At 40.0% G+C, this 55,225-nt stretch carries 51 protein-coding genes; 12 read left to right on the top strand and 39 right to left on the bottom strand.

Annotated elements, in window-relative coordinates:
* Positions 1-62 precede the first annotated feature (62 nt).
* Positions 63-1,127 carry a TIGR00341 family protein gene (locus HMPREF3108_RS03920; RefSeq protein ID WP_048809681.1) on the bottom strand — a complete coding sequence of 355 codons (1,065 nt, stop codon included), beginning with the start codon at positions 1,125-1,127 and terminating at the stop codon, positions 63-65.
* 775 nt (positions 1,128-1,902) lie between these two features.
* On the opposite strand from HMPREF3108_RS03920, the gene HMPREF3108_RS03915 reads away from it, so the two are divergent.
* Positions 1,903-3,513, top strand: coding sequence for an ATP-binding cassette domain-containing protein (locus HMPREF3108_RS03915; RefSeq protein ID WP_070493480.1), 1,611 nt, complete (start codon positions 1,903-1,905; stop codon positions 3,511-3,513).
* Positions 3,514-3,670: 157 nt separating this feature from the next.
* Here the strand turns inward: HMPREF3108_RS03915 and HMPREF3108_RS03910 are convergent, their stop codons facing one another.
* The 8 genes from HMPREF3108_RS03910 to HMPREF3108_RS03885 all read right to left on the bottom strand — a co-directional run bounded on the left by HMPREF3108_RS03910 (position 3,671) and on the right by HMPREF3108_RS03885 (position 14,171).
* The gene (locus HMPREF3108_RS03910; RefSeq protein WP_070493385.1) at positions 3,671-4,126 is read right to left on the bottom strand and encodes a DUF4274 domain-containing protein; all 456 of its coding nucleotides are present in this window, start codon (positions 4,124-4,126) and stop codon (positions 3,671-3,673) included.
* 15 nt (positions 4,127-4,141) lie between these two features.
* A complete protein-coding gene (locus HMPREF3108_RS10890; protein WP_048809682.1) occupies positions 4,142-4,276 on the bottom strand; it encodes a hypothetical protein in 135 nt (44 codons plus the stop codon).
* 224 nt (positions 4,277-4,500) lie between these two features.
* Positions 4,501-4,731, bottom strand: coding sequence for a GlsB/YeaQ/YmgE family stress response membrane protein (locus HMPREF3108_RS03905; protein WP_045504405.1), 231 nt, complete (start codon positions 4,729-4,731; stop codon positions 4,501-4,503).
* 3 nt (positions 4,732-4,734) lie between these two features.
* A complete protein-coding gene (locus tag HMPREF3108_RS03900; protein WP_231083275.1) occupies positions 4,735-4,983 on the bottom strand; it encodes a hypothetical protein in 249 nt (82 codons plus the stop codon).
* A 1-nt stretch (position 4,984) separates the two neighbouring features.
* Complete coding sequence (locus HMPREF3108_RS03895) at positions 4,985-6,226, bottom strand: aminopeptidase (protein WP_070493382.1); 1,242 nt, start codon at positions 6,224-6,226, stop codon at positions 4,985-4,987.
* Between the two features lie 227 nt (positions 6,227-6,453).
* The gene (locus tag HMPREF3108_RS03890) at positions 6,454-9,306 is read right to left on the bottom strand and encodes an AAA family ATPase (protein WP_070493379.1); all 2,853 of its coding nucleotides are present in this window, start codon (positions 9,304-9,306) and stop codon (positions 6,454-6,456) included.
* A gap of 173 nt (positions 9,307-9,479) precedes the next feature.
* Positions 9,480-9,629, bottom strand: coding sequence for a hypothetical protein (locus tag HMPREF3108_RS10795; protein WP_008809826.1), 150 nt, complete (start codon positions 9,627-9,629; stop codon positions 9,480-9,482).
* Between the two features lie 153 nt (positions 9,630-9,782).
* Positions 9,783-14,171: a PolC-type DNA polymerase III gene (locus HMPREF3108_RS03885; RefSeq protein WP_070493376.1), complete on the bottom strand. Its 4,389-nt coding sequence runs from the start codon at positions 14,169-14,171 to the stop codon at positions 9,783-9,785.
* Positions 14,172-14,337: 166 nt separating this feature from the next.
* Here HMPREF3108_RS03885 and HMPREF3108_RS03880 point away from each other — a divergent pair, with 166 nt between their 5' ends.
* Both HMPREF3108_RS03880 and HMPREF3108_RS03875 read left to right on the top strand, forming a co-directional pair.
* Positions 14,338-14,886, top strand: a complete 549-nt coding sequence (locus HMPREF3108_RS03880) for a lipoprotein (RefSeq protein ID WP_048777219.1) — start codon at positions 14,338-14,340, stop codon at positions 14,884-14,886.
* Positions 14,887-14,998: 112 nt separating this feature from the next.
* Positions 14,999-15,466: a hypothetical protein gene (locus HMPREF3108_RS03875; RefSeq protein WP_048777220.1), complete on the top strand. Its 468-nt coding sequence runs from the start codon at positions 14,999-15,001 to the stop codon at positions 15,464-15,466.
* A gap of 103 nt (positions 15,467-15,569) precedes the next feature.
* Here HMPREF3108_RS03875 and HMPREF3108_RS03870 read toward each other — a convergent pair whose 3' ends face one another.
* From HMPREF3108_RS03870 to HMPREF3108_RS03820, 11 genes are all read right to left on the bottom strand, one after another.
* Complete coding sequence (locus tag HMPREF3108_RS03870; protein WP_045773451.1) at positions 15,570-15,950, bottom strand: PH domain-containing protein; 381 nt, start codon at positions 15,948-15,950, stop codon at positions 15,570-15,572.
* Between the two features lie 378 nt (positions 15,951-16,328).
* Positions 16,329-17,195 (bottom strand): helix-turn-helix domain-containing protein, encoded by an 867-nt coding sequence (locus HMPREF3108_RS03865; protein ID WP_061593959.1) that lies wholly within the window; start codon positions 17,193-17,195, stop codon positions 16,329-16,331.
* Positions 17,196-17,262: 67 nt separating this feature from the next.
* Positions 17,263-18,168 (bottom strand): ATP-binding cassette domain-containing protein, encoded by a 906-nt coding sequence (locus tag HMPREF3108_RS03860; RefSeq protein WP_070493373.1) that lies wholly within the window; start codon positions 18,166-18,168, stop codon positions 17,263-17,265.
* A complete protein-coding gene (locus HMPREF3108_RS03855; protein ID WP_070493370.1) occupies positions 18,144-18,839 on the bottom strand; it encodes an ABC transporter transmembrane domain-containing protein in 696 nt (231 codons plus the stop codon). Before HMPREF3108_RS03855 ends, HMPREF3108_RS03860 begins: the two co-directional genes overlap by 25 nt.
* 258 nt (positions 18,840-19,097) lie before the next feature.
* Positions 19,098-20,948, bottom strand: a complete 1,851-nt coding sequence (locus HMPREF3108_RS03850) for a proline--tRNA ligase (protein WP_048777223.1) — start codon at positions 20,946-20,948, stop codon at positions 19,098-19,100.
* Between the two features lie 75 nt (positions 20,949-21,023).
* Positions 21,024-22,280 carry an RIP metalloprotease RseP gene (gene rseP / locus HMPREF3108_RS03845; RefSeq protein ID WP_176744514.1) on the bottom strand — a complete coding sequence of 419 codons (1,257 nt, stop codon included), beginning with the start codon at positions 22,278-22,280 and terminating at the stop codon, positions 21,024-21,026.
* 156 nt (positions 22,281-22,436) lie between these two features.
* A complete protein-coding gene (locus HMPREF3108_RS03840) occupies positions 22,437-23,240 on the bottom strand; it encodes a phosphatidate cytidylyltransferase (RefSeq protein ID WP_048777225.1) in 804 nt (267 codons plus the stop codon).
* Positions 23,241-23,248: 8 nt separating this feature from the next.
* On the bottom strand, positions 23,249-23,998 hold the full coding sequence (locus HMPREF3108_RS03835) for an isoprenyl transferase (protein ID WP_048777228.1): 750 nt from the start codon (positions 23,996-23,998) through the stop codon (positions 23,249-23,251).
* A 260-nt stretch (positions 23,999-24,258) separates the two neighbouring features.
* Positions 24,259-24,591: a preprotein translocase subunit YajC gene (gene yajC, locus HMPREF3108_RS03830; RefSeq protein WP_061596484.1), complete on the bottom strand. Its 333-nt coding sequence runs from the start codon at positions 24,589-24,591 to the stop codon at positions 24,259-24,261.
* Positions 24,592-24,764: 173 nt separating this feature from the next.
* A complete protein-coding gene (locus tag HMPREF3108_RS03825) occupies positions 24,765-26,879 on the bottom strand; it encodes an ATP-dependent Clp protease ATP-binding subunit (protein ID WP_070493367.1) in 2,115 nt (704 codons plus the stop codon).
* Positions 26,880-27,131: 252 nt separating this feature from the next.
* Positions 27,132-29,042 carry a sucrose-specific PTS transporter subunit IIBC gene (locus HMPREF3108_RS03820; RefSeq protein ID WP_070493364.1) on the bottom strand — a complete coding sequence of 637 codons (1,911 nt, stop codon included), beginning with the start codon at positions 29,040-29,042 and terminating at the stop codon, positions 27,132-27,134.
* A gap of 197 nt (positions 29,043-29,239) precedes the next feature.
* Between HMPREF3108_RS03820 and HMPREF3108_RS03815 the strand changes: the two genes are divergently transcribed.
* Together HMPREF3108_RS03815 and HMPREF3108_RS03810 are read left to right on the top strand one after the other, a co-directional pair.
* On the top strand, positions 29,240-30,694 hold the full coding sequence (locus tag HMPREF3108_RS03815; protein WP_048777277.1) for a sucrose-6-phosphate hydrolase: 1,455 nt from the start codon (positions 29,240-29,242) through the stop codon (positions 30,692-30,694).
* Complete coding sequence (locus tag HMPREF3108_RS03810) at positions 30,675-31,640, top strand: LacI family DNA-binding transcriptional regulator (RefSeq protein ID WP_048777232.1); 966 nt, start codon at positions 30,675-30,677, stop codon at positions 31,638-31,640. The genes HMPREF3108_RS03815 and HMPREF3108_RS03810 overlap by 20 nt, the downstream gene beginning before the upstream one ends.
* A 75-nt stretch (positions 31,641-31,715) precedes the next feature.
* Here HMPREF3108_RS03810 and HMPREF3108_RS03805 read toward each other — a convergent pair whose 3' ends face one another.
* The 8 genes from HMPREF3108_RS03805 to uvrA all read right to left on the bottom strand — a co-directional run bounded on the left by HMPREF3108_RS03805 (position 31,716) and on the right by uvrA (position 40,458).
* A complete protein-coding gene (locus HMPREF3108_RS03805; protein WP_070493361.1) occupies positions 31,716-32,573 on the bottom strand; it encodes a 5'-nucleotidase, lipoprotein e(P4) family in 858 nt (285 codons plus the stop codon).
* A 217-nt stretch (positions 32,574-32,790) separates the two neighbouring features.
* Positions 32,791-33,216 carry a transcription antitermination factor NusB gene (gene nusB / locus HMPREF3108_RS03800; protein WP_045504424.1) on the bottom strand — a complete coding sequence of 142 codons (426 nt, stop codon included), beginning with the start codon at positions 33,214-33,216 and terminating at the stop codon, positions 32,791-32,793.
* A complete protein-coding gene (locus tag HMPREF3108_RS03795) occupies positions 33,209-33,598 on the bottom strand; it encodes an Asp23/Gls24 family envelope stress response protein (RefSeq protein ID WP_008809845.1) in 390 nt (129 codons plus the stop codon). The genes nusB and HMPREF3108_RS03795 overlap by 8 nt, the downstream gene beginning before the upstream one ends.
* Before the next feature lie 19 nt (positions 33,599-33,617).
* Entirely contained in the window at positions 33,618-34,178 is a 561-nt protein-coding gene (efp, locus tag HMPREF3108_RS03790; protein ID WP_009754238.1) for an elongation factor P, read from the bottom strand.
* Between the two features lie 139 nt (positions 34,179-34,317).
* On the bottom strand, positions 34,318-35,421 hold the full coding sequence (locus HMPREF3108_RS03785; RefSeq protein ID WP_070493358.1) for an SPFH domain-containing protein: 1,104 nt from the start codon (positions 35,419-35,421) through the stop codon (positions 34,318-34,320).
* Positions 35,422-35,429: 8 nt separating this feature from the next.
* Complete coding sequence (locus HMPREF3108_RS03780) at positions 35,430-36,362, bottom strand: Tim44 domain-containing protein (protein ID WP_061594112.1); 933 nt, start codon at positions 36,360-36,362, stop codon at positions 35,430-35,432.
* A gap of 50 nt (positions 36,363-36,412) precedes the next feature.
* On the bottom strand, positions 36,413-37,474 hold the full coding sequence (locus tag HMPREF3108_RS03775; RefSeq protein WP_045504427.1) for a M24 family metallopeptidase: 1,062 nt from the start codon (positions 37,472-37,474) through the stop codon (positions 36,413-36,415).
* Between the two features lie 152 nt (positions 37,475-37,626).
* Positions 37,627-40,458 (bottom strand): excinuclease ABC subunit UvrA, encoded by a 2,832-nt coding sequence (uvrA, locus tag HMPREF3108_RS03770; RefSeq protein ID WP_070493355.1) that lies wholly within the window; start codon positions 40,456-40,458, stop codon positions 37,627-37,629.
* Between the two features lie 129 nt (positions 40,459-40,587).
* Here uvrA and HMPREF3108_RS03765 point away from each other — a divergent pair, with 129 nt between their 5' ends.
* On the top strand, positions 40,588-41,532 hold the full coding sequence (locus tag HMPREF3108_RS03765) for a magnesium transporter CorA family protein (protein ID WP_008809852.1): 945 nt from the start codon (positions 40,588-40,590) through the stop codon (positions 41,530-41,532).
* A gap of 18 nt (positions 41,533-41,550) precedes the next feature.
* Positions 41,551-42,225 carry a DUF1129 domain-containing protein gene (locus tag HMPREF3108_RS03760; protein WP_070493352.1) on the top strand — a complete coding sequence of 225 codons (675 nt, stop codon included), beginning with the start codon at positions 41,551-41,553 and terminating at the stop codon, positions 42,223-42,225.
* Positions 42,226-42,261: 36 nt separating this feature from the next.
* Here HMPREF3108_RS03760 and HMPREF3108_RS03755 read toward each other — a convergent pair whose 3' ends face one another.
* The 3 genes from HMPREF3108_RS03755 to HMPREF3108_RS03745 all read right to left on the bottom strand — a co-directional run bounded on the left by HMPREF3108_RS03755 (position 42,262) and on the right by HMPREF3108_RS03745 (position 45,660).
* On the bottom strand, positions 42,262-42,771 hold the full coding sequence (locus HMPREF3108_RS03755; RefSeq protein ID WP_008809854.1) for a GNAT family N-acetyltransferase: 510 nt from the start codon (positions 42,769-42,771) through the stop codon (positions 42,262-42,264).
* A 198-nt stretch (positions 42,772-42,969) separates the two neighbouring features.
* Positions 42,970-43,989, bottom strand: coding sequence for a hypothetical protein (locus HMPREF3108_RS03750; RefSeq protein WP_070493349.1), 1,020 nt, complete (start codon positions 43,987-43,989; stop codon positions 42,970-42,972).
* Positions 43,990-45,660, bottom strand: coding sequence for a hypothetical protein (locus HMPREF3108_RS03745; RefSeq protein WP_048777278.1), 1,671 nt, complete (start codon positions 45,658-45,660; stop codon positions 43,990-43,992).
* A 119-nt stretch (positions 45,661-45,779) separates the two neighbouring features.
* On the opposite strand from HMPREF3108_RS03745, the gene HMPREF3108_RS03740 reads away from it, so the two are divergent.
* Genes HMPREF3108_RS03740 through HMPREF3108_RS03730 form a run of 3 tightly spaced genes read left to right on the top strand, consistent with a single transcriptional unit; the run spans position 45,780 to position 48,035 of the window.
* The gene (locus HMPREF3108_RS03740) at positions 45,780-46,778 is read left to right on the top strand and encodes a hypothetical protein (RefSeq protein ID WP_048777238.1); all 999 of its coding nucleotides are present in this window, start codon (positions 45,780-45,782) and stop codon (positions 46,776-46,778) included.
* Positions 46,750-47,565, top strand: coding sequence for a hypothetical protein (locus HMPREF3108_RS03735; RefSeq protein ID WP_048777239.1), 816 nt, complete (start codon positions 46,750-46,752; stop codon positions 47,563-47,565). The genes HMPREF3108_RS03740 and HMPREF3108_RS03735 overlap by 29 nt, the downstream gene beginning before the upstream one ends.
* A 2-nt stretch (positions 47,566-47,567) precedes the next feature.
* Positions 47,568-48,035, top strand: coding sequence for a hypothetical protein (locus HMPREF3108_RS03730; protein ID WP_048777240.1), 468 nt, complete (start codon positions 47,568-47,570; stop codon positions 48,033-48,035).
* A 318-nt stretch (positions 48,036-48,353) separates the two neighbouring features.
* Here the strand turns inward: HMPREF3108_RS03730 and HMPREF3108_RS03725 are convergent, their stop codons facing one another.
* From HMPREF3108_RS03725 to rpsF, 7 genes are all read right to left on the bottom strand, one after another.
* Complete coding sequence (locus tag HMPREF3108_RS03725) at positions 48,354-48,548, bottom strand: DUF1648 domain-containing protein (RefSeq protein ID WP_048777241.1); 195 nt, start codon at positions 48,546-48,548, stop codon at positions 48,354-48,356.
* A complete protein-coding gene (locus HMPREF3108_RS03720; RefSeq protein ID WP_061582709.1) occupies positions 48,548-50,158 on the bottom strand; it encodes a hypothetical protein in 1,611 nt (536 codons plus the stop codon). Before HMPREF3108_RS03720 ends, HMPREF3108_RS03725 begins: the two co-directional genes overlap by 1 nt.
* Complete coding sequence (locus tag HMPREF3108_RS03715; protein WP_048777243.1) at positions 50,085-50,798, bottom strand: ABC transporter ATP-binding protein; 714 nt, start codon at positions 50,796-50,798, stop codon at positions 50,085-50,087. The genes HMPREF3108_RS03720 and HMPREF3108_RS03715 overlap by 74 nt, the downstream gene beginning before the upstream one ends.
* 140 nt (positions 50,799-50,938) lie before the next feature.
* Complete coding sequence (locus HMPREF3108_RS03710) at positions 50,939-51,595, bottom strand: TetR/AcrR family transcriptional regulator (protein ID WP_080927983.1); 657 nt, start codon at positions 51,593-51,595, stop codon at positions 50,939-50,941.
* Positions 51,596-51,648: 53 nt separating this feature from the next.
* Positions 51,649-51,888, bottom strand: coding sequence for a 30S ribosomal protein S18 (rpsR, locus tag HMPREF3108_RS03705; RefSeq protein ID WP_000068664.1), 240 nt, complete (start codon positions 51,886-51,888; stop codon positions 51,649-51,651).
* 38 nt (positions 51,889-51,926) lie between these two features.
* Positions 51,927-52,418 (bottom strand): single-stranded DNA-binding protein, encoded by a 492-nt coding sequence (locus HMPREF3108_RS03700; RefSeq protein ID WP_012130902.1) that lies wholly within the window; start codon positions 52,416-52,418, stop codon positions 51,927-51,929.
* Between the two features lie 16 nt (positions 52,419-52,434).
* Positions 52,435-52,725 (bottom strand): 30S ribosomal protein S6, encoded by a 291-nt coding sequence (rpsF, locus tag HMPREF3108_RS03695; protein WP_045634138.1) that lies wholly within the window; start codon positions 52,723-52,725, stop codon positions 52,435-52,437.
* A 212-nt stretch (positions 52,726-52,937) separates the two neighbouring features.
* Between rpsF and folE the strand changes: the two genes are divergently transcribed.
* The gene (folE, locus tag HMPREF3108_RS03690) at positions 52,938-53,501 is read left to right on the top strand and encodes a GTP cyclohydrolase I FolE (protein WP_045634139.1); all 564 of its coding nucleotides are present in this window, start codon (positions 52,938-52,940) and stop codon (positions 53,499-53,501) included.
* Positions 53,502-53,548: 47 nt separating this feature from the next.
* Positions 53,549-54,370, top strand: a complete 822-nt coding sequence (locus HMPREF3108_RS03685; RefSeq protein WP_045773435.1) for a PrsW family glutamic-type intramembrane protease — start codon at positions 53,549-53,551, stop codon at positions 54,368-54,370.
* Between the two features lie 95 nt (positions 54,371-54,465).
* Here the strand turns inward: HMPREF3108_RS03685 and HMPREF3108_RS03680 are convergent, their stop codons facing one another.
* Positions 54,466-55,224, bottom strand: coding sequence for an epoxyqueuosine reductase QueH (locus HMPREF3108_RS03680; RefSeq protein WP_045634141.1), 759 nt, complete (start codon positions 55,222-55,224; stop codon positions 54,466-54,468).
* Between the last annotated feature and the right edge of the window lies 1 nt (position 55,225).

Genomic DNA, 55,225 nt, shown 5'->3' with positions numbered 1-55,225 from the left:
TGAGAGGCTAGGACTTTTATCCCAGCCTCTTTTCATTTCTCTTTCAACAAACGGTGATTTGATTACTCATTTTTAGACTTCGTTTCATTCTTTTCCTTATCAATCTTTTGAAGATCCTGATCATTCTTATATTGAATAATAAATTCTACTACTTCTTTTTCAGTCAATCGATCATTGGATAATTGTGAAATTTGAATTGAAATATTTTGCAAACCATAGTCGTTTTGCTTACCAATTATTTTTTTTAATTCCTCGTCAGAAAGATGTTTTCCTGAAATAGTTAACTTTAGTGTATTATTCTCTTTGATAAAGTTCTTTTTTAGTACTGTCTGCTCTTTAAACTGATCAGATAAGTATTTATTTATAGATTCATTAATTAGTGTTTCTTTAACTAATGTAGCTGCTGAAACCAAGCTGGGAATAATAAGAATAAGCGAAACTAGAATTAATATTTTTCTCATTTTATAAGCTTCTTGATTATGTTTAATGTAACGATTTTTTACCATAGTTAAACTTGTGCCAATATAGGTAGCAATCATGATAAAGCTACAATTAATGAAAAATAAATAAGATGCACCTAGCATGAACTTAAAATTTCCTGTTGCTATAGAATAACCAACAGTGCACACAGGAGGCATAAGAGCCGTTGCAATAGCCACTCCAGGTACAATATTATTTGCTTCTTTTTTTCGTGCCCCTATAACTCCAGCCAACCCTCCAACAAAAGCTATAACAACATCCCAAATTGTTGGAGAAGTTCTAGCAATAATTTCTGTACTTGCATAAGAAATAGGAGAAATTAGAAAATAAACTGTAGATGCTATAAGACTCAACGAAACTTGAATAAACAAAATTTTAAACGACTTTCTGAGCAGATTCATATCCAATATCGCTAGCGAAAAACCAATCCCAAGAATGGGTGTCATTAGCGGAGAAATTAACATTGCACCAATGATAACTGGAGTAGAATCCATATTTAGTCCAATAGATGCAATCAACATTGCGCATAACAAAATAGCTAAATCACTTCTTGTTAAATCTAGATCATCATAGATCTTATTTCTAAATTCTGTTAAAGAATAAAGCTTGTCATCCTGTAAAATTTTTCTCAAAACAGCATTCCTCATATTAATGTTTTCCAAAGTATAAACCCACTCTAATTAATGAATGAAATTTGCAATATTGACAAAAAATATAGAAAGTGGTTTATACTAGTAAATATTTTAACATACAATTTGATAAATTTATTATTAACTTATTGCCCATACCATCCTAAATTTTAACTTTTTCCAATCTCCAATTATAGAAGCTCAACGATTATAATGTAGCACAAACGATACGCACTAAAATTTTTCAAACTTTAAGGAACCAATCTATTAGTAAACAATTGTTTAAAATCTATCTAGAATAAGAAAGACGCAACCACCTAAAACACGCTGATAAAAATAAACATTCTATTCATGCCTCACTTTCGCCTCATTTTGAAATAATCAGATTTAAAATCACTTAAAGTATCTTCTGAAAATCACTTACATTTCAATATTTTTGATCATTTTCAAGATGAAAAAGCCTCCCAAATTCATGTAGGAGGCATAGAAATATAAAAAAGCAAGCCTTGAAAATCAAGGCTTTTTTTGATATCAATTTACTTTTGTACCAAATTTTGTAGCGAATAATGATAAAGCTTTTCTTGCTTCATCAAATTTATTAAGAATTCCCTCTTGTCTAGTACATTATGATATAATACTTTTTAAAAAAACTCACTAATAGTGAATAGTGTAAATATCTTATATAAGGAGAACCAGACGAAAATAGAAATTTTATTATCTTATATTGCGCTTAAACATCAAAGAAGAATAATTGGTGAAGAAATATTTGGAATTTTTAAGTAAGGATAGATATATGACATTAAAAACTTATTTATTCAGGTGTAAACGAAGCAATTCTATATGGTTGTTTTGGATTTTTATTAATTCATTATGTGTTTACTTAAATGGTATATTGAGTGCTAAGGCGATTTCTACAATTGTAAATTTTGATTTACAGTCCTTTTTGTATTTAAGTGGAGCCATTTTAGCTGTAAATTTATTATGGGTATTGCAAATTTATCAAAACTCAAAAGCAAGTGAGAAAGCTATACAAGAAATGTGTACTGAAATACGTAAGGATATTGTAAAAAGAATTGAAAAGGATAGTGGGGTACACTTTGCTTCCAAAAGTATTAGCGCCTATACCTCATGGTTGACAAATGATATTAATACAATTCAAGATCTTGGTTTTGAAACACTAGAATTAATGATTAGTCAAGCATTAAATATCATTTTTGCAGTTATTGCCTTTTTTAGCTTTCATTATTCATTGTTGTTTACAATCTTTATATTTTTCATTCTAATGGTAAATCTTCCTAAAATATTTACAAAGAAAATGGAAAAGAAAGCTGTTTATTTTACCGAAAAGAATGAAGAATTGGTTAAAGCGATTGATGATTCTTTAAGTGGATTTCGGATGTTATCCAACGCTAATCAGCTTCATTTCTTGTTGGTCAAGATTCTATCTTATTCAAAAAAATATTCGAGATCTAGGGTCTCATACTCAAAAACTTTTGGTGGACTTATGTCAGTTCAAAATGGAACCAGTTTTGTAAGCCAAATTGCTATGTTGACTCACGCAGGTATCTTATACTTTAACCGATTAATTCCAATAGGTGCTGTCTCATCATCTCAATATTTTTCTTCGATTATTTTTGCGGGCCTAACAGGTTTAACAGCCAATTACGCTGAATTCAAAACTGTAAACAAAATATTTGAAAAGTTTGAATTGACTGATGATCACAGTATAAATGAGACACAGATTAAGAATCAATCTTGGAAGAAATTTATAGATAAACTAGAAATTCAAGCGGTAACTATTGAACGTGAAGGGAAGCTTATCTTAGATAATTTGAATTTCAAAATTGAAAAAAATAAGAAGTACGCAATTTCAGGAACATCAGGTTCAGGGAAATCAACCATATTAAAAGCCATTAATGGTGAAGTTCTACTTTCGAAAGGAGAAATATTCTATGATAACGTCGATTCCAAAAATATCGATTTAGTAGATCTTCACAAACAAATTTCTTATGTCAGTTTAGATGATCATATTTTTAACGAATCTATTTTATTCAATTTAACCTTGGGACGACAATTAGAGGATACAAAAATTGAAAAAGCATTGGATTTATTTTATCTAAGAGACTGGGTTAGTGGATTGCGTCATGGACTGGATACGACTTTATCAGAAATTAGTCAAGATATTTCTAGTGGGCAAAAACAAAGGATTAGTTTAGCTCGAGCCTACCTTGAGGAAAAACCAATTTTGATTATTGATGAAGCAACTGATGCAATTGATAAAGAAAGACGTTATCAAATTGAGAAGTATCTATTCTCAATGCCGGATAAGACTGTTATTTTTGTAAGCCATCATTTAGATGAAAATATAAAATCTCTTTTTGACAAGATTATATATTTAGATTAATTTAAAACTAAGAATAAAATAACTTGCACCCCAAAAGTTAGGTTTAAGTGTCTAACTTTTGGGGTGCAGTTCAATGCTAGGTTATTTTGAATATGAACAAATAAAACAATCAAATCTTGAAGGTTATTTCGATCTCTGATGGGACCCACCAACTAGTTTAAAGTGAAATATGTAAATCTTTTCCTGAAACACCATCTAAAATAAAGGAACTAAGGTTAGGATTCAGCTTATTCAATTTAAATTTTTGAATTTTTGTTATTTCGGGATGAAAAGATACACTTCCATTCGGATATTGCTCTTTCAAAATTTTATCATAAACTTCCTTTATAAAGTATTCCCAGGATTTCGATAAACGATTTGCAAAAACATCCTCTCCTTCAAATAAATATCGTATACCATCTGCTCGATAAGAAGCTAATAAGGCAACAGGAAGAGTACAATTAGGATGATTAATAATCGCCTCTGGCACTTCAAAACCATTATCCCAGTTATAATTATCAAGCAAGACAAAGAGTTCATCTTCAGTCATAATAGACTTAACTTTTTTCACAGCTTCAGTATTGCTTTCAGAACGTAAAATATCATATAGTTTCTTTAATTGCTTAGCATCCATTTTTTACCTCTAGATTTACGAAGCGGGAAAAATTTCTTCATCTTGTGCATTCAAAATAGTTGATTCATCGGTTATAAACTCCATTTTCTTTTCAGACGATAGCGCGTATTTATTTAAAAATGCAACCTTTTCATTCATCTGTTGTTCCATTTTATCCTCCGGTTTGATTTTCTATTCATGTTTCACTGTAGTTCTAGTATACCACAAACCTTATATGCAAAAGCTTGTTCGACTATAGGTCCCTTTACCTACTATCCCCAATTTTTCTCTGCTTCTTTTGGAGCATTGTTACGGATCTTATTAAGCAATCTACTACATTTCAAATTTGCTAAAAAATCCCTTGAAATTATTTCAAGGGATTTTTGAATTAAAGTTTAACTGTCTCGACTCCAAAAGATTGCTAATAAGATCACTGCGCCTAAGATAGAGGGTACTACAGCTGTGTCATGGAGAAGTGGCCCCCAGGTCCCAAAAAGACTTTGGCCTATCCAGGCTCCAAGCAAGCCTAGTATCATCTTGCCAATGCACCCCATCCGCTCACCTCTGTTGGTAATTGCGGCAGCTATCAGACCAATGATAAAACCAACTAACATACTTCCAAGCATGACTTAACCCTCCTTTTTAAATCGTTGAACCAACCAAAGGATGGCCAAGGAAATCACTGAACCAACAAAGGAAGCAAAAATTTTAAAGATAGGGAAAAAGACAACCAAGCCAAGCAGGGCACCGATTAAGCTGACCAACAATTTTAATTTCCATTGTTTGGGCTTCTCAAATGGCGTCAATATAACTGCTACAACTGTTGTCAGTAAACAAGCTGGCAAAGTGAAAATCAATATAAAAATAAGTCCTGTCATCTTAAATTGCCCAGTCTCCATTTCTAAAGATTGCTACACGGCTACCGTCTTCGCGAATGCCGTCAATATCCATCTGGTTAGAGCCAATCATAAAGTCCACATGGACATCCGAGCGGTTGAGACCCGCTGCTTCCAGCTCTTCTTCAGAGAAATTCTCTCCGCCAACTACACTAGTCGCATAAGCAGCTCCGATAGCCAAGTGGTTAGAAGCATTTTCATCAAAAAGAGTATTGAAGAAAGTAATGCCTGACTGAGAAATCGGACTTGGATCTGGAACCAAAGCACACTCACCTAAAGCACGCGCGCCAGCATTTTCAAAGACAAGATCCTTCATAACCTGATCACCCTTTTCAGCCGTAATATCTACAATCTGGCCATCCTTGAAGGTCACCTTGATGCCCTCGATGATGTTACCATTGTAGCTAAGAGGCTTGGTGCTGGTCACATAACCTTCTGCCCGGCGGAAGTCCGGTGCTGTAAAGACCTCTTCTGTCGGCATGTTAGCAATGAAATACTCACCCTGAGCATTGAGACTGCCAGCTGACTCCCAGTGATGGTTCTTGGGCAAGCCCAATGTCAAGTCAGTTCCCGGCGCTGTGTAGTGGAGAGCAGAAAATTGCTCTTCATTTAAAATCTTCGCTTTTGAGCTGAGTTTTTCTTCATGAGCTTTCCAAGCTGTAACTGGATCATCTTCATAGACACGGCAGGTTTTGAAAATCTGATCCCAGAGAAGATCTACTGCTTCCTCATCGCTAGCTGCATTTGGAAAGACCTTCTTAGCCCACTCAGTACCCGCTGCTGCAGCAACTGTCCAGCTGACTTTATTGGATTGGGTTGCGATTCGCATCGGTTTCATAGCCAGTCCCAAGGCCTTAGCAGAAGCTGATAATTTCTCAGCATCCACGCCATTCAAAGCACCTGGGTCAGACGAACGGACACCCAAACGGCTGGCTTTCTTTTCAAGGAGATAGTTCATCTCAGCCACCTTATAGTCAGGGATATTATCCAAGCGGTCCATCGGCGCATGGAGGAATTTCTCACGATTAGTGACATCATCTGCCCACTGGACGATGACCTCATGGGCTCCCAAAGCATAAGCTTCCTTGACAATCAAGTGGGCTAATTCACGCTGCTCTACATCGATATTGAGCGCTACCGTGTGCCCAGGCTGTACATTGATACCATTAGCCACCAATAATTTAGCGTATTTTTCTAAGTTTTCTTTAAAATTTGGTAAAACCATTTTTTTCTCCTTAATAAGCAATATTCTCTTCCTAGTATACCATAAGTACACGCCTCCTGCAGAATCCTTACAACAGAAAGTGCCTTTCCTTCCGTCTTGAATACTTTTTCTCTGCTAGAATATTAAAAATCAAGTCTATTATTTAATCCTTAGACAAGACTTCCTACGATGAGAAAAACGCCTGAATCAAGAATGTTTCAGACGCTTGGATTTTTGAAAGCTGAGGATTAGGGAATGACATAGCCTTGGTCATCTACCATATGAGGATGTTCTGAATTTCCATTCTCCCTCAAGGCTTCCAAATCTTGATCCAAAATGGAATTGTAGTCTGTACTTTCTTCACGCGTTACACGAGTCGATACTTGTCGCAAAAGTTTTTCGTTGAGATTGCGAACCCAGCGACCGTTACTGTGGTCATTGGCACGCAAATAATTTCCTTTCACAATTTCCCCATAGAGAACTTCATTGACTTGGTAGCCTTGCTTGCGTAATCCCATGAGACCGATCTCTACAATCTCATCTGGATTATAGTCCTCAAAGTCAAAGACATTTGGAATCCGACTTTGCAGTCCTGAATTGACTTGCAAGAAGTCATGCATTTCCCTAGTATAACCAGCGAAGATAATGACGATATCTCGACGGTGATCCTCCATAAATTTGAGGACTTCATCCAAGGCCTCCTTCCCGAAATCATCATTTTGACCAGTGTAGAGCGTGTAGGCTTCATCGATGAAGAGGACCCCACCTAGCGCACTTTCTAAGACTTCACGCGTCTTTAAGGCTGTTTGGCCTTGGTAGCCACCAACCAGATTGCTTCTAGATACTTCGATGAATTTCTTCTGCTTGATGACTCCTTTTTGAAAGAGAATATTCCCCAAAATACGAGCAACAGTCGTCTTCCCTGTACCAGGGTTTCCAAGAAAGAGCGAATGCAGGGTTGTATCTTCCACAAGACCACCTTGCTCTGCCCGTTTTTGGTTGAACTCAGCCATGGCTACAAACTGTTCGACTTGCTCTTTCACTTTTGCAATTCCAACCAAGCGGTTGAGAGCTGCCATACCATCTTCTTCCTTATCTGCCCCTGCTTGGTACTTGCCTTGGTTGAGAACAGCATCGATGTCGATATTGAGGATGGTCTCGATATCATCTGAACCTTGGGCCACCACTCGGTCTGCCATGGTCTTGGTCAACTGCTCATCTAGATTACGAATCCAGCGACCATTGCTCTTATCCAATGATCCATCATAGGCCCGCTTGACATGACGAGCATAGTAATCGCGGTCTTCAAGCTTATAGTCTCCCTTGTTCAAGATCATTTCACCCAGTTGGACAATTTCATCTCCTGTGAAATCTTCAAAAATGAAGTTATTAGGGACACGCGAACGGAGCCCTGGATTAGTCCTTAAGAACTCCTCCATTTCTTTGGTATAGCCGGCAAAGATAATCATGATCTCATCACGATTGTCCTCCATAAATTTAAGGATGGTATTGATGGCCTCTATCCCAAAGTCGACATCGCTGTCTTTTTTATCCAAGCTATAGGCTTCATCAATAAAGAGAATCCCACCACGAGCTTTTTCAAGAAGAGCCTGGGTCTGCTCAGCTGTCCCTCCAACATTAGAGGAGATTAAGTCTGACTCAGTCGCTTCGACAAAACGAAATTCCTTACCGGAAAGGACACCTGCCTCAAAGAGAACTTCTCCCAAGAGACGGGCAACGGTCGTCTTCCCTGTACCAGGATTTCCCATGAAGGCTGCATGTAGGGTTTGCTTTTCAGGAGCCTTGCCATTTGCAATCCGCTTTTTGTTAAATTCTACCATGTTGATCATTTTTTTGATCTCATGTTTGACCTTCTCAAGACCAATCAGGCTATTGAGTTCTTCAAGTGCATCGCGTTTCTTTTCTTGTTCAGATCCAGTTGCTGTGGTAGTTGGAACAGTTGTATCAGATGCAGAGCCTGAAGAAGGTGTTTGCGGATTAGCTTTAGCCACTTCTCTGCCTACAAGATAATCACAACCATCCTCAATCTCAGTTATCAGATCACGCGCATCTCCCTGTGTATAAGTAACGGCGTCTGCCTTTACATAGGCAGAACTTTGAAGTCGAATATTTGGATCAGCGATTTTATGGAAAATCATCTGGTCTGCCATTACTACACTATCCGAAAAAGCCCCGAATGAAATTCTTTGAGTATTTTCTGCAAGGAAAGTAGTCTCTCCTGTCAAAGTAGCAAACGATTGGTCATAGATGCATAGAAATTCTGTAAAAGTGGCTTGATGAGCTCGAAGCATACTTCCGTACGAATTTAAGGACGTAATGCAGTCCGAATCAGAGTTGAATTGGACATTGTTATTGAGGCAAACCGCAGTCCCACCAGGCAATTCGATTTTGCAGTTCTCAGATTTCCAGACTACATTATCTAACCAAACTGGTGGATAGTCCATTTCGAGATTCCCACCTTTAACAGTAGAGTTCTTGAGAGTCACTTCTGAGTTAGTCGCACTGATCGTATTAATGTCATATTTTTCAAGGTCGACGGTTTCTAAGGTCAACCTAGCTCCATCTGATAGATCGATTCTAGACAAAACCCTTGAATGACTGATTGATAATTCAGAAGCCACGATACCGATTGAAGCATCGTGTTTTTCGGGAACTTTCATTTCTATATCAGTTAAAATTAGTTTAGAATGCGTGTCTGCGTATAGAAAAAAGTTCTGATTGTTTTGAGTGCTAATTTCAAAACAAACCTGCTTGCAAGTGACTTCAGATCCACTCCATAAAAGAAGGGTAGAATAATTCCCCGTGATTTTAAAACACAAATTTTCAAAGGTGACCTTTGCTCCTGCTACAAATCTGAAAGCTGCCTCAATGGTATTCTTAAAAATTTGGCCATTGCCATTTGGATTAGAAACCACTTGCCCTACAAAATGTAGCTCCTTATCAATGACAATTTCCTGATTGGTCGGCCATTGAAAAGCGTATCCATCTTCAAACTCGATGATGTCCCCATTCTGAGCTTTGTTATAAGCGTCCATAAAATTCCAACTATTGTTGTAAGGACCTACTAAATATTTCGCCACACTCTTCTCCTCTTTTCTTCTGATTACCAATAAAAACTCACTGATTTATCAGCTCATTTACTATACTCTATACACTAAAAATTGTAACACAATCCAGGTTCAATGAAAACATTTAGAAGCGGTTATAAAACTTAAAAACCTCTATTTCCTTTTTTTGAAATAGAGGTTTTGATCTAATCTTTAAAGAGAGACAAGAGAGTTACCATAACTACAGTGGAGCAAACCAATCCGGTCACCTTTATAATCGTATCCGTGTCTAGCTCTAATTGATAACTAAACGATTTTTGAGCTGGTTTATCTTCTGCTACAATACTAAACCTCATTTTTTCCCCTTTCTTACTCCTGATCCAGATACAATCTTTGCGCTTCTGGTCTATTAGATTAGAAGAGCCACAATCAGAAAACTCAAAACTTCTTCTAACAAGTTTGCCTTAAGTCCACGTTTCATAGACAACTTAAAATCATTTTGAATTATTTTAGAAAAATTCATCAAACAGACTCAACTGGTTATCCTCTGGCATATTGCCCAGGATTCCCATATCGTCCATTTTTTCGACTAGGGTGCTAGAGAGGCCACCGCGTTTGCGGAGCTCTGTCTTAGAGAGGAATTCGCCTTCTTCCCGTGCTCTGACCACTTGGCGGGCAACGTTGTCACCCAGACCGTCCATAGCAGAGAATGGCGGGATAAGGGTGTCCCCTTCGATGAGAAACTCGGTCGCATGGCTCTTGTAAAGATCTAGCTTTCCGAATTTGAAGCCTCGCTCCAGCATTTCATTGACGATTTCCAAAGTCGTATAAAGGTCAATTTCTACATTGGAAGCTTCGTTGTTCTTGCGCTTTTCAGCGATTTCGCTCATCCGGCGCTTGACGGTATCAAGTCCGCCACTCATGGTCTTAATATCAAAGGCCTTAGCCCGGATGGAGAAATAAGCACAGTAGTAATAAATCGGATGATGCACCTTGAAGTAGGCCACCCGCAGGGCCATCATAACATAGGCTGCCGCATGGGCCTTGGGGAACATGTACTTGATCTTTCCACAGGACTCGATGTACCATTCTGGCACATTGTTTTCCTTCATAGCTGCGATGTAGCCATTGCGCTCTTCTTCAGAAATCTTCAGCCAGAGGCCCTTCCGCACGCGCTCCATGATCGTAAAGGCCATCTTAGGATCCAAGCCCTTGTGCATGAGGTAAACCATGATGTCGTCCCGACAGCCGATAACAGTGGACAGGTCAGCAATTCCTTGCTTGATCAAGTCTTGAGCATTCCCCAACCAAACGTCCGTCCCATGAGAGAGACCAGATAGCTGTAAGAGCTCGGCAAAGGTCGTCGGATGGGTCTCATCAACCATTCCCCGTACAAAATTGGTTCCAAACTCCGGAATTCCCAGCATACCAGTCGGCGTGCCGATCTGCTCCTGAGTCACTCCCAGAATGTCTGTCCCAGAAAAGAGGGCCATGACACCAGGATCATCCATAGGAATATCAGTAGGATCAATGCCAGATAAGTCTTGAAGCTTCCGAATCATGGTCGGATCATCGTGCCCCAGAACGTCTAGCTTGAGGACATTTTCATCGATATCATGGAAGTTGAAGTGGGTGGTCTGCCACTCGGCCGTCACATCATCAGCTGGATATTGGACTGGTGTAAAGTCATAAACATCCATGTAGTTCGGGATAACAACGATTCCGCCCGGGTGTTGTCCAGTCGTCCGCTTGACTCCGGCCGCCCCCTGCGCCAGACGCTCAACTTCGGCGTCTCGGTAGAACTTCCCGTAGTCGCGCTCATAGCCCTTGACAAATCCATAGGCAGTCTTAGCAGCCACCGTACCAACCGTTCCTGCGCGAAAGGCATATTCCTCACCAAAGATATCCCGCACGTCCAAGTGGGCGCTAGGCTGATCCTCTCCGGAGAAGTTCAAATCAATATCGGGTACCTTGTCCCCGTCAAATCCAAGGAAGGTCTCAAACGGAATATCTTGCCCATTTTTGCTGAGTTTGTGGCCGCACTCTGGGCAGTCCTTATCCGGCATGTCGAAGCCAGAACCATAGGATCCATCCGTGATGAACTCGCTGCATTGGCATTTGCCACAGACATAGTGGGGCGACAGAGGATTAACCTCGGTAATCCCAATCATGGTCGCGACAAAGCTGGAGCCGACAGACCCCCGCGAGCCTACCAGATAGCCCCGCTCGTTGGAGCGCTGCACCAGCATCTGCGAAGCCAGGTAAATCACGGCAAAGCCATTCCCCAAGATAGAGGTCAACTCTTTTTCAATCCGCAAGTCCACGATATCTGGCAGTGGATTACCATAAATCTCAAAGGCTTTTTGATAGGTCAGCTCAGCAACTGTCTCCTCAGCCTTGTCAATGAAAGGTGTATAGAGGTCGCCCTTTACCACCTCGACTGGCTCAAAGGTCTCCGCCAGCTGATTCGGATTGGTGATGACCAACTTCTTAGCTAAGTCCTCACCCAAGAAGGCAAATTCGTCCAGCATCTCATTAGTGGTCCGGAAGTGAGCCTTAGGAAGCGGAGCCGGCTGGGCATTTTCACCGTGACCAATGGTCCGATTAATCATGGCTCCCTGACCGAGACTCCGAACGATAATCTCACGATAGATTTCTTCTTCCGGCTCGATATAGTGGACGTTCCCCGTCGCAAGGACAGGCTTGCCCAAGCGGTCTCCGACCTCAATCAGATTGCGAATAATGGTATGCAGTTCTTCCTGGTCCTTGATTTGCTCCTTGGCAATCAGTGGCTCATAGATGGCCGGTGGCATGACCTCGATAAAGTCATAATACTTGGCTACTTCGACAGCCGCATCCACCCCCTGAGAGACAACAGCATCATAGACTTCGCCTTCTGAGCAGGCTGAGCCCAGAATCAGGCCTTCACGATGGGCATCTAATACGGTCCGTGGAATCCGCGGGACACCTTCGAAATACTTGGTATTGGACAGACTGACTAACTTGAAAATATTCTTGAGTCCCGTCTGATTTTTCACATAAATGGTCGCATGCTTGACCCGAGCCTTCTTGTAAGAATTCTCATCGACCAGATCCGTATTCAAATCCTTGAGATTGGTCACACCATGCTTTTCAGCCACATCCTTGATAAAGATAAAGAGGAGACGGCCCGTCGCTTCCGCGTCATAGTTGGCCATGTGGTGATGCTCCAGAGCAATCTGGAAACGCTTGGTCAAAGGCCCCAGACCATGACGCTTGTACTCTGGATAGAGGTTGCGGGCAAATTCCAGCGTGTCAATGACCGGCTGGGTAATTTTTGGCAGGCTATGACGCTCATAGTTGACATTCATAAAGCCTACGTCAAAAGTAGCATTATGGGCAACGAGGACACTGTCCTGGCAAAATTCCTGAAATTCTTTGAGCACCTGCTCCAGGGGTTTGGCATTGCGGACATGCTCATCTGTAATCCCCGTCAGATCCGTCGTAAAGGCCGAAAGAGGATGCCCAGGATTGATAAACTCATCAAACTCAGCGATGATATTGCCCTTGTGCATCTTGCTGGCAGCGACTTGAATCAAGTCATTGTAGACGGCTGAAAGTCCCGTTGTTTCCACGTCAAAGACTACATAGGTCGCATCGCTCAGCTCCATGTCTACTTCATTATAGACGATGGGCACCCGGTCTTCTACAATATTGGCCTCCATACCGTAAATCAGCTGGATACCAGCTTTCTTGGCAGCCTTGTAACCGTGGGGAAAGCTCTGCACATTGCCATGGTCGGTAATGGCGACAGCCTTGTGGCCCCACTTGGCGGCCGTTGCCACGATTTCCTCGACCTCAGGCAGGGCGTCCATGGTAGACATATTGGTATGGGCGTGAAACTCGACCCGCTTCTGCCCTTCAGGCATCAAGTCCTTGCGCTCATAGTGGGTAACTTCCTGCACATCCTGCACATTCATGGTCAGGTCACGAGTGAAGTTGTTCATCTCGACATTTCCTCGCACACGTAGCCAAGCCCCCTTCTTAATCATGTCAAACTTCTTGGCTTCTTCCTCGTTTTTCATCCATTTCTGCAAGGAGAAGCTGGAAGTATAGTCTGTCATCTTGAAATTGAGCAAGACCCGGCCGGTCCGAGTAACCTTTTGCTCCAGATCAAAGACCATTCCCTCAAAGACCAGGCGATTTTCCTCAGTCTGAACTTCAATCATAGGGGTAATCTCTGCCTTGTCCAGCTTTGGTTTAGCTGCAGCCTTGCGAGCTTGGAAATCATAGGCTGGTTTTTCCTCCGGCGGTGGCGCCATTTGCTGTAGAGATTCCATGGCTTTGAGAGCTTCTTCATTAGCTTCTTGAACAATCTTGTCATTCTCTGCCTGGAAATTCTCTGCCTGTTGCTGGGTTAACTCATCGCTGTGCTGAACCTGACAGGTCAACTGAGGAAAGCCATACTTGACTAGCTGGCGACTGAGATTTGGTAGGTGATTCTTGCGAAAATGCTCCGTATCAATGGTCGAGGGACCTTCAATTAGCAACTTGTCCTCATCCAAATGGACCCGCAAATCCTGATACAGGCTCTTAAAACCATGGCTGGCACATGGACCTTCCTCAAAGGCCAGCTGGTAATAAGCCTGCAAAAGCTCATCAGATACCTGAGGCGCCTGACAGTGAATTTCAAAAATAGCTTGATTGCCTGTCTTCGAAAACTCTTGAGCTAAGCGCTTCTGCAATTCCCTAAAAATCTCAACAGGCAGAATATCCTCAAAAGAAAAATGAAATTCCCAGACCCGACTGACCTTGTGGACCAAAACCTTCTCGATTTCTGCATTCAAAAAGGCCTCTGAATTTCTCATCTCCAGTGGCATATCTAGCTGATTCATTAAAATTTCAAACTTGTTTGACATGACATTTCCTCGTACAGTAGTGACCTTATTTTACCATAAATCAGCACTTTTTTCGACAGAAAAAGGACAGAGCAATGCTCAGCTCCCCATATAATTATCAAGACTTTTTTCTTGGTCCTAAGTTATGATATAATAGAAAAAACATTTACCTAAAGGAGTCTTAACTGTGAAGAAAATCTTACTAGCTAGCATCTGTCTACTGACCCTAACTGCTTGTAGCACGACCAGTCAGAATAAGCAAGAAAATACACCCAAGCAAAGTCAGAGTCAAAGTAAAAGTAAAACCAAAGAAGAAAAGACACAGACGAAAACTTTTTCTAAAAAAATCGATGAGGATTATACTAATTCAGTCAAACTTTTCTATACTAAAGACAAGATCCTATCTTTCCAACTCATCTCCAGCCAGGCTATCCCTGAAGAAAGTCAAAAAATGAGTGTTGAAGAATTAAAGAAATCCTATAGTGAAGATCTTAAGAAAAGTTCCATGATTGAAAATCAAGAAAAGCTAAAAGGGCTTAAAATTCATCTTAAAATTTCTGAAGACAAGAAAAACGCTATAGCCATTTTTGACTTTGATCTCAGCAAAATAGATCAAGAACAGTTGATTCAGTCAGCAAATGACTCTGAAAGTAGTCAAACTTTCTTCAGGAAACTTCAAGATAAACCAGATGTTGTCTTTGATTATTTGAAGGGGCAAGGACTCAAAGAAGAATAAAAAAGCTTTCTGATTAATTTTTAAACTTATACCTGTTCATAAATTTTAGTATATTTTCTAATACAAGTTATTAACTTTTGTTTTATTTTGATATAAATTTCAAGGAATTTTTATGCGCTTAACTAAAAAAACTTTTCTTATTGGTGTCGCTTCTCTTCTTATTTTAGGCTTAGCTGCATGGGGAGTAAATTTATTTCTCGTTAAGCACAACGCTCAGCAAAGTTTTGATAAAAATTTTATTCACTATCAAGCAAAAAGTGACGATCACGAAACTTTTATTACTCAAGGCATCGGAAAAAAAGAAGTCTATAATTTATCCTACTCTCCTTCTAAGAAGACCATTGAAATAACCAAATCGACTAAAAATGGAGATAGCTATTCTGCCGATTCCATTTACGGAGCAGTAAATCTCTATGATATAAAACAAAACGGTAATAGCTACGTCTTCATAACAGCTGCAAAACCAATAATCGTTGACTTCGGATTGACTTCAGTAAGGGTAACTTATGACGGAGGTAATTTTGAAACTCCATACTCTGAGCTACATTTTGGTGAATCTTTCCCTAGTGAAGACAACTAGATTGCTACTTCTCTAGACTGGCAGTCTTTAACTATGAACTAACCAAGCTATTAGGCTGTGGTTAGTTTTTGTTTGCAAAAAAAGCGGTTGAAACCGCCTTTATTTATCTTAATACTGCTTCCGCCAAAGCCTTCTGAATAGCAATGACACTTTTATCACTTCGGAAAGTTAAGGTTTCGGCTGGTTCTTCAGCACTGGATACCCAGATTTTCAACTCAGCGTCAAGGTCAAAGTGTCCAGCCGTTTCCACTGAAAATCGACTGATAGAGCGATAAGGATAAGACTTATAAGCCGTTTTCTTGCCCGTCATCCCTTGCTTATCAACCAAAATCAAGCGCCCATCTGTAAACACAATCAAATCTCGAATAAGACTGAAGGCCAGTTCCACATTTTCCGTTGGTGTTAGAATATTCTCTAGTTCTCTTTCAACTTTATCAATATCTTTTTGAGAAGCATTGCCCAGCAAACCACTAAATAATCCCATGATTTCGTCCTCCGATTCATTTTTTCTTACTATAGCATTTTCAAGTCCAATAAGCAAAAGAAAACTGCCAGGCAAAACTGGCAGTTTATCTATATTAAAATTAACAAAATTAAAATCACTATAACTTATTTATTATTAATAATACCGTTCGCAGGCCCGGATCTATTCCGTACGTCATTTTTGAGGTAGAAGAATCTATATTTTTAGTAGACAAAAATAAGAAAAACAACGTCAAAAATAATAGAATTGCTAAAATTACTTTTCTATTTTTCATTTCAATTCCTCCCTTTGGGAATGATGCTCTTAAAATCAAGTTAATTAACATATAATACTTGTAGATTCATCATTTCATTTTCTTTAAACTAAAATAAATGATTTCTAATAATTGTCCATTATATAACGTTCTATATTTAAAACCATTTGTTGATTGTTATCTAAGTCATATAAAAACTTGGCTGTTTCAAAATATTCTTTTGTTAATTTCTTATTAGAAAAGCTTTCACTAATATTTCCAAGCAAGCAGTATAAATCAGCAAGATGATACGTTGACCTATATTTTTTACACTGTTCTATCGTCTCAGTAGTTTCCTTAATAGCAGATTCAATATCTTTTTTTAACCATAGATGACGGCAAAAATTATATTTAATTTTTAAAACAAGTTCTAACTCCTCTACTGTAACAATTTGTATGCTACTTACCTTAAGCATTAAATCCTTATTAATAACTTCAAACTTTTCTAATTTGTTGACTTCATAATAATAATTCGATAAGGTATTTGCTAATCGGAGATAATTTATATCTGTTTTCTTAAATTGACTTAGCATTTCTTCTAACTGATCTATAGCTTTATCTTTCTTTCCATAGTAATAAAATTGTATGAGAGAGTGTATCCACTCCATATACATTTTATCGGATAGCGATAATTGATGTTTTTTTGCATTTTCAAGCTCATAAATATATCTTAAAGATTCATAATTTCTATAATGTATGAATTTTTTAGATAAGTTTTTAAAGTCCAACAGCTCACTATTTCTACTAGAATTATTTTCTTCATCAAAAAAATAATCCATACTGACTTTCAACCTTTTAGCTAATTCGTGTAACAAATCTGATCCCGGAGTATATTCTCCGTTTTCTAAACGACTAATTTGTCCTTGCTTACATATTCCATCAGCCAGTTCTTTTTGCGATAACTTTAATTCTTTTCTTCTTTGTTTCAAGCGCGAAGCTAACAGCGTACTCATATTTTTCCTCTTATATTGGTATATATATTATCTATTATTTTAACATGTCCTTCCTATATTTTACAACCTATTGGGCAAGCTCCCAAATCTTGCTATATTTACATTTATCATCTTCTGTATAGTGATGAGCAATTTCAATCACAGTTGCATTTGTATTTAATAAAACGTCCCTAATTTTTGATGCGGTTTTATTATCGAGAGAGGAGGAAAATTCATCCACTAAAATAAGCGAATACTGTCTTAATAATGCTCGCGCAACAATCAATCTCGCTTTCTCGCCACCCGATAATTTTTCACCATTATTTCCAACTTTATATTCTACCCCTTTTCTCAATATCAGATTTTGCAACCCTGATTGTTGGGTAGCATTACTTATTTCTTCAGATGAAAACTTTTCACCTAATGTTAAATTGAAAAGCAAAGTATCATCAAAAATAACAAGTTCTTGTGGTATATAACCAACATTAGCATAGATATAAGATTGCTTAACATCTTCTATTTTTTGACTATTAATAAAAATATCACCTGATAATTTATCAATTTCTTTAAATATAGTCTTGTAAATTGTCGTTTTGCCAGCTCCCGATGGTCCGATAATTAATACCTTATCGCCTTTCGCTAGATTATCAGTGAGATTGAAAAGTGGAAATGTATATCCAAAGTTTACATTATTAAATATAATTTCAACATCTTCGATAGAACGACTATTTTCTTCGTCAACTAGCTCCTCAATAGCAGAATCAAACAATATTGCTTCTAACTTTTCTCTTATTGGGACGCTTATACGCATATCATTCCAGTGATTAATTGCGTTTTCAAGCGGACTTAAAACTCTATCACTAGCAAGAAACACAGCAACCAATTCACCAATTGATAAGTACCCTTTGATAGCTAAATAACCGCCTAAACCAAAAGGTAATATTCCAGAAATGACTGCAAAAGAATTAATTATAAAAGTGACCCTATAGGACAATTTGTTTTTTTATAAGTACTCTTTTCCCTTGTGTTCAGTTTTAAAAGAAAGCGATTAATAAAATACGATGCTCGTCTATAATGCTTCATCACACTAACTGCATGTAAATTTTCATTTATTTCTTTTATTAATGCTTCATTAGCTTTACTCCATTCAACACTACTATTTTTTAATTGCTTTTCAAAAAACTTTGGCAATATTAAAGGAATAACTGAAAATAAAATAAAAATAAGTGAAACTTGCCATGAAATTGTTAAAACATATATTAAGGAAATCATGGAAAACCAAATACAGTAAAGGAAATTTAATAATGCCTCTACATACTGCTTCTCAAGTAAAGGAATATCGTTATAAATTATATTTTCTGTGTCCTCACTTGGCAAATTTTTATGAACAGCATAAGTAAATATCCTGTATTTAGCTAATTGACTAAAGTTACAATTAACTTTTGCAACGTACTTTTTCCACAAAAACAAGCACAATTGCAAAAGTATATACCCCACAATACCATATAAAGTAATATAAAATAAGTTACTAATATCTTTTGATTGAACACTATCAATAATCCCATTAACAATAACTGGAACAACTAAAGTATCCAATCCCGTTAACAAACTGAACAGAATAGCTAATATTACATTTTTTTTATTCAAAATTGACAAAATCTTCATTTACAGTTGTCTCCTTAAAGATTGAAAGTTCCTTATCTAAATAAAATATTTACTCACTTTTACTCCTAATGTTTACATTGTAGCACTGCTCATCTAGTACGTCAATAACAAAATATACCATTTTTTTATTTTTTTAAATAAAATAAAATAACGGTATATTTTTTGTTGTATCTTCATAGTGCCTAACTTCCTTTTTTCCCCTTTACCAAAAAGGAAATTTTCAAAAAGAAAACTGCCAGGCAAAACTGGCAGTTTATCTTATTTCGTTAAAATAGACAAGGTTTCGATCAAGTTGTCCGCATGGACCTCAATGGTATCGCCACTTGCTTTAATTTTGACTTCTACAATGCCTTCAGCAGCTTTCTTACCAACGGTTACTCGGATTGGTAGACCAATCAAGTCGCTATCGCTAAACTTAACACCAACCCGCTCATTGCGGTCATCGACTAAGACTTCATAGCCAGCTCCAACTAAACTTTCTTCAATCTTGTCGGTCAAAGCCAAGCTTTCTTCATCTTTGACATTGACTGGGATCAAATGAACGTCAAATGGTGCCAATTCTTTAGGGAAGTTAATTCCCCAAGCATAACGATACTCACCTTTAGGGGTTTTATTAACAAAGAGGCGGGCATGCTGTTCCATGACAGCTGAAAGTAGACGGCTAACACCGATACCATAGCAACCCATCACAAGGGGAACTGCTCGGCCATTTTCATCTAGAACTGTCGCATTCATGCTGTCAGAGTAACGAGTCCCCAGTTTAAAGATGTGCCCAATCTCAATCCCACGTGCAAACTTCAGAACACCATTACCATCTGGAGAAATTTCACCTTCGCGAACTTCACGGATATCGACATATTCAGCAGTAAAGTCACGCCCAGGATTTACCCCTGTCAAGTGGTAGCCATCTTCATTAGCTCCAGCAACAGCGTTGGACAAGTCTTGAACTTTACGGTCAGCGATGATGGTCACTTCTTCTGGCAAATTAACTGGACCAAGAGAGCCAAAGTTTGCTCCGAACAATTCTTGGACATCTGCTTCTGTTGCTGCTTCAAAGAAGTCAGCCCCCAAGTGGTTTTTCAATTTGACTTCATTGAGCTGGTCGTTTCCTACAAGCAAAGCCACTACCGGATTTTCATCTGCAATGTATACCAAGGTCTTGATGGTTTGCTCCTCAGAAACTTCTAGGAAGGCTGCAACTTCATCAATAGTCTTACAGTTTGGTGTTTCCACACGAACAAGTTCGGTTTCAGCTGCTACACGATTGCTCGGCTTGTATTCATTCGTTGCCATCTCAAGGTTAGCTGCATAGCTTGACTCACTAGAGTAAGCGATAGTATCCTCACCAGAAACCATCCAGTTGCTTAGCTCAGCCTTAATGGCTTCCAAAACATCTGCAGGGATTTCGTCCAAGCTTGCAACGGATTTATCCAATACCAACCAACGATCCAAGTCCGTCCGATCAGGAGTAATCGCCATAAATTCTTGGCTATCCTTTCCTCCCATAGCTCCGCCATCTCCAATGATAGCTTTAAAGTCAATCTCGCTACGAGTGAAGATTTTTTCATAGGCAGACTTGTATTCATCATACGTCACATCCAAACTATCATAGTTTGCATGGAAGCTATAAGCATCTTTCATGATGAACTCTCGCGTCCGCAAAAGACCGTTACGAGGACGTTTTTCATCACGATATTTTGGCTGGATTTGATACAGATTCAGCGGTAATTGCTTGTAAGATTTCACTGAATCACGCACTAGGGCAGTAAAGGTTTCTTCATGGGTTGGCCCCAAGATAAAGTCTGATCCCTCACGGTTCTTTAACTTGAAGAGGTCATCACCATAGGTCTCGTAACGCCCTGACTCGCGCCAAAGATCTGCACTTAGCAAAGCTGGCGCCAACATTTCTACTGCACCAATTTTTTCGAATTCTTGGCGCATGATATTTTTAGCTTTTTCAATAACTCTATTGGCCAATGGCAGATAAGAATAAACTCCCGCTGACACTTGGCGAACATAGCCCGCCCGCAAAAGCAAGGCATGACTGATAACCTGCGCATCACTTGGCATTTCACGCAAGGTTGGAATTAGCATTTTACTTTGTTTCATAAAAACTCCTTTAATTACATTTGAAGGCAGTGAAGGAACTTTAGCAATCTACGTTTTATCTTCACTTGCCCTTACTTAAAAGAATGTACGCATAATATCATTCCAGGTCACAGCAATCATCAGCACAACCATAATCGCTACACCTGCTAAGGTTACATAAGTCTCTGTTTCGCGCTTGAGCGGTTTTCTGCGAATTGCTTCAATAATGTTGAGAACAATCTTTCCACCGTCAAGAGCTGGTATCGGAATCAAATTGAAAATACCAATATTGATTGATAGCAGAGCCAATAGACTAATCACCTGATCCAGACCAGCTTGTGCCGCTTGGCTGCTGACACGGAAAATAGCTACTGGTCCTCCCAGTTGATTAAGACTAGGATGGAAAATCAAGTTTTTCAAAGCATTTAAAATACGGAAGGCCGCATCCCAAGCCATGGTCAGACCACCTACCATCATGGACATCAGATCCGACTTCATACCTGGCGTGACACCTAATAAGTAACGGTCCCCTTCTTTTTTAGGACTGACTGTTACTTCTTTGGTCTCGTTTCCGCTTTTAACCGTCAGGTTAAGTTTGGGATTCTTTTGACCTTTCGTTTCCTTTTCAACTGCCTGAGTCAAATCATCCCAGTTTGAAATTTCTGTCTGACCAACCTTTAGAATCTGGTCGTTATTTTTTACACCAGCTTGAGCTAAGGCACCGTTCGGAGCAACCTGTACGTGGTTTGTGTCCAGATTTTGAACACCACCTTGTAGAGCAATTAGAATCCAAAAAGCCACGATACCCAAAATAAAGTTATTCATAGGGCCAGCAAAGTTTGTGATTAAACGGCCCCAGATTGTTGCATTTTGGTACTGAACATCTAAAGGCGCAATCCGAACTTCTGTCCCATCTGCTTCAACGATAGTTGCATCGTGATCAACTGAGTAGGTTCTACTTTCTTCAAGAACCAAACCAGTGATTTCTAATTTATCTTCAAAATCAAAACTTGTCACATTCATCGGCAGGGCTGTCTGGTCAATCTTCTTGCCAGATAGATTTACTCGAATAACCTTGCCTTCTTCATTCAGAGTCAGACTGACAGGTGTTCCTGTTTTGATTTCAGTTGTATCGTCACTCCAGCCAGCCATGCGCACATAGCCACCTAGAGGAAGAATCCGAATGGTATAGGCTGTTCCATCTTTTCCAATATGAGAAAAGATTTTCGGTCCCATTCCAATAGCAAACTCTCGAACGAGAATGCCTGACTTTTTGGCAAAGTAGAAATGTCCATACTCATGAACCACTACAATAATACCAAAAACAATGATGAAGGTGAGGAGTCCCATAATTCCCATACTTTCCTTACCACACATTCCTTTCTAAATCTTGACTTCTGGAGTCTAAATCAAAGAGGCTGGGAGTGTCTCCCAGTACTCTGTTTTTCATTAAATTTTGTTCCAGGCAGAAGAAACTGCTTATCTCCAACTCTGCACATCTTAAACAAATTAGAATAAACCTAAAATCCGCATCAGAGGGAAGACAAAGAGCAAACTGTCAAAGCGATCCAAAACACCACCATGGCCAGGTATAAACTTACCAGAATCTTTGACACCATAATGACGTTTAATGGCGCTTTCCACCAAGTCTCCAAACTGTCCAGCTATACTAAAGAAAATAGCATATAAAACCAAAAGCCAGCGATTATGCGGAGCAGCCACACTTCCATCAATCAAAACAAAAATGAAAGTGACTACCATCGCAGACGCGATACCACCGAGGGCACCTGCAACAGTTTTATTGGGTGAAATTGTTGGAGCTAGCTTTTTCATACCAAAACGGCGACCAAAGAGATAAGCACCACTATCTGTTGCCCAAACAATTAGAAGAGCCAAAAGCACCTTGTTTAGGCCTGCAACTCGAGCATCTAAAAGGGCATTAAAACCTGATCCCACATAGAAACTAACTGCAATCGGATAGACCACATCATCAAAAGTATAATTGCTACCAACGACTATAGATCCCAATAAGCAAAAGACGACTAGAGTATAAGCAATCACATTTCCATCAATCGGCAAAAAGGTAAAATAATACTCAATCGGAACTGCTAAGACAAAGGCCGCCAGCATAGCCAACATACCTTCAAGAGTTGTCGTCGCTAGGCCCTTCATTCGGAGCAATTCATGTACTGCCAACATGGCTAAAACACCTACAACAATCTGAAAAGCGACCCCTCCTAATACGACCAAAGGAAGGAAAATTGCAAGAGCCACTCCCGCAAAAATCAATCTCGTCTGTAAATCCTTATCCATATATTCTCCTAAACACCACCAAAGCGTCTCTGACGCTTACTATATTCTTCGATAGCTTCTTTTAAAGATTTTTCATTAAAATCCGGCCACAAAGTCTTTGTAAAGTACAATTCGCTATAGGCACTTTGCCAAGGAAGGAAATTACTAAGACGTAATTCTCCGCTAGTCCTGATGATCAAATCAGGATCCCGCAAAATACGAGGCAGGTTACTTGTCTGTAAATAATCCCCAATCATTTCCTCGCTGATATCACCTGGGTTAAACTTGGCATCCAAAACTTCTTGAGCAATATTTCGAATGGCTTGAGTTAATTCTGCCCGTCCACCATAGTTCAAAGCAAAGTTCAAAATCAAGCCAGTATTGAGTTTAGTCAGCTCTTCTGCTTTAACCAAAGCATCATATGTAGCCTTAGGTAATCTAGCCACATCGCCAATCATTTGAATCTTTACATTGTTTTTGTGCAATTCTGGCACATAACGCTCATAAAACTCAACAGGCAGGTTCATGATAAATTTGACTTCTTTTTCTGGTCGAGACCAGTTTTCTGTTGAAAAAGCATAGACCGTCAAAACCTGGACGCCCATCTCTTTGGCTGCAATGGTGACATTCTGCAAAGCCTCCATACCCGCCTTATGTCCAAACACACGAGGTTGCAGTCTCTTCTTGGCCCAACGGCCATTTCCATCCATAATAATCCCAATATGCTTTGGCACCTGTAGGGGGATGGTTACTTTTTCTTTCTTTTTTAAGTGAAACATAGCTTTATCCTAAATTTTAATCATTTTATTATATCATAAATCTAACAAAAGTGTTGTTTTAGCAAGTTTTTTGACAGTGAGCACCCAAAACTAGGCTAAGAAGCTTCGTAAAACCACTCATTCACAGCCTCTTGTTCTTTTGAAAGGCCTTACCTGCTTATATTATAGGCTTTCCTCTTTTATTTTTCAAGAAATGCCCCAAAACTACAGACTCTGATAAAAAGGTAAAAAAAGAATCCGAGATCCTCAGATTCTTTTTCTTATTCTTCGATAGCAGATTCTTCCACACCATCAGCCTCAATCGCTACTTTTGCTTCAGGATCAACTTCTGCTTCAGCTTGTGGTAAGACTGTCTTGATCGCTGTTAATTCAAAAGTCAAATAAACGCCATCAACATCCAAAACAACGGTCCGTTTTTCAGTATCCACTTCATCAACAGTTCCATACAAACCGCCAATTGTGATGACCTCATAACCCTTTTGGAGCTTATTCAAGCTTTCCATGCGTTTTTCCGCTTGTTTTTTCTGTGTGCGGTTCATGTAGAAAATCAATCCAGCCATGACCACAAACATGATAATCATTTGGTATCCCATAGTCGTCTCCTTTCGTTTTTCATGTCTTCATTACTATAACAAATTTCTCTTTTTTTTACAAGAGAGGACTGTTCTTTCGACCTGACTACAAAAGGCTTTAAAGACGATTTTAAAAGACTTTTTTAACATCACTAATAGCTGGTCTATCTTTTAAAAGTTCAAGAGAAAGGGACTTACTTAGCCCCCTCCTTTTCCTTAATAACCAAGACACCATCTTCTAAATCAGCTGTCAAATGCTTAGCATCTAGATTATCCAAGTGGAAGTCAGTCACCTTGTCACGAATTTGTTGCTCGATAACTCTACGGAGTGGACGAACACCCATGACTTGGTCATAACCAGCGTCACGTAGGAATTCCTTAGCTGCATCAGATACAGCTAGATCAATTTCTTTCTTGCTCAAGGTTTGATTTACTTCGATCAGCATGAGATTCACAATCTCCATCAGATCCTCTTTCTTGAGATGAGAGAACTCAATAACCGCATTGAAACGATTGAGGAATTCTGGACGGAAGTAAGCTTTGAGTCGGTCCATCAGATCAGGTTTTTCTGCATCTTCTTCTAAGCCAGCTTCGTAGCCAAATCCAGCATTGGAAGTCGCAATGATGACTGTGTTCTTGAAGTTAACTGTATTCCCTTGACCATCTGTCAAACGGCCGTCATCCAGAACTTGCAGGAGAAGGGTAATCACTTGTGGATCAGCCTTTTCAATCTCATCCAAGAGAATGATAGAGTATGGATTGCGACGTACCCGCTCTGTCAGAGTATTGTTATTGTCATCATAACCAACATATCCTGCAGTCGTACCAATCAGCTTAGACACAGCAGTCCGATCAGAGTATTCAGACATATCCAGACGAATGATGGCCTCTTTAGTACCGAACATATCCAAAGCTAGTTGCTTAGCAAGCTCCGTCTTACCAACACCTGTCGGACCAACAAAGAGGAAGCTACCAATTGGGCGATTCCCTTCATCAAAGCCTGCACGGTTACGTCGGATAGCTCTAGCCACAGCTTCTACAGCCTTGTCTTGGCCGATTACTTTAGCTTTGAGACGGTCATTCATGCCCTTGAGGCGCTCAATGTCGCTAGCACCCATTTGAGATACTGGTACGCCCGTCATACGTTCAACAGATTCTGCCACGTCGTTGACTGTAGCTGTCACCTTCATATCCTCAGTGTGGTTTTGAATTTTCTTTTCAAGCTCTTCAATGCGAGTCTTAGCATTGAGGGCTGCTTCGAAATCTTCTTTTTCAACAGCGGCTTCCTGCTTGTCTTTTTGCTCAGCGATTTCATGCTCGACCGCATGGACATCAGTCACTGGATGTTGAGCCGCCAAGTGGGCTGCCGTTACATCAACCAGGTCAATCGCCTTATCTGGCAAGCTCCTTTGTGGAATATACTGAACAGAGTAGTCCACAGCAGCCTTCAGCACTTCATCTGGCAGGATGACATTGTGGTGTTTTTCGTACAAGTCACGAATACCTTGGAGAATCTTATAGGTATCTTCTGCAGATGGTGCATTGACTTTAACCTCATTGAAACGACGAGCTAGAGCCGCATTTTTGAGAATAGTGTTACGGTACTCATCCTGAGTAGTAGCCCCGATAACTGTCAACTCACCACGAGAAAGCGCTGGTTTGAGAATATCCGCTAGTCCCTTAGAGCCACTATCTCCACCGGTAGATCCTGCTCCTAGAATTTGATGAATTTCGTCAAAGAATAGGATGATGTTGCCAGCTTCCTTGACTTCATTGACTAAGTTTTGGATATTTTCTTCAAAGCTACCACGATACTGGGTACCAGCTTCCAGACCAGAAATATCAACAGAAATAATTTCCTTGTTCTTGATAGCCGCTGGTACATCACCATTGACGATAGCCTGAGCCAAACCTTCCACTACAGCGGTCTTTCCGACACCTGCATCTCCGACCAGAACTGGATTGTTCTTAGTCCGACGAGAAAGGATTTCAGCTGTTTCTTGGATTTCCTTATTACGCCCAATGACTGGATCTAATTTACCATCACGAGCTTCTTGAGTCAGATTGCGACCCAGCTTAGCCAGGATGCCATCTTGCTTAGGTCCATGACCAGCAGTTTGTAAATCCTGTTCACCCGTTCCTTGACCAGGTAGTTTACCAGTAGCACGATATTGTGCAAATTCCTCTGGCGTCACTTCACGGCCGTTAATTAGGTAACGACGGTTTTCACTATTGTAACCACGCATTCCAGCCATTAATTGATTAAATAAGTCATCCATATTATTAAAATTGTTGTAATTGTTATTCATATTTATACCTCTTCATTTTCAAGAATTGCAAACGATATTTTGTTTCGTATTTTCGTTTACATTTGTAATTGTATCATGGTACAAAAGGATTGTCAACAAATTATGCTCAATTTTTAAAAAAAATTTACAAGTGTAATCACTTGAGTTTCTATCCTTATTTTTTTCTACAAGGTTGTATTTTTGAAAGAAAAATACAAAAAAAAACAGACATCCAAATTTGAATATCTGTTTTTCTATATTGTACTTAAATTTTTATGCTTTTACTTCAATAACAGCATCACCTTTGCTTACTGTCCCTTGACCTACTGGAGTTACAGAAGCATAGTCCGCAGTATTCGTCACGATAACCATAGTTGTATCTTCGAGACCAGCTGCAGCAATCTTAGCTGAATCAAATGTTCCTAGAACATCACCTGCTTTGACTTTATCACCTTGTGCTACAGTGTGATTGAAACCTTCACCATTCATTGATACCGTATCAATACCAACGTGAATCAAGATTTCTGCACCATTAGAAGTTTTAAGACCATATGCATGTCCAGTCGCAAAAGCAATCGTAACCTCTGCATCAGCCGGAGCATAGACAACTCCCTCGCTTGGCTTGATTGCCAAACCTTGCCCCATAGCTCCGCTTGAAAATACTGGATCATTAACATCTGCAAGAGGAACAACTTCCCCAGCAACTGGAGCAAGAATTGTTTCGTTTTGGAGGGACACAGGAATGTTACCTGTTGTTTCTTCTTCAACCAAACGTTCTGTCTCTACTTCAGTAGCTACTTCTTCTTCGTCTTTATAACCAAAAGCATAAGTCAATCCAAAACCAAGACCAGTCGTTACTAATACCATAAAAATGTACTGAAGAATTTGACCATTTAGGTAAAGAAGGGTACCAGGAACAATTGTGATACCAAAGCTAGTTCCTGCCAACCCTAAAGTGTTTGCGAACCAACCACCTGCAGCACCAGCAATCAGACCCATGATAAATGGTTTTCCGTAACGAAGGTTAACCCCAAAAATAGCAGGTTCAGTGATACCAAGTCCCGCAGAAAGAGCTGCTGGGAAAGCAAGAGCTTTGAGTTTTGGATTCTTCGTTTTAACACCAACCGCAAGTGTTGCTCCAAGTTGAGCAGTCATAGCAGCTGTAATAATAGCATTAAGTGGATCTGCTCCTGTTGAAGTTACCAAGTTAGACTCAAGTAGATTGAAAATATGATGGACACCTGTCACAACAATAACTTGGTGAACTCCACCAAGAACTAAACCACCCAAACCAAGTGGTAGGCTAAGTAACCAAGTTGTAGCGACTTTAACATATGATTCAACCTCGTGAAAAACAGGTCCAATGACAAACAAAGCTAAAATAGACATTACTAAGAAGGTCAAAAATGGTACAACTAGTAAATCTAATACATCAGGAATTCGCTTATGGAGCCACTTTTCAAGTTTTGCACCAATCAAACCAACAAAAAATGCTGGTAAAACTGAGTTTTGATAACCGACAACTTTAATAAATCCGAAGAACAAAATTGGCTTAGCATCTCCAGAAGCAACAGCCCACGCATTTGGTAAAGCTGAGTTAACCATCATCAATCCTAGAACCAAACCAATCAATGGATTACCACCGAAAACACGGAAGGCAGACCAACAAATTAAGGCTGGAAAGAATGCAAAAGCGGTATCTGTTAGAACAACTGTATAGGTATAGAAGTTTGTTGCTTTAAAAGCTTCTGCAGTTGTACCAAACAAAGATAATACTTGGTCCTGTGCAATCGCACCACGGATACCCATAAACAACCCTGTTGCAACAATAGCTGGTAAAAGTGGAACGAAGACGTCACCGAAAGTACGAATAGCTCGTTGGAACCAGTTTCCCTGTTTGCCAGCTTCTTCTTTCATATCTTCTTTAGATGATGTTGGCAAACCAAGTGCAACAACTTCATCATACATTTTATTGACTGTACCAGTACCAAAGATAATTTGGTATTGACCTGAATTAAAGAAAGCTCCTTGAACCTTATCCAAGTTCTCAATCACTTCTTTATTAATTTTTCCTTCATCTTTGACCATAACGCGTAGACGAGTCGCACAGTGGGCTACACTGTTGACATTTTCGCGTCCACCCAAGGCTTCGACGACCTTTTTTGCAATATCCTGATTGTCCATTTGCAAAAATCTCCTTATTAATTTGTTAAACTTTTTTGAAAGCGATTTAATCACCTTTACGAATATTATTTTACCATGATCTAAAAATATGTCAAGCGTTTTGCAGAAATTTTATTTTTTATGTGTTTAAAGTTGATTTTTAGGCGGAAAACGTTTACTATAGTAGTAAGAAAAAATACATGACGGAGGAATATGGTTTGGCTTGGACAACTGAAAAACGCTACAGACGCTACGAAGACTGGACTCAGGATGAAGTGCAGCAGATTAAGGAGAATATTGCAAAATCCCCTTGGAGGGCCAGCTACCATGTGGAACCACAGACTGGACTTCTCAATGACCCCAACGGCTTTTCTTACTTTGATGGCAAGTGGGTTGTTTTCTACCAAAACTTCCCTTTCGGAGCAGCACACGGCCTCAAATGCTGGGTACAACTGGAGAGCGATGACCTAGTTCACTTTACTGAAACTGGGCTCCGTGTACTGCCAGACACCGCACTAGACAGCCACGGCGCTTACTCTGGCTCTGCCATGCAGTTTGACGACAAGCTCTTTCTCTTCTACACCGGAAATGTCCGTGATGAGAATTGGGTGCGTCACCCCTATCAGATTGGTGCCTTGTTAGACAAATCAGGCAAGCTGGAAAAAATTAACAAGGTCTTGATTGAACAACCTGCTGAAGCGACTGATCATTTTCGCGATCCCCAGATTTTTAACTACAAAGGTCAATTCTACGCTATTGTAGGTGGACAAAATCTAGACAAGCAAGGCTATATCAAACTTTACAAGGCAGTTGATAACGATTATACCAACTGGAAAGTCGTCGGTGTTTTAGACTTCGCCAATGACAAGACAGCCTATATGATGGAGTGTCCAAACCTTGTTTTCATAAATGACCAGCCAGTCCTGCTCTATTGCCCTCAAGGTTTGTCCAAGGATGTACAAGACTATAGCGATATTTATCCAAACATGTATAAAATAGGTCAATCGTTTGACACAAACAAAGCTGCTATGATTGATCCTAGCCCTATCCAAAATTTAGACTACGGCTTCGACTGCTACGCGACCCAAGCTTTTAACGCGCCTGACGGTCGTGCACTGGCTGTCAGCTGGTTAGGTCTACCTGATATAGAATACCCATCTGACCGCTTCGACCATCAAGGGGTTTTCTCTCTCGTCAAAGAATTGACTTTGAAAGACGGCAAGCTCTACCAGTACCCAGTGCCTGCTATCAAGGATTTGCGAGCAGAGGAACAGCCTTTCACTGCTCTGGCAGAAAGCAAGAACAGCTACGAACTAGAACTAGATTTCGCTGCGAACACCGAGCACGAAATCATCCTCTTTGCGGACAAGGATGGCAAGGGACTACGCATCAATTTTGACCTCAAAGCAGGTCAAGTAACGGTTGATCGCAGTCAAGCGGGTGAGCCATTCGCTCTGGACTTTGGAACCAGCCGAAGCTGTAATATTGACAAAGAAGCAACAAACGCTAGTATATTTATAGATAAATCAATTTTTGAAATTTTCATCAATAAAGGAGAGAAAGTATTTTCCGGCCGTGTCTTCCCGAGAGAAGACCAGACAGGTATTGCCATTACCAAGGGCAATCCAACCGGTACTTACTACGAATTAGATTATGGTCGCAAAGCTAACTGATGTAGCAAAACTTGCAGGAGTCAGCCCAACAACTGTTTCCCGCGTCATCAACAGAAAAGGATACTTGTCCGACAAAACGATTTCTAAGGTTGAGGCAGCCATGCGAGAGTTGGCCTACAAGCCCAATAATCTGGCGCGCAGCCTCCAGGGAAAGTCGGCCAAGCTAATTGGACTCATTTTCCCTAATATCAGCAATGTCTTTTATGCAGAATTAATTGGTAAATTGGAGCACGAGCTCTTTAAACAGGGCTATAAAACCATCATCTGCAATAGTGAGCATGACTCTGATAAGGAGCGTGAATACCTTGAGATGCTGGAAGCCAATCAGGTGGACGGCATCATTTCTGGTAGCCACAATCTGGGCATCGAGGACTACAATCGCGTGACTGCTCCAATCATTGCCTTTGACCGCAATCTTTCGCCGGATATCCCTGTCGTCTCCTCAGACAACTATGGTGGCGGAGTGCTGGCTGCTCAGACCTTGGTCAAGGCTGGAGCCCAAAACATCATCATGATTACTGGCAATGACAACTCTAATTCCCCGACTGGTCTGCGCCATGCTGGCTTCGCCTCTGTTCTTCCAGACTCCCCAATCATCAATGTATCTAGCGATTATTCTCCCGTCCGAAAGGAAATGGAAATCAAGCACATTTTGACCCATGAGAAGCCAGATGCTATCTTTGCTTCAGATGATTTGACAGCCATTTTAATTATGAAGGTCGCTCAAGAGCTGGACATCAAGATTCCCGAAGATTTAAAAATCATTGGCTACGATGGCACCTACTTTGTGGAGAACTACTACCCACAGCTGGCAACAATCAAGCAACCACTGAAAGATATTGCTCATCTATCTGTGGACCTACTCCTCAAAAAGATTGCTGGTCAAGAAGTTCAAACGACTGGTTATTTCCTACCAGTTAGTCTATTACCTGGCAAAAGCATTTGATTTTTATCCCAAAAAAGACAACCTCAAAAAAGGAGGTTGTCTTTTTTATGTCTAATCTTTCAAAAAACTCTCAGACTATTTATCAAAGCTTTCTAAGGCTTTTTCACGCTCTTCAACTTGACCCTTAGCGTCTAATTTTTCGCCCTTGTAAACTGTGGATTCCCATGATCCATACATTGGGTTAGGGAAGATGATGAATTTTTCACCAAATTCTTTTTGAAGTTCGTCCAATTTTTTGTCACGCTCTTCAGAAGATTTTTTGGAGAAGTCTGCAAAGTCAACTAAATTATCCCCAAATAGCATAACTAGATTTGTCGTTTCTTGAACCTTTTGGCGACGTCCTTCTTTTGACTTGACGCCTTCTTCCAAGAACATCAAATGGTCACGCCCCTGAACAGGAATGCCTTCTTTTTCTAGGTTCTTAATGGTTGCATCTACCTGACTAGCCGCACGGTCAGAAACATAGTAAATTTGTACACCATTTTCATTAGCAAATTGGAGGAATTCCTTTGCTCCTGGAACGGCTTTAGCCTCAGCCTTTTGGACCCAAACATCCCAATTTTCAGGTGTAAATGCTGTGCCATCTTTTACATTTTTCACTTGGTAAGGGCTGTTATCCAGTACAGTCTCATCCAAGTCTAAGACGATGGAATAAGGTTTTTCTGTCGGTGTCTTTAATAATTCTTTCAGACGATTCGTTGCAACGTTATAGCCTTGAAAATACAATGCCTTGGTTTCAGCCGCCTTTTGATACCAAAGAGTAGACATGGTATTTTCTTTCGAACGAAGCTGTTCATAGGTCATCGAAATCTTATTATCCGATGTACTGCTCTCTGTTGTCTTATTTTCTGTTGATTTCGAAGCACAGCTCGTCAAAATAATAACTGATGCCAATGCAGAAAAAATAGTTACGGTAGCTTTCGTTGCTTTCATAAAAAAACATCCTCCTAATATTAATCTAATAAAATTATAACGTTTTCATAACGATTGTCAAGAAAGAGCCTTATCTGAGCATCTAATAATTCGCTATTTTTTGAAGGACTAGCTTCACGTAAGGGTTTTGATCTTTTGTATTACTTCACCACTAGCTCCATCTGCATTCTTTTTAGATTCCTTACACCAAAAAAACCGAGATAAGAATCTCGGCTTTTTATTCTTCTGTAACAAATTGACTCAAAATCCCATTGATAAACTTACTTGATTTTTCATCTGAGAATTTTTTCGCCAGCTCAATAGCCTCGTTAACTGCAACAAGCTGTGGTGTCTCGTCGTATTCTAGTAGCTCATACAAACCTAAACGTAGAATATTTTTCTCTACCAGAGTCAAACGATCTAAGGTCCAACCAGCCTTCAAATACTGAGTAATCTTATCATCGAGCTCACTTTTGGATTGCATTACGCCATTAACTAGATTGAGCAAGAAGATCGGAAGTTCAACTTGTTCCTCTTCTTCTTTATCATGTAGATAAGCAAAGCGACAAGCTTCAACTATATCCCCATCATACTCCAGACTCATCAATGCCTGAAATGCGCGCTCACGTAAATCACGTCTTGAGTCTACCATTACCTTACTCATTGAGGAAATCCTCGTCAAATAAATCAGCCATATCTGGTTTTGGAGATTTTTCTGGAACAATACCTGCAACATGGACATTAACAGCTGACAAACTTACATCTGCCATATCATGGACAGCACTTTTCACAGCCTTTTGAATAGCCATAGCAACGGTAGGAACCCCTACACCATATTCCAAGTAAAGATAAATATCCACTGTCACATCGCCATTATCCGCAGTATGAAGATAGACCCCACGACTCAAAGAACGCTTAGCTAAGCTATCTGACATACTCTTGTTTGCAAAAGAGTGAACTCCGTCTACTTTTGCAGTTGCAATCGCAATGATTTTTTCCAAAACGCGTGGCGCAATAACAATTTCACCTAATTGTTCAGTTGCCATAGTGATTACCTCTTCTATATTATGCGCGAGAAACGTAAGTTCCTTCTGCAGTGTTGATGATCAATTTTTGTCCAACTTCAATAAAGTCTGGAACGTTAACAACAAGACCAGTTTCAAGAGTAGCTGGTTTACCAGAACCAGTTACAGTAGCACCCTTGATTGATGGTTGAGTTTCAGTTACAACTAATTCAACAGTTGTTGGCACTGTCACACCAATCACTTCGCTTCCATAGAACTGGATTTTTACGTCAGAGTTTTCAAGGATGTATTTCAATTCATCTTCAACATTGACTACTGGGATTTCATATTGGTCATAGGTTTCAGTATTCATGAAGTAAGCAGTGTCATCCATTTGGTACAAGTATTGAGCTGGAACAGTTTCAATAATAGCTTGCTCAAATTTTTCTTCTGGACGGTAGCTTGTATCAAAAGTTGAACCAGTACGGACGTCACGCAATTTCATACGCATGATCGTATTTCCTTTACCTGGTTTATGGTGGCTTGCTTCCAAAACGCGGATCAATTTGCCATCAGCTGTTTCAAAAGTCATACCAGCTTTCAATTTACTTGCTTCAATCATGTGATTTTTACCTCTTTAATAAATAATTTACTCTTTATTGTACCATAAAGCCTGATAATTCTCAAATAACAATCAACTCCAATTGGTTGCAGTTACTAAATTTTCAGACTTGTTCACCATACCATACCGTACACTTACTTCAGTCTACTGGAACGATATTTCCTTCTTCATCTTTCTTGACATGGACATATTTCCCATCCACCTCAATATAAAATGTTTTTTCCTTGCCTTGAGAAGACGAAACTTGTTGTTGGAGTTCTCCACCTAAGGCTTGGCCAAGGTTCATCCCCATCAAAAGATTCATGCCGTTTCCGCCTTCGTTTTTGGCTGCAGCAATCAGAGCCTCATTACGCGCCCTGCGCTCCTCAATTTCAATCGTGTTGTATTTCATAGCCACTAACTCACTATCAAGCTTGCGAACAGTCGCCATGCTATCTTCATCATAGCTTAGGTCTTCAAGGAGGACACTGGTTACTTCCAAACCATATAAGCTCGTCCAAGTTTGATTGACCTCTTGTTTTGCAAGTTCATTAAAGACTTCTTGATTAGCATTGAGGCTATAGATGTCCACTTGATTGTCAGCAGTATACTTTGCGATGGCAACCGCAATCTTTGGTGGCAGATTTTGGCGTAGGGTTCCTTTTGCTACATCTTGTAAGGTAAATGGTTGATCTGCTGTAATCTGACGACTTACAGAACTAATATAAAAGAGAACTGGATCCGCAATTTTGACATCATACAGCCCGTAAAATCTGATACTAAGCAGTTGTTGATAGCGTTCACTAAAGTATTCAACAGGGTTTTGAGTTCCAAATTTATTGCCTGTGAAAGGCTGGATCTTGAAATAAATAATTTCTTGTTGGGTCACCACTTGTCCGCCAAATGAGAAGCGATTCTTAAAGTTTTCCCAAGTCCCTTTGATCCCACCTTTTTCTAGTAACCAAGCATTGTCGCCAGCTTGCCATTCGTGGCTACCAGCTTCCAAAAGTTCTCCTAAAAAAGTTCCATTGTTGACCAATAAAGCTACATAGCCTTGAGGAACAATTACCAGAGAGCCATCCGTTAAAAGACCAGTATTTTGATTGCTGTGTCGAGATTGACCATCAGGGTCTTTTGTTAACAGAACACCTTTAACTGCCAAGGCTTCTGACGGAACAGACTCAGGCAGAACAACCGCTTCTTTAAATTTGCTATCACGAAAGCTACTGATGCCCCCAGAAAGGGCTGCTTTAATAAATCCCATACTATCTCCTATTTATAAAATTCAATTTCATCGACAACATCATAGGTGTCCAAGAGCCAATCTTGAGCTGTCCGTACCAAGGAAGCCTGACAGTATTCACACTTGGAAACAGAGTCAATCGTCAGAGGAGCCCCACAATTTGGACAGTGGTCACTAAGAATGTCAGTCTTAGTGACTTCTTCAGTTTTAACATCATGCAGACGAATGAAGTTTAGGCGATAGACTGTAAATAAGTCCTTGGTTGGATCACCTTCGATAATCCGCCCTGTTTCATCGTCCCTGATATAATCCCTCATAGTCGATGACAGGATCACTTCCAGTCTATCATGTCCTTGCGGATTTGGATAGAAATCTTTAATCTTAGAATTTTCCACTCGTACACGTTCCAAGACATTGGTCGTTTTCGCTCGAATATGCTCCTGTAGCTGAGTGCTGTGCTGGTCGTAGAGACTCGGACTTTCTAAGCCACGAACCGAAGCCCAATCTTTCTCGGTCCAGGCAGACTGAAGTCGAAGGTAGATTACCTTCACCTGTGACAAGAAACGCTCTTCATCAAAGTTTGGATCCTGTTGTTTCAGTTGTCTAATCGCTTCGAGATTATTCTGAATCGGCTTGCCGGCTCTTTCCTCAGTCGTTCTTTTTAATTCATTACTTGAAGAACTAGTCTCATCTGTACCTTTTACTAAATTATACAGTAAACCAATAACACCACCGATGACAACAACGGCAAAACTTCCCGAAGAACCCGAACCAGAGCCTGAGCTATAACTGCTCGAACCACCAGACCAACTGTCACCTCCAGACCAACTGCTTCCGCCACCCGAGTCAATCAAGCTACTACCACCACTTTCAGAATTTCCCACACCAGCATCAACGGCAGGGGCTAAAAAGAAGAGTAGAACAAGAAAGATGGTCGCAAATACTAAAATACCTTTTTTCATAAGCCTCTTTTTATACTTTAAATTAACAGGGTAAGAAAAGATTCTTTAATCTAAATAACAATCAATTCTTTTGGCGCAAGGGTTAGCACTTCACAGCCTGTTTCTGTAATGAGGAGATCGTCTTCGATGCGGACGCCGTATTTGCCATCCAGATAAATTCCAGGCTCATCGGTCAGGACCATGCCTGCCTCAATCGGCTCTTCTGACTTGCCAAAGTAAGGAATCTCATGGATATCCAGACCGATACCGTGGCCAATCCCGTGGCTAAAGTAAGGGCCATAGCCAGCATCGTTGATAATCTGCCGCGGAATTCGGTCAAAATCGATCCGACTGAGACCAGCCTTAGCAGCTTCTATCAGAGCTTGATTGCTACGCAGGACAATATCATAAATCTCCCGCTCTTCATCTGTCACTTGCCCCACATGAACAGTCCGCGTCATATCACTGACATAGTGATTGTAGTAGCAGCCAAAGTCCATGGTTAGGGTTTCTCCCTTTTGAATGACCTTGTCACTAGCCACGCCATGCGGCATAGCAGAGCGGTAGCCTGAAGCGATGATAAAGTCAAAAGAGGCACCTGAAGCACCTAGCTGACGCATCCGTGCATCTAAAAAGTTCATAACCGCTAGCTCTGTCGTCTCACCTGGCTTGATAAAGTCCAGTACATCTAGGAAGGCTTGGTCAGAAATCTGACAGGCCTTGCGAATGGTCGCGATTTCTTGCTCATCTTTAATCATGCGGAGATTCTCAATAAAGCCGGTCATGGGCACCAGTTCATATCCTGAGAAAAGACTTTCTAGCATCTTGAAGTAAGCATAGGAAATCTCGTCATCAAAGCCAATTTTTTCCAGCTTGTCGTCCGCTATGATTTTAGCAATCTCACCAAGTGCGTCTCGCGTTTCAACAATATCAAATCCTTGAACTACTCCCTTGGCAATCAGTGTATAACGGGCATCCGTCAGGAAAATACGACGTGTCTTACTGATGAAAACTGTCGCCTCTGTTCCGCTAAAGCCAGTCAGATAGTATATATTTTTCAAATTGGTTACTAAGACAGCATCACATTCTGTCTGAGCCAATGCTGCTTCAAATTTTTCAACTCTTGATAACATGAGAAAACCTCCGTAAAATAGTTAAGCATATTATATCAAAAAACAAATAAAAGAGAAGTATTTTTATCAAGCAATATTTCGGCCGTATTACTAAGAAATTCCACATAATAAAAATCCCTGCCAACATACAGGTGGCAAGGATTTATAAAATACTATTTTTGGTGCAACTTCTCTTTCAGATACTGACCAGTATAGCTAGTTGGGTTGGCAGCGACCTCCTCTGGTGTACCAGTTGCAATAATCGTACCACCACCGACACCACCTTCTGGACCTAGGTCTATAATATGGTCAGCTGTCTTAATCACATCTAGATTGTGCTCAATAACTAGGACAGTATTTCCATCATCAACGAAACGATCCAGAACTTTTAGCAGACGAGAGATGTCCTCTGTATGAAGGCCAGTCGTCGGTTCATCCAAGATGTAGAAAGACTTACCGGTCGATCTCTTGTGGAGCTCACTAGCCAGCTTCATCCGCTGGGCTTCACCACCCGATAAAGTAGTCGCTGGCTGTCCTAAAGTAACATACCCTAAGCCCACATCTTTAATTGTTTGTAACTTCCGATTGATCTTTGGAATATGTTTGAAGAAATCAACTGCATCATTAACTGTCATATCTAAGATTTGTGAGATATTCTTTTCCTTGTAGTGTACTTCTAAGGTCTCACTGTTGTAGCGTCTTCCATGACAAACTTCACAAGGAACATAAACATCCGGTAAGAAATGCATTTCGATTTTGATGATACCGTCACCCGAGCAGGCCTCACAACGGCCACCCTTAACGTTAAAACTAAAACGGCCCTTCTTATAGCCACGAATCTTGGCTTCATTGGTTTGAGCAAAAAGATCCCGAATATCATCGAAAACTCCAGTGTAGGTAGCAGGGTTGGAGCGCGGTGTCCGACCAATTGGACTTTGATCAATATCGATCAAACGATCTATATAATCTACTCCAGAGATTGTTTTAAATTTTCCAGGCTTATCCGAATTACGATTGAGTCTTTGAGCCAAGGTCTTTTTTAGAATAGAGTTGACCAAGGTCGATTTACCGGATCCCGAAACTCCCGTCACAGCAATAAACTTCCCAAGTGGGAAACGAGCTGTAATGTTCTGCAAATTATTTTCAGCTGCGCCTGTAATTTCGATAAAACGCCCATTTCCTACACGACGTTCCAGCGGTACTGGAATTTCACGCTTGCCTGATAGGTACTGTCCAGTAATAGACTTCTTATTCTTAGCCACTTGCGCAGGAGTGCCAGCCGCTACGATTTCACCACCAAAGACTCCTGCTCCCGGCCCGACATCAATCAGCCAGTCTGCCTCCCGCATAGTGTCCTCATCATGCTCAACCACGATGAGGGTATTTCCTAGGTCACGCATCTTCTTGAGACTGGCAATCAGGCGGTCATTGTCACGTTGGTGCAAGCCAATAGAGGGCTCGTCCAGGATATAGAGGACCCCACTTAGGTTAGAGCCAATCTGGGTCGCCAAGCGAATCCGCTGGCTCTCACCTCCTGATAAAGTCCCAGCCGAGCGAGACAAAGTCAGGTAATTAAGGCCAACATTATTCAGGAAGGTCAGGCGGTCATGAATTTCTTTGAGAATAGGACGCGCGATAGTGGCTTCATTCTCAGTCAAGCTAAGCTTGTCCAACTGAAGCAAGTGATCTGCAATAGACAGATCTGAAATCTGACCGATATGTAAACCAGCTTCGCCTCCAACCTTGACCGACAAGGCCTGAGGACTAAGACGATAGCCATGACAAGCTACACAGGACAACTCATTCATATAGGTTCGCATCTGAGTTCTAGTATAGTCACTATTGGTCTCATGGTAACGACGATTGATATTGGTAACTACTCCCTCAAAAGGTATGTCAATGTCTCGCACGCCTCCGAATTCATTTTCATAGTGGAAATGGAATTCTCGTCCATCTGAGCCAAAGAAAATCAGCTGCTTTTCTTCTTCACTCAGCTCTTCAAAAGGCTTGTCCATGTCAATGCCAAAGGAGGTCATCGCCTGTTCTAGCATCTGCGGATAGTAGTTGGAAGAGATCGGATTCCAGGGCGCCAGTGCACCTTCTCGTAAAGTCATACTAGAATCTGGCACCACAAGATCTAGGTCTACTTCTAGTTTTACTCCCAAACCATCACAGTCCGGACAGGAGCCAAAGGGCGCATTGAAAGAGAAGAGACGTGGCTCAAGTTCTGGCACCGTAAAGCCACAAACTGGGCAGGCATAATGCTCAGAAAAGAGCAATTCTTTCCCATCCATGGTATCAATAACCACATAACCCTCTGCAATCCGTAAAGCAGCTTCGACCGAATCAAAGAGGCGACTCCTCACCCCTTCTTTGATGACAATTCTGTCTACCACAACCTCTATGTCATGTTGCTTACTCTTTGATAACTCAGGAACTTCTGTCACATCGTAAATTTCACCATCCACTCGCACTCGGACGTAGCCGTCTTTCTGAATCTTATCAAAAACAGTCTTATGCTGGCCCTTTTTCTTGCGGATAACCCGTGCCAAAATCTGCAAGCGCTGGCGCTCTGGAAGCTCCAAGACCTTGTCAACAATCTGCTCAACAGAGGAAGCCTTAATAGCTCCATGGCCGTTGACACAGTATGGCGTTCCAACACGGGCATAGAGCAAGCGCAGGTAGTCATTGATCTCAGTGACAGTCCCTACAGTTGAACGGGGATTTTTACTAGTAGTTTTTTGATCGATGGAAATAGCCGGGCTAAGACCATCAATTGAGTCTACATCCGGCTTTTCCATATTGCCTAAAAACTGCCGAGCATAGGCTGACAAACTCTCCACATAGCGACGTTGCCCCTCAGCATAGAGAGTGTCGAAAGCCAGGCTGGACTTGCCTGAACCGGATAATCCTGTCACCACGACCAGCTTGTCTCTAGGAATTTCTACATCAATATTTTTTAGATTATGAGCTCGCGCTCCATGGATCACAATTTTATCTTGCATCTTAACCTCACTTCACTTTAAACATTCTCTATTATATCAAAATTTTCTCTATTCTTTTGCCCCAAAAATCGTGAATTTATAGTATAATAGTACGGTGTCTAAAAAAACAATCTGGAAAGGAAAAAGAGCATGAAACAAGTCTTTTTATCAACTACGACCGAATTCAAAGAGATCGACTCCCTCGAATCGGGCACTTGGATCAATCTTGTCAATCCTTCCCAGAGCGAATCAGTTGAAATTGCTAATGCTTTCGGCATTGATATCACCGACTTACGGGCGCCACTCGATGCGGAAGAAATGTCCCGGGTAACCATCGAAGATGACTATACTTTGATTATCGTGGACGTTCCCATCACTGAAGAAAGAAACAACAAGACCTATTATGTCACTATTCCGCTTGGTATCATTCTGACAGAGGATGCTATTATCACCACCTGTTTGGAAAAACTCCCCTTGTTGGATATCTTCATCCACCGTCGCCTGCGCAACTTCTACACCTTTATGAAGTCACGCTTTATCTTTCAGATTCTCTATCGTAATGCCGAGCTATATCTAACAGCCCTACGTTCTATTGACCGCAAGAGCGAGCAGATTGAAAGCCAGCTACACCAGTCTACGCGAAACGAAGAGTTGATTGAACTCATGGAGTTGGAAAAAACCATTGTCTACTTCAAGGCCTCTCTCAAAACCAATGAGCGCGTGATTAAAAAACTGACCAGCGCCACTAGCAATATCAAGAAATACCTAGAGGATGAAGACTTGCTAGAAGACACCTTGATTGAGACCCAGCAGGCCATCGAGATGGCAGATATTTACGGAAATATCCTGCGTGGGATGACAGATACCTTTGCGTCCATTATTTCCAATAACCAGAACAACATTATGAAAACTCTGGCCTTGGTAACGGTCGTTATGTCCATTCCAACTATGATTTTTTCTGCCTATGGTATGAACTTTAAAAATAACGATATCCCACTCAATGGCGAACCTCATGCCTTTTGGATTATCATGTTTATCGCTTTTGCTATCAGCGGTTCTCTTACCGTTTACCTCATGCACAAAAAACTATTTTAATTGTTAGAAGGAAAGCCTATGTCACAAGTATCTATAGACAAACTTAGCAAGAAAAACCAAGAATTTATTCGCATTGCTACTCACCAGCTGATTGAAGCTGGGAAAACCGACGAGGAAATCAAAGTCCTCCTAGAGGGAATCATTCCTACCATCCTTGAAAACCAGTCCAAAGGAATCACTGCCCGTGGTCTCTACGGGGCTCCTACCGCTTGGGTCCAGCAATTAACCACTGCAGAGAAAAAAGCAACTGAAAATCCTGCACAAAATGACGATCCACGCCTCATGATTTTGGATTCTGCTCTTTTGATTTTCGGACTTTTATCTATTTTCCAAGGAGCAGTTAACTACTTTGCAAAAACACCGAATCCCTATGGTTTCACAACTCTGATTCTGGGTAGTTTAACAGGAGGTTTGGTTTTCTATTCACTCTACCATTTCATTTATCGCTACTATGAACCGGACCAAAAATACGGTACTAAACCACCTTTTTGGAAATCTGCCATTGTTATGAGTGGTGCTGTTCTACTTTGGTTGGTAGCTTTCACTCTTAGCGCCTTCCTACCAAGCTTCCTTAATCCGCAATTGCCAAACCTCCTTGTCATAATGATTGGTGGTCTTTCCTTAGTAGGACGCTGGTACCTCAAGAAAAAATTCAACATTAAAAGCGCCACAGCTAACCCGAGACGCTACTAATTTTTTGATTCCTAAGCTGATTTGCTTAGGATTTTTTTATTTTCTCTTTTTCGAAAAATAAAGTACTAGGTCATCACTATTTTCACAAGGAGCATATGGGGCAAGGGCTTCATTGTTAAACCAAAGTCCAGAACCATCTGGAATATATCCTCTTTTAATATATAAGCGCTGTGCCGGCCCATATCCCTTATGTAATCCCACTCCCAAGGTAACCACATCTGAATATTTCAGGGCTTCTTGCTCTGCTTTTTCGATTAGAGCCGTGCCAATCCCCTGCCTTTGAAAGCTTTCAAAAACATTAAAATCAGTTAACTCCGGATAAAGGCCTGCAAAAGGTCCGTGATTTGCTGATGGAATGACTGTTATATAACCTGCCAAAAATCTGCCAACAAGAGCCACCAAAACTTGGCGTTCTCCCTCCTCTTGCTCAAGAAAATATTTGTGCAGAATATCTTTTCGCTCAGGCCATCCCTGCTCAACAAAAGCATTTGATAATCCTTCAATATCCTCAAAAAGCATCTTTCTGACGATTCGCTCTTCACCCATATCATACTCCTTATAACAGATTCTCATCTCATTTTAACACTTTAAAGAATAATAAAAAACCCCTGCAAAAGCAGGGATTTACTTGGTCTCCTTTTACGAAAGCCGTCCTTGATCGCTATGAATACATTCTTTAAGTGTTATCAAGTGTATAAGCTTCTCTCAACCATGTCCGACCAACTTTGCTAGAAAAGAAGCAAGTTAGTTTTTACCTTTTTGGTAGAGGTTTAGAAAATCTTGATAAGATTTTAAGAGATGATCTTTCTTATCGGATGAGTACGAACCATCTAGTTTGATATTAGTATAAAGATCGATTTCCCCTTCAGCAGCTAGAAGCTTTAGACTTTTTTCATAAGAATCATCGCCAGTTATCATTAAGCTCCATCCGGCACTAAATTTCTTTTCTATACCAGGCAATTCTTTACTTAATTTCAAACTCTTAATGTTTAAATCCTCTCCTCCCTTGATGAGAGTAATATTCTGTGTTTTATTGGCCAAGACTAGTCCATAACGATTCAATTTATCATCCAGGTCAGTAGCTGAATAGATTGGTTGCTTCGAATGGGCTGTTAGAGGTTCGAAATAGCGATCCAGAGAAAAAGTCTGACCATTTTCAATATTCGTATAAAGAGTCTGGGTAAAGGAGCCACTACTTGAACTAGAATAGTAGCTTGCATTTGATCCACCTGGTAGATATACCTCAAAAGCAAAATAGAGTTGACTGTCTTGAGGATCTTGATACAGTTGGTGACTCACTTTCCCCGGAATAGCTTGAGGATGTAGTTTTTGAGCCAACTGGAGTAGGTCATAATCTTTGTAAGTCCCTTCAGCTTGGTTTAGAAGTCTAATTTTCAGGTGGTTATTCTTATTCTTATCTCTACTAAATTGCTGGTAACTATCGTAGTAAAAAGTTTTGTTGGGGTAATTCATCTCTTGCTGCAAGATATACTTGTCAGACAAGATGGCCAAATTAGGATTCTCGACCATATAGAGATTATCACCCAGCTTTTCTATCTTAAAAGTCGCATCCTTATCTGGCCTATTTTTACCAACCTCTTGCTGCTCAGTATGATTTTGCTCAGAGTGTATAGTGTTTTTTTGTTTTTCAGCAACATATGAAGCCAAAAATAAACCAATTGCAAATGCTAAAGTATAACCACCAATATTCAAAAAGATTTTATTTTGAAATAGTTTTTTTATCTTTATAATGATCTGACTCACTTATCTTTCCTCCGGAACTTTTACTCGACGAAGCTGACCATCTATAAGGACATAGATAATTCGTCCCGATTTTATCATTTTATCAGGGGTTAAATCATGAAAATTATTTATCTTAAACTGCAGAGGAACTAAAGCCTGGTTGCCGTTTTGAACCATTACAGAAATTTCTCCTGCCACAAGATTGTCATTAGTTTCAGCTTGACTAACCGTCATCTGTCCTACCTCAAGACTAAATATGGAGAAAATTCTATACAGAGGTCCTTGCTCCACAATCTCCTTAACGGTATTCATATACGATTCAGACAAAGGGCTACTAGGGTTATATTGAAGCCAATTAATATATTGCGGGCCGGCTGGATTAGACCGCTTAGATTCATCAATAAGAGTGCTGACGTCTTTTACAGTTTTTATTCCATAGCGTCTGGTTTTATCGAAACTAACTTGATTTAGCATCGTATTGGTAGAGCTAAGATCAGTCCAACTTCCTAAAGCACTTATGTGGTCATATAGATCGAAATGCTGCGTGTAAACCGGACCTTTTTTGAAGTCAACGGTAACTACTTCTTCACTATCGATATCAAGTCCAATTGGGACAATCCCTTCCGCCCAATTGATTTTTCCTTCCTCCTGTACCTTCTTTATAAACAAGTCATAAGGAAGTGGAGTTTCAGGACTTTTCTTCTGTTTTACGATTTGTTCTGCTTCATACTCTTGTTTCTTTTGAGCAGACCAAAAAGGAGCTTCTCCTGGATAATTAAAGAGACTAGCAAAATCAGAGGCTTGTTGAGTGGAATCCTTAGTGTATTTAAACAGTGGATAGATAGCGAAACTACCTTTCTTAGCCATTTCGAGGGCATGAGGATATTCTTGGTAGAGATTGATTAGGTCTCCACCCTGATATGGTCTCATCATGATAACTTTGTCTTGATTTTGCTTTTCTTGGTTATCATAGGAATTTGTGTCTTTTTTAGCATCAAGAATAAAGCTTAAGCTCTTTAAACGGTCAGCAAAAATAGGATTGCTTTGAGCAATTTTAAATTCACTATTATCGCTAGCAGTTAAGACTTCTTCTTGTGCAGCTCCTATGTAGTGAGCAATCCGACTCTTTGCCGTCTTTAAGTCAATAATCAGAGATGCTTTTTGAAGGCCACCATCAATCTCTTCCAGCGCTATTTCTATATAAGGAGCATCTGGAGACGAGTCAAGCACATCTAATCTCGCGGTACTCTTAATGTTATATTTTTTCTTTTCTTTAAGAAGAAGGGCTCGTACATCGACCTTCTTTAATGACTGAATCCCTTCGTCCTCTTTGTAAATATCAATCTGATAAAAATATTCCGTGTTTTTTTTGTCATAAAAAGCCTTCCCCTCGTCAGGATACGGATCCTCGGGGAGCTTGTAATTCTGTGCAACTAGATAGCCATCTTTTTCCTGGACTTCCCCAAACTTGTCGATAGCCAGCGCAATATTTCCGATTTTCTGAAAGTCATTTACCTGACTAACACCTATTCGATATCGATCTTCTGACTCGGTCCGACTATGATTCTTGCTAATCCCTTCCCTTTTTGCAGGTTCAGGACTAATCGTCGGATAATAGATCAGATAGGTCACTAGAGCGAGAAAAAAGAAACTAGATATTTTAATGATTTTTTTGAAAGGTGTTTGATCCATATTCGCTTCCCTAATAAAAATATAATAATACCATTCTATCATACTTTTCTTCCACTTTTAGCAGAAATCTTACCCAAAAATGATATAATAGTGCATAATCTATCTTAAAGGAGTATAGGATGAAGAAGCTAGAGAATTTCTCTTGGCAAATGTGGCAAATTTATGCTTTGGCAGCGCTGGTCGTTTTTATTGTCGGTGGTGCTTGTTCTTTCTTTTTTGTAAAAGAAGCTACTTATGTAGTTAAAGAACGAAATTATGTTTATAAAGGGAAGAATCTGCGTTTAACGAATTATGTAACAATTGGAGAGAATGAGCCTGAATTTCCTATGATAGCCCTCTCTTTTAAGGAAGACGATAATGAACGGGGCTCATCTGTTTTTGCCGTAGGTCGGAAATATCTAGCAGTTCAAGATTCCAAGCAATATGATGGCACACTGAAGAAGAAGGATAAGGAAGAATACTTCCGAATTCGTTATTACCAACTAGGACAAGAAAAAGGAGAAGGTCATACGATTGATGCCTTGAAACTTGTTCAAGATATGGGATATGTATCTATAAATGGCGAATTAGATAATCAGATGTATTCTGATGGAAAAGATGACTATGTAAAAATCCAGATAGACTACGATAACGAAATTTATATCAACCTGACTAATAAAAAAGCAACAAAAAAACGCCCCAAAGAGACGATCCAATTCGGCTATGGAGGAATCTATCGTGCACTCTCAGATCCATCATTTATTACTGAGGCATACAGTGATGACGAGAGTAATATACATAGTTACGGACCTTGGTTTGAGTACAAAAAAGAAGATAAAGAATCAATTTCAACTGACAATTCTTCCGACAAGAATCATAGTAGCAGTAATGTTAAAACGGAGGATAACGTAACGCTTGCAACACTTAAGAAGTATGGTTATTTATTGGTTTTAAAAGAAAATATGACCCTAGATGATAGTGAAACACTGACAAAGATTTTATATCCCGATGCCTCCTATTTTCACTGGACCATTAGGAGTAGATATACAAAAACTGGCCGGGAAGAGTATGTAGAAACAGATCAAGAGTTCAAGCAAGTAATTAAGGAGGATGCTATTGAAAAAGATATTGAAGATTAATTCTGACAAGTGGAAAAGTATACTTGTCCTTGTGTGCTTTCTAGCTCTCTTGTCTCTGTTTTTCTATAAGAATCTAGAGGCCAATCTCAAGGGTTTTTATGCTAATCGGAATTTCCCTGGAGAGATTAAGATTAACGGTTTTTCCTGGGCTGAAGAAAGAACGGGCATTGATGTTAATTTTACTTATACTGAAAAAATTAACGGCAAGAACATTTCTCTGCCCTTGAAAAAATCCGTACGCTTTAAACAATTAATCATGCCTTATTATGACAAAATAGATTTATCTGATAGATACAACCCTATATCTGAGTTAGGGACGGCTTATGATGAATCTATCAGAGTTTATTTACCAATGATTGAAAAAATGCTGGAAATCAATCCCGAACGGACCAAGTTGGAAGAGTCTTTAACAAGAAAATTAAATCAAGCTCCAGATCTAAGTGGAGCATCAGCTAAGTTAAGAAGCACCCTATCTGATCAAGCTAATTTTGTTAGAGGTGAAACTTGGTATAGCGATCGCATTGAAGATGCTACTAAAAATAAACATTCTATCCTTGAGGAATTGTACGATTTTTCATTAAATCATGCCTTGTCGCAAGGAGCTGTCTATGTCCAAATTATCTTGCCAAAAGGGGTCGACAGAGAAGATATCCACCTAAGAGACCAAATCCAACAGTTGTTAGAACAATTAAGCCTGCCAGATGGAGCCTACGTCCTAGGGACGATTGATGAAGCAGAAGGTGATTTTGTCGTCGTTGAGCAAGGAAAAATTAGAGAAAGGAGATAGGGATGTCAGAGAATAAAGAAAAGGGTAAAGTAAGTTTCCCTTGGCAAATCGGATTATTAGTTGCACTTTACTTAGTTATTGCTAGCATGCCTTTTTTACACGATAAAACATCTCAATTTTACCTATTCCAAAATAACAATCCTATTTTTGGTGGAAAAGAATTTGCAGATCTGAACAATTCCTATTTTAAGAATTCCTTTATTTTTCTATCTGTTCTTCCTGCCCTAGCCGTTTTATTGAAATTCATTTTAAAAAACAAAGGCTATCCTTTTCTAGCAAGTTTACAATCTTTTCTATTTTTTATAGCTAGCTTTGTCTTAATGGTTTACACAATGTTCTCCATTACCATCCAAAGAGACATTTATAAGCTAGATTGGGGATATTACTTCTGCCAAATAATTTTTCTAATTTTTATCTTTAATGATCTAAGCTTTCTAAGAGCATGGGTAAAAAAGATACCATCACCTTAATTGCAAAGAATAAATTTAAAAGAACCACTTATGAACCGTATAGAAAGCTATATTCAGTTCATAAGGGGTTCTTTTTTGATGGTCACACCTAGCCTGCTTGTCCAAGAAATATAGCAACTTTACTTACTACTGCACTTTTTCTACTCTATTCAATACTGAATCAGAAAAAATCTCCTGCTTTATATCTCTGTTGGCCAATATTTTGATATAAACGAATTTACGCTAATAAAAAAGGCAGGTCCAAACAATTTTCTTGCTTGAAATCTTCCACACTATTCACACCTTGCTTCTCTTAGAAATCGTTCACTGACCTCTTTTTTATTTGCTTCGGAAATATTTCCAATAAAGAGAGTAGGGAATGGGCAAACTGAGAATCAACCAAAAGCGGTTGACAACAATGTCCGCCTTTCCTGCACTGTTAAAATGAATGGGAACCCGCTCTGGCATCAGGCAGATAATCAGAAATAAGATTACTGCCAAGAGAAACAAAACGAATAAATCTTTCTTTTTCATTAGCCATGGACCTCCTTAAAATATCCTTGCTTTATTAAATGCCTATAAAGGACGACTGCCAAAAGCAAAAGTCCAAGAGCTGAGATTCGCAACGAAATCTCCAAGTCCATACCAAATAGTAAGGATAAGCAAAGAGGGAACACAAGAACCAAGATGCCAATTCCTCCAGACAAGATAGTTGAAAAACTTTGCTTAATAACAATCATTTCATTGTCCCAGATGAACTTAGGAAAATGAAAATTGACCACAAGTCCCTGAAGAGCTGTAAATAGAGAATAAGCCAGTGAAATAAGGACCAAGTCCACTACTTGCAAGACTCCTAGCGAGAAACGCCAGGCCAGAACAGGCAAGCCCAGCAGCAAGGCCACGAAATGTAAAGACACCGTCAAGGCCAGCTTTGCCATCATTATCTGCCTCATAGAAACCGGGAGCGTCTGAAGCAGCCAAATCTCTTCACCCTCTAAGGAAATACTGACAGCTGCAGGATTGGAAATACTGAGACAGCCAGCCAGTAATAGGGGTAAAAATTCTCGGCTATCGCTGAGTCCTATCGAAGAAAAGAGGACATCAGAACTCATAAAACAAAGCAAGATGGCTAAAACGATGATTAAAATGGTTCCTAGTCCACTATTGAGCATATAAAGATAGGAACTCACAAAATTCGCAACTTCTCTCCTATAAAGAGCCATAAAGGGAGACTTCTGCCAGCTTCTATAGACTTTGCTTTCTGACTTCACCCCTGTTATCATCTGATTCATTTTTAAATAATTTCTACTTAAATACCTTAGAAAGAGTCCTGTCAGCACAAAAGATGCAAACATCAACAGAAGGCTAGCCCACAAAAAATGCTGAAGGTTAAAAAACAAGCTTGCCGGAGGATAGAGAGAGGTCAGCTGCTTGGTAAGCACGAGACCAACATTTTCCCCTGACAGTCCAGCTCTCATAGCCCACATACTGCCTGTTGCCAGCCCCAAAAGCAAGAGGAGAGAAAAAAGGAAGGCAACTAGATTTTTATGAGGGGCCTTTGAGGCTATGTAGGCCACGCACAAGCCAAGTAAAGATGCTAAACAGAGAGGTAAAAGAGGAACAAATCCCATTAAAAGCAGATAAAAAAGCAACTCCAACAAGGACGCACCATACCTAAACCAAACGAGGCCTGCTGGCAGCATGAGAAGAATGGCAAACACACTGTTCAAAAGATAAAGAAAAGCATATTTCTCATAGACGATTTCCCTAATACTGAGCGGTAATACGATGAGCCTATCAAGTTCCTCTTGGTCAAACAAGATGCCATTTGACTGCATCAGACTGAAAAAGAAAATAATAAAACTAACCAAGGCAATCATATAGGCTGGAATCAAATTTGCCTGCCCCAACTTGACCAAACTCAAAGCCGTCAAAAGATTATAGCCTGAAAATAGCAAAACAAGCAAGAAGAGCAGACCAAGCTTAAAATACCTGCCCAATCCTCGTCCTTTCCTTAAATCATTAAGCGAAAATGTGCTGTATAATTGTACTTTTAAAAGCAAAAGAATATTAGTCATCTTCCTGTAACTCCATAAATACTTGTTCCAAACTAGATGTCCCCTTAACTTCAGAGGTCCTTCCATTAGCCACCAAACGTCCCTTTTGCAGAATTGCAATCTTATTGCAGAGTTCTTCCGCAACCTCTAAAACGTGAGTGGAAAAGAAAATCGCATGCCCTTGACTGGCTAGCTCTCTCATGATTTGCTTAAAATAATATGCGCCTTTCGGATCTAAACCGACAAAAGGTTCATCTAAAATCAACAATTCTGGCTCATGCAAGAGGGCCGCTATTAGTGCCAATCGTTGCTTCATTCCATGTGAATAAGCTGATATCAATTGATCCAAAGACGTATCCAGCTCAAACATTTTAGAATACTTTTCTATAGCTGCTTGCCTCTTTTCCATAGAAACCCTATAAATGTCTGCTACAAAATCCAAAAACTGCCTTGCTGTCAGATTTTTATAAAGGTCTGGGTTATCCGGCAGAAACGCCATCTTTTTCTTACAAAGCAAGGGCTCCTTCCTGATAGAGTGCCCGCAGATATAAATCTCTCCTTTATCAAAATCATGAATCCCCACAATGGACTTAATGGTGGATGTCTTACCTGCTCCATTAGCGCCGATGAAGCCATAAATATCTCCAGGCTCCACCATCAGACTAAGATCATCCACAGCCTTTTTACCATTGCTATATACTTTTGTTAAATGTTCTATTTTTAACATGAATTTCTCCTTTTATTTAAACTGACATTTTGTCAGTTTTGGCGTAAAATTTTTTATAATTTAGATTAAGAGATTGAAGGTTCGAACTGACATTTTGTCAGTTGTGTTTCTAAATAAAAGGCAGAAAACTGCCGATTATTCTAAAAAATAGATTCTTCTATTCCTAAGCTTCTTTCTAGGATTGCCTGGAAGCTGGTGAGATAATCCTGCAAAGTCTCTGGTTCTTCCTGACTCATCTTGATATCATTGGACACAAAGACGTAGGCAGTCATGAGAAAAGAAGCCGTCTCATGCGGATATTTCAAATGAAAATCTCCAGATTTCTGTCCTTCCTCCAAGATATGAGTGAAGAAAACAATCATCCGCTCACAGAGTCTATGATAAAAGCGATCTAAAACATAGCGATTGGTCTCCAAATTGACGGTTTCCTGCAAAACTTGATTTTCCTGTGTTCTGCTTTCCTCTGGGATAAGGGTCGCCTCAATAAAGGCTCTGATTTTTTCCTTGGCCCCAACATTTGGCTGATAGCTAATCTTTTCTAGCTTTCTCAGCAAGGGCTCAGAGTTCTTTTCAATCAGACAATAGAGAATGTCTTCCTTATCCTTAAAATGATAGTAAAGCAGGCCTCGTGAGATTCCAAGCTTATCAATAATATCTTGAGTTCTAGTCTTTAGATAGCCTTTTTGGGCAAAGAGCTGTAAGGCTGCAGACATAATCTCTGCTCTCCGTACCTCTACTTCCTTGACATCACGCATGATTTCTGCCTCCTTGTGGTCAGTATAGCACCTAACTGACATTTTGTCAATGATGAAACAAAAAAACAGCAGGTCAGAGCCTGCTGTTAATCAAATTAGTCTTCATTTACGAAAGGCATCAAAGCCATTACGCGAGCACGTTTGATAGCTGTTGTTACTTTACGTTGGTTTTTAGCTGAAGTTCCTGTTACACGACGAGGAAGGATTTTCCCACGTTCTGAAACGAAACGGCTAAGAAGCTCAGTATCTTTGTAATCAACATATTCAATTTTGTTCGCTGCGATATAATCAACTTTTTTACGGCGTTTGAATCCGCCACGACGTTGTTGAGCCATGTGTTTTCTCCTTTATATTATAGTTCTAGTTTGTCCAATTAAAATGGCAGATCATCATCTGAGATATCCATTGGATTTGAGTTACCAAATGGATTCTCATCACGAGAAAAATTCGGTACTTGGTGAGACGAGTCAGCGCCTCCGAAGCTTGGTGCTGCATTACCGCCAAAGTTATTTGGAGTATAGCCTCCAGACTGTCCTTCACGGCTTGTACGACTTTCCAATAGTTGGAAGTTATCTGCAACGACCTCAGTGACGTAGACACGTTGACCTTGCTGATTTTCATAATTACGAGTCTGAATACGACCTGTAATTCCGACTAGAGCACCTTTTTTAGCCCAGTTTGCAAGATTTTCTGCCTGCTGACGCCAAATGACAACATTGATAAAGTCTGCTTCTCTTTCACCATTATGGTTTTTAAAGTTTCGATTAACAGCTAATGTAAATGTTGCAACCGCTTGGTTCTGCGGAGTATAGCGAAGTTCAGCATCGCGGGTCATGCGACCTACAAGTACAACGTTATTTATCATGAATCTACCTTCTTAATTAAGCGTCAAGTTTGACGATCATGTGACGAAGAATGTCAGCGTTGATTTTTGAAAGACGGTCAAACTCTTTAAGAGCTGCATCGTCGTTTGCTTCAACGTTAGCGATGTGGTAAAGTCCTTCACGGAAATCTTGGATTTCGTATGCAAGACGACGTTTTTCCCAATCTTTTGATTCAACAACAGTTGCACCGTTGTCAGTCAAGATAGAGTCAAAGCGTGCTACCAAAGCGTTTTTAGCTTCTTCTTCAATGTTTGGACGAATAATATAAAGAATTTCGTATTTAGCCATTGATTTTTCCTCCTTTTGGTCTAATGACCCCAAGACTTTGCAAGGGGTAAGTGAGGTTTTCTCACGAATAACTATTATACTAGATTCTCTATGAAATAGCAAGGAAATTCTTTAAAACTTCGTGAACGAGGTGTTCTGATACTGCTCAAGTATTTGACGGCCCTGTTTCTTTCCGATATAATAGGACTAGTTTGACTAATGAGGAGTTTTTTATGTCTGATTTTGAAAAATTGCAAGAGACTGTTTACCAACTATTAGAATTAGTTGGGGAAAATCCTGACCGTGAAGGGTTGCTTGACACACCAAAGCGAGTAGCTAAAATGTATCAGGAAGTCTTTTCTGGGCTTGGTCGAGATCCTAAGGATGAATTTACTGCTGTATTTTCGGAAGGTCATGAAGAAGTCGTTCTTGTAAAAGATATTCCATTTCATTCCATGTGTGAACATCATCTCTTACCTTTTTATGGTGTTGCTCATGTCGCCTACCTACCAAGCAATGGCAAAGTCACCGGGCTGAGCAAATTAGCCCGTGCAGTTGAAGTGGCTAGCAAACGTCCTCAACTACAAGAACGCCTCACTGCCCAAATTGCAACGGCCTTAGATGAAGCTTTGTCACCCGAGGGTGTATTTGTCATGGTTGAAGCTGAACATATGTGCATGACTATGCGAGGAATCAAAAAACCTGGTAGTAAGACTGTCACGACTGTTGCAAAAGGAATTTACAAAGAAAATGTTCATCAGAGACAGGAAATCTTGTCCATGATTCATCACGACTAATTCCCTCTTATCACTCAACACATTATGCTCACCTTAGAAAGAAGTTTATGAAGAAAAAATTAGTATTTCTCCTATTTCTGGCTCTAATCTGTATTGGAATCGAGTACGAAACAAAGACCTATACTCTAGGCGAATTATCCGGCAAAGCATACGGCATTATTGGACTGGCTGCCTTATTAGCCTTGCTTTATATCGTTCCAGCTAGCTTAATCATTTTACACGTTCAAAAAAAATGGAAGACTCCACTTGCCAGCTTAATCATCGCCTTCTTGGGCGGGCTATTCATCGCGGGATGGACTTCTGGTCTTGCCAACACTTATATCCATGACGGTGTTTCTACTTTATCTATTTCTTTTATTAATGATTTAGAAAGTGCTATCGTAGCGCCACTTGTCGAAGAGCCTCTCAAATTGATCGGTGTAGCCTTTGCTCTCTACTTAGTTCCTGTAAAAAACTTGAAGTCTATCTTACTTCTAGGAATTGTAGCGGGATTTGGTTTCCAAATCAGTGAGGACTTCTCTTATATCTTATCTGATATGTCAGAAGGCTTCTCTTTCGCTATCTCAGGAATTTTGGGACGCGTGGTTGGCTCAATCGCCTCACATTGGCTCTACACAGGCTTGACTGCTTTCGGCTTGACCTTGATGATTCGCTATCGCAAAAAGAATGCTAGCAACTTCAAAACAGGACTTATCTACTTCCTAGCGGCTTTTATCCTACATTTTATCTGGAACTCACCGTTTTCAGCTATTGAAACCGAAATACCGCTTGTAAGACCCATCCTATCTGCCCTAGCTATTTTTACCTTCTTCTTAGCCTACCAAACAGCTACGCGATTGGATAATGATCAGCCAAGTTTACATTTTTAAACACTTACATAGTTAAAAGAACTGCCCCAAGACAGAACAATCTATCTTAGAGCAGTTCTTTTTTTATAGGCCACAGACTATGAGTCTATCAAGAACTAATCTATCACTGTGAACTTGATATGAGAGTAGTCCTTTTCTAAATCCTTGCCCGTCATAAAGGCCGCAGCTTCCTTCTTTACTTTTACTAGGTCGATTCCCTGGTCTTGAGCACCAAAAACACAGCCACAATAGCACTGGCGATAAATATCATATTCCTCGCACATCTCCACGGAGCGTTTATAACCTTGATTTTTCTTAAAATCACTCGGCAAATAATGAGTCGCATAGACCTTTTGCACCTCAATACCGACACTATTAATGGTCTGAGAATTTTTATGAGGACTAATCGTCAATGCGCTTCCAAAATAATCAAAACCAAGTTCTACCGCTACCTCAGCAGTTTTATCTAAACGATAGTCATAGCAAACCTTGCAACGATCGCCTCCTTCAGGTTCATCCTCCAAACCATGAACTTTTCGGAAAAATTCCTGAGGTGCATAAGGGGCTTCTAAATACTGAACTGTGTAGCCTGTTTTCTCATTGAAGTCACTGACAAACTTTTGAGTCACATAAGCTCGTCTCTGATACTCCGCCTTAGGATGAATATTGGAGTTGGCAAAGTAAATTGTTACATCCGCATATTGACTGAGATATTCTAGGGTATAGGTCGAGCAAGGGGCACAACAAGTATGCATAAGAATGGTCGGGCGTTTCTGATCCTTTTCCCAATCCTGAACCATTTTCTGCATGACACGGTCATAGTTAATCTTCTGATTGGGATTCATCTTGCTCAGAATTTCTTCTACATCAATCATA

The organism is Streptococcus sp. HMSC10A01, from assembly GCF_001807785.1.
Taxonomy (GTDB): Bacteria; Bacillota; Bacilli; order Lactobacillales; family Streptococcaceae; genus Streptococcus; species Streptococcus gordonii.
This window is presented reverse-complemented; position numbering and strand designations above follow the sequence as displayed.

Coding starts and splice junctions, on each gene's coding strand:
- HMPREF3108_RS03680 (WP_045634141.1), bottom strand. CDS start 55,224: ATGATTGATGTAGAAGAAATTCTGAGCAAGATGAATCCCAATCAGAAG.
- HMPREF3108_RS03710 (WP_080927983.1), bottom strand. CDS start 51,595: ATGTCAGTTAGGTGCTATACTGACCACAAGGAGGCAGAAATCATGCGT.
- HMPREF3108_RS03795 (WP_008809845.1), bottom strand. CDS start 33,598: ATGGCAACTGAACAATTAGGTGAAATTGTTATTGCGCCACGCGTTTTG.
- HMPREF3108_RS03840 (WP_048777225.1), bottom strand. CDS start 23,240: ATGGATAAGGATTTACAGACGAGATTGATTTTTGCGGGAGTGGCTCTT.
- uvrA (WP_070493355.1), bottom strand. CDS start 40,458: ATGCAAGATAAAATTGTGATCCATGGAGCGCGAGCTCATAATCTAAAA.
- HMPREF3108_RS03905 (WP_045504405.1), bottom strand. CDS start 4,731: ATGCTTGGAAGTATGTTAGTTGGTTTTATCATTGGTCTGATAGCTGCC.
- HMPREF3108_RS03715 (WP_048777243.1), bottom strand. CDS start 50,798: ATGTTAAAAATAGAACATTTAACAAAAGTATATAGCAATGGTAAAAAG.
- rpsR (WP_000068664.1), bottom strand. CDS start 51,888: ATGGCTCAACAACGTCGTGGCGGATTCAAACGCCGTAAAAAAGTTGAT.
- HMPREF3108_RS03855 (WP_070493370.1), bottom strand. CDS start 18,839: ATGAAGATTTTGTCAATTTTGAATAAAAAAAATGTAATATTAGCTATT.
- HMPREF3108_RS03765 (WP_008809852.1), top strand. CDS start 40,588: ATGAAACAAGTCTTTTTATCAACTACGACCGAATTCAAAGAGATCGAC.
- HMPREF3108_RS03870 (WP_045773451.1), bottom strand. CDS start 15,950: ATGGGATTATTTAGTGGTTTGCTGGGCAATGCTTCTCAAAAAGATATT.
- HMPREF3108_RS03740 (WP_048777238.1), top strand. CDS start 45,780: ATGAAGAAGCTAGAGAATTTCTCTTGGCAAATGTGGCAAATTTATGCT.
- HMPREF3108_RS03755 (WP_008809854.1), bottom strand. CDS start 42,771: ATGGGTGAAGAGCGAATCGTCAGAAAGATGCTTTTTGAGGATATTGAA.
- HMPREF3108_RS03785 (WP_070493358.1), bottom strand. CDS start 35,421: ATGGGATTTATTAAAGCAGCCCTTTCTGGGGGCATCAGTAGCTTTCGT.
- HMPREF3108_RS03775 (WP_045504427.1), bottom strand. CDS start 37,474: ATGTTATCAAGAGTTGAAAAATTTGAAGCAGCATTGGCTCAGACAGAA.
- HMPREF3108_RS03730 (WP_048777240.1), top strand. CDS start 47,568: ATGTCAGAGAATAAAGAAAAGGGTAAAGTAAGTTTCCCTTGGCAAATC.
- HMPREF3108_RS03835 (WP_048777228.1), bottom strand. CDS start 23,998: ATGTTTCACTTAAAAAAGAAAGAAAAAGTAACCATCCCCCTACAGGTG.
- HMPREF3108_RS03760 (WP_070493352.1), top strand. CDS start 41,551: ATGTCACAAGTATCTATAGACAAACTTAGCAAGAAAAACCAAGAATTT.
- HMPREF3108_RS03810 (WP_048777232.1), top strand. CDS start 30,675: ATGGTCGCAAAGCTAACTGATGTAGCAAAACTTGCAGGAGTCAGCCCA.
- HMPREF3108_RS03745 (WP_048777278.1), bottom strand. CDS start 45,660: ATGGATCAAACACCTTTCAAAAAAATCATTAAAATATCTAGTTTCTTT.
- HMPREF3108_RS03805 (WP_070493361.1), bottom strand. CDS start 32,573: ATGAAAGCAACGAAAGCTACCGTAACTATTTTTTCTGCATTGGCATCA.
- HMPREF3108_RS03900 (WP_231083275.1), bottom strand. CDS start 4,983: ATGACAGGACTTATTTTTATATTGATTTTCACTTTGCCAGCTTGTTTA.
- HMPREF3108_RS03825 (WP_070493367.1), bottom strand. CDS start 26,879: ATGAATAACAATTACAACAATTTTAATAATATGGATGACTTATTTAAT.
- HMPREF3108_RS03865 (WP_061593959.1), bottom strand. CDS start 17,195: ATGAGTACGCTGTTAGCTTCGCGCTTGAAACAAAGAAGAAAAGAATTA.
- nusB (WP_045504424.1), bottom strand. CDS start 33,216: ATGAGTAAGGTAATGGTAGACTCAAGACGTGATTTACGTGAGCGCGCA.
- HMPREF3108_RS03850 (WP_048777223.1), bottom strand. CDS start 20,948: ATGAAACAAAGTAAAATGCTAATTCCAACCTTGCGTGAAATGCCAAGT.
- yajC (WP_061596484.1), bottom strand. CDS start 24,591: ATGGGATACCAAATGATTATCATGTTTGTGGTCATGGCTGGATTGATT.
- HMPREF3108_RS10890 (WP_048809682.1), bottom strand. CDS start 4,276: ATGGAACAACAGATGAATGAAAAGGTTGCATTTTTAAATAAATACGCG.
- HMPREF3108_RS03700 (WP_012130902.1), bottom strand. CDS start 52,418: ATGATAAATAACGTTGTACTTGTAGGTCGCATGACCCGCGATGCTGAA.
- HMPREF3108_RS03915 (WP_070493480.1), top strand. CDS start 1,903: ATGACATTAAAAACTTATTTATTCAGGTGTAAACGAAGCAATTCTATA.
- HMPREF3108_RS03820 (WP_070493364.1), bottom strand. CDS start 29,042: ATGGACAATCAGGATATTGCAAAAAAGGTCGTCGAAGCCTTGGGTGGA.
- HMPREF3108_RS03920 (WP_048809681.1), bottom strand. CDS start 1,127: ATGAGGAATGCTGTTTTGAGAAAAATTTTACAGGATGACAAGCTTTAT.
- HMPREF3108_RS03895 (WP_070493382.1), bottom strand. CDS start 6,226: ATGGTTTTACCAAATTTTAAAGAAAACTTAGAAAAATACGCTAAATTA.
- efp (WP_009754238.1), bottom strand. CDS start 34,178: ATGATTGAAGCAAGTAAATTGAAAGCTGGTATGACTTTTGAAACAGCT.
- HMPREF3108_RS03735 (WP_048777239.1), top strand. CDS start 46,750: ATGCTATTGAAAAAGATATTGAAGATTAATTCTGACAAGTGGAAAAGT.
- HMPREF3108_RS03685 (WP_045773435.1), top strand. CDS start 53,549: ATGAAGAAAAAATTAGTATTTCTCCTATTTCTGGCTCTAATCTGTATT.
- HMPREF3108_RS03725 (WP_048777241.1), bottom strand. CDS start 48,548: ATGAAAAAGAAAGATTTATTCGTTTTGTTTCTCTTGGCAGTAATCTTA.
- HMPREF3108_RS03910 (WP_070493385.1), bottom strand. CDS start 4,126: ATGGATGCTAAGCAATTAAAGAAACTATATGATATTTTACGTTCTGAA.
- HMPREF3108_RS10795 (WP_008809826.1), bottom strand. CDS start 9,629: ATGAGGTTTAGTATTGTAGCAGAAGATAAACCAGCTCAAAAATCGTTT.
- HMPREF3108_RS03875 (WP_048777220.1), top strand. CDS start 14,999: ATGCGCTTAACTAAAAAAACTTTTCTTATTGGTGTCGCTTCTCTTCTT.
- HMPREF3108_RS03780 (WP_061594112.1), bottom strand. CDS start 36,362: ATGAAAAAAGGTATTTTAGTATTTGCGACCATCTTTCTTGTTCTACTC.
- HMPREF3108_RS03720 (WP_061582709.1), bottom strand. CDS start 50,158: ATGGAAGGACCTCTGAAGTTAAGGGGACATCTAGTTTGGAACAAGTAT.
- rpsF (WP_045634138.1), bottom strand. CDS start 52,725: ATGGCTAAATACGAAATTCTTTATATTATTCGTCCAAACATTGAAGAA.
- folE (WP_045634139.1), top strand. CDS start 52,938: ATGTCTGATTTTGAAAAATTGCAAGAGACTGTTTACCAACTATTAGAA.
- HMPREF3108_RS03885 (WP_070493376.1), bottom strand. CDS start 14,171: ATGTCAAACAAGTTTGAAATTTTAATGAATCAGCTAGATATGCCACTG.